General features: G+C 42.2%; 53 protein-coding genes (1 of these 53 running past the window's edge). 18 read left to right on the top strand and 35 right to left on the bottom strand.

Translation table 11 applies throughout. The features are described 5' to 3' along the window. The 8 genes from hscA to AOG26_RS16695 form a co-directional block, all read right to left on the bottom strand. Window positions 1-1,585: the 5' portion of a Fe-S protein assembly chaperone HscA gene (gene hscA, locus AOG26_RS16730; RefSeq protein WP_054563548.1), read on the bottom strand. It extends 278 nt beyond the left edge of the window; only the first 1,585 of its 1,863 coding nucleotides appear in the window; the start codon lies at window positions 1,583-1,585; its stop codon lies off the left edge, out of view. Window positions 1,586-1,632: 47 nt separating this feature from the next. After that, window positions 1,633-2,160 carry a co-chaperone HscB gene (hscB, locus tag AOG26_RS16725; RefSeq protein WP_054552503.1) on the bottom strand — a complete coding sequence of 176 codons (528 nt, stop codon included), beginning with the start codon at window positions 2,158-2,160 and terminating at the stop codon, window positions 1,633-1,635. A gap of 78 nt (window positions 2,161-2,238) precedes the next feature. Then, window positions 2,239-2,562 carry an iron-sulfur cluster assembly protein IscA gene (gene iscA, locus AOG26_RS16720; protein ID WP_054552502.1) on the bottom strand — a complete coding sequence of 108 codons (324 nt, stop codon included), beginning with the start codon at window positions 2,560-2,562 and terminating at the stop codon, window positions 2,239-2,241. Window positions 2,563-2,573: 11 nt separating this feature from the next. Continuing rightward, complete coding sequence (iscU, locus tag AOG26_RS16715) at window positions 2,574-2,957, bottom strand: Fe-S cluster assembly scaffold IscU (protein ID WP_054552501.1); 384 nt, start codon at window positions 2,955-2,957, stop codon at window positions 2,574-2,576. Window positions 2,958-2,997: 40 nt separating this feature from the next. Further along, window positions 2,998-4,215, bottom strand: coding sequence for an IscS subfamily cysteine desulfurase (locus AOG26_RS16710; protein WP_054563547.1), 1,218 nt, complete (start codon window positions 4,213-4,215; stop codon window positions 2,998-3,000). 22 nt (window positions 4,216-4,237) lie between these two features. Continuing rightward, window positions 4,238-4,729, bottom strand: a complete 492-nt coding sequence (iscR, locus tag AOG26_RS16705; RefSeq protein ID WP_054552499.1) for a Fe-S cluster assembly transcriptional regulator IscR — start codon at window positions 4,727-4,729, stop codon at window positions 4,238-4,240. Between the two features lie 192 nt (window positions 4,730-4,921). Beyond that, window positions 4,922-5,644: a tRNA (cytosine(32)/uridine(32)-2'-O)-methyltransferase TrmJ gene (trmJ, locus tag AOG26_RS16700; RefSeq protein WP_054563546.1), complete on the bottom strand. Its 723-nt coding sequence runs from the start codon at window positions 5,642-5,644 to the stop codon at window positions 4,922-4,924. Window positions 5,645-5,815: 171 nt separating this feature from the next. Further along, complete coding sequence (locus AOG26_RS16695; protein WP_054563545.1) at window positions 5,816-6,163, bottom strand: four helix bundle protein; 348 nt, start codon at window positions 6,161-6,163, stop codon at window positions 5,816-5,818. A gap of 310 nt (window positions 6,164-6,473) precedes the next feature. Between AOG26_RS16695 and suhB the strand changes: the two genes are divergently transcribed. Beyond that, a complete protein-coding gene (gene suhB / locus AOG26_RS16690) occupies window positions 6,474-7,277 on the top strand; it encodes an inositol-1-monophosphatase (protein WP_054552496.1) in 804 nt (267 codons plus the stop codon). Window positions 7,278-7,310: 33 nt separating this feature from the next. On the opposite strand, the gene AOG26_RS16685 is transcribed toward suhB, so the two are convergent. The 8 genes from AOG26_RS16685 to queA all read right to left on the bottom strand — a co-directional run bounded on the left by AOG26_RS16685 (window position 7,311) and on the right by queA (window position 16,228). After that, entirely contained in the window at window positions 7,311-8,141 is an 831-nt protein-coding gene (locus AOG26_RS16685) for a substrate-binding periplasmic protein (protein ID WP_054563544.1), read from the bottom strand. Window positions 8,142-8,225: 84 nt separating this feature from the next. Then, window positions 8,226-10,016, bottom strand: coding sequence for a GGDEF domain-containing protein (locus AOG26_RS16680; RefSeq protein WP_054563543.1), 1,791 nt, complete (start codon window positions 10,014-10,016; stop codon window positions 8,226-8,228). Window positions 10,017-10,103: 87 nt separating this feature from the next. Beyond that, a complete protein-coding gene (locus AOG26_RS16675) occupies window positions 10,104-10,655 on the bottom strand; it encodes a hypothetical protein (protein WP_054563542.1) in 552 nt (183 codons plus the stop codon). Between the two features lie 56 nt (window positions 10,656-10,711). Then, window positions 10,712-11,659 (bottom strand): protein translocase subunit SecF, encoded by a 948-nt coding sequence (gene secF, locus AOG26_RS16670; RefSeq protein ID WP_054563541.1) that lies wholly within the window; start codon window positions 11,657-11,659, stop codon window positions 10,712-10,714. Between the two features lie 8 nt (window positions 11,660-11,667). Continuing rightward, complete coding sequence (secD, locus tag AOG26_RS16665; RefSeq protein WP_054563540.1) at window positions 11,668-13,527, bottom strand: protein translocase subunit SecD; 1,860 nt, start codon at window positions 13,525-13,527, stop codon at window positions 11,668-11,670. Window positions 13,528-13,549: 22 nt separating this feature from the next. Further along, window positions 13,550-13,888 carry a preprotein translocase subunit YajC gene (yajC, locus tag AOG26_RS16660; protein WP_054563539.1) on the bottom strand — a complete coding sequence of 113 codons (339 nt, stop codon included), beginning with the start codon at window positions 13,886-13,888 and terminating at the stop codon, window positions 13,550-13,552. 29 nt (window positions 13,889-13,917) lie between these two features. Continuing rightward, a complete protein-coding gene (gene tgt, locus AOG26_RS16655) occupies window positions 13,918-15,045 on the bottom strand; it encodes a tRNA guanosine(34) transglycosylase Tgt (RefSeq protein ID WP_054563538.1) in 1,128 nt (375 codons plus the stop codon). A gap of 151 nt (window positions 15,046-15,196) precedes the next feature. Further along, on the bottom strand, window positions 15,197-16,228 hold the full coding sequence (gene queA, locus AOG26_RS16650; RefSeq protein WP_054563537.1) for a tRNA preQ1(34) S-adenosylmethionine ribosyltransferase-isomerase QueA: 1,032 nt from the start codon (window positions 16,226-16,228) through the stop codon (window positions 15,197-15,199). A gap of 214 nt (window positions 16,229-16,442) precedes the next feature. Here queA and AOG26_RS16645 point away from each other — a divergent pair, with 214 nt between their 5' ends. Both AOG26_RS16645 and AOG26_RS16640 read left to right on the top strand, forming a co-directional pair. After that, window positions 16,443-18,953 carry a two-component system response regulator gene (locus AOG26_RS16645; protein WP_054563536.1) on the top strand — a complete coding sequence of 837 codons (2,511 nt, stop codon included), beginning with the start codon at window positions 16,443-16,445 and terminating at the stop codon, window positions 18,951-18,953. Between the two features lie 232 nt (window positions 18,954-19,185). After that, the gene (locus tag AOG26_RS16640) at window positions 19,186-19,389 is read left to right on the top strand and encodes a hypothetical protein (protein WP_054563535.1); all 204 of its coding nucleotides are present in this window, start codon (window positions 19,186-19,188) and stop codon (window positions 19,387-19,389) included. Between the two features lie 23 nt (window positions 19,390-19,412). On the opposite strand, the gene AOG26_RS16635 is transcribed toward AOG26_RS16640, so the two are convergent. The 10 genes from AOG26_RS16635 to AOG26_RS16590 form a co-directional block, all read right to left on the bottom strand. Further along, window positions 19,413-20,321, bottom strand: coding sequence for a hypothetical protein (locus AOG26_RS16635; protein WP_054563534.1), 909 nt, complete (start codon window positions 20,319-20,321; stop codon window positions 19,413-19,415). A 1-nt stretch (window position 20,322) separates the two neighbouring features. Beyond that, complete coding sequence (locus AOG26_RS16630) at window positions 20,323-20,922, bottom strand: hypothetical protein (protein WP_054563533.1); 600 nt, start codon at window positions 20,920-20,922, stop codon at window positions 20,323-20,325. Beyond that, window positions 20,915-21,457 (bottom strand): RNA polymerase sigma factor, encoded by a 543-nt coding sequence (locus tag AOG26_RS16625; RefSeq protein ID WP_054563532.1) that lies wholly within the window; start codon window positions 21,455-21,457, stop codon window positions 20,915-20,917. The genes AOG26_RS16630 and AOG26_RS16625 overlap by 8 nt, the downstream gene beginning before the upstream one ends. A 120-nt stretch (window positions 21,458-21,577) precedes the next feature. Then, complete coding sequence (locus AOG26_RS16620) at window positions 21,578-22,504, bottom strand: hydrogen peroxide-inducible genes activator (protein WP_054563531.1); 927 nt, start codon at window positions 22,502-22,504, stop codon at window positions 21,578-21,580. 76 nt (window positions 22,505-22,580) lie between these two features. Beyond that, complete coding sequence (locus tag AOG26_RS16615) at window positions 22,581-23,849, bottom strand: inorganic phosphate transporter (RefSeq protein ID WP_054563530.1); 1,269 nt, start codon at window positions 23,847-23,849, stop codon at window positions 22,581-22,583. Window positions 23,850-23,892: 43 nt separating this feature from the next. Next, window positions 23,893-24,570: a TIGR00153 family protein gene (locus tag AOG26_RS16610; protein ID WP_054563529.1), complete on the bottom strand. Its 678-nt coding sequence runs from the start codon at window positions 24,568-24,570 to the stop codon at window positions 23,893-23,895. Window positions 24,571-24,720: 150 nt separating this feature from the next. Continuing rightward, window positions 24,721-25,422, bottom strand: a complete 702-nt coding sequence (phoU, locus tag AOG26_RS16605) for a phosphate signaling complex protein PhoU (RefSeq protein ID WP_054563528.1) — start codon at window positions 25,420-25,422, stop codon at window positions 24,721-24,723. A 47-nt stretch (window positions 25,423-25,469) separates the two neighbouring features. Next, window positions 25,470-26,297 carry a phosphate ABC transporter ATP-binding protein PstB gene (gene pstB, locus AOG26_RS16600; RefSeq protein ID WP_054552475.1) on the bottom strand — a complete coding sequence of 276 codons (828 nt, stop codon included), beginning with the start codon at window positions 26,295-26,297 and terminating at the stop codon, window positions 25,470-25,472. A gap of 26 nt (window positions 26,298-26,323) precedes the next feature. Continuing rightward, a complete protein-coding gene (gene pstA / locus AOG26_RS16595; protein ID WP_054563527.1) occupies window positions 26,324-27,973 on the bottom strand; it encodes a phosphate ABC transporter permease PstA in 1,650 nt (549 codons plus the stop codon). Between the two features lie 15 nt (window positions 27,974-27,988). Then, a complete protein-coding gene (locus AOG26_RS16590; RefSeq protein ID WP_054563526.1) occupies window positions 27,989-30,223 on the bottom strand; it encodes an ABC transporter permease subunit in 2,235 nt (744 codons plus the stop codon). 348 nt (window positions 30,224-30,571) lie between these two features. On the opposite strand from AOG26_RS16590, the gene AOG26_RS16585 reads away from it, so the two are divergent. The 3 genes from AOG26_RS16585 to ppx all read left to right on the top strand — a co-directional run bounded on the left by AOG26_RS16585 (window position 30,572) and on the right by ppx (window position 34,800). Beyond that, a complete protein-coding gene (locus AOG26_RS16585) occupies window positions 30,572-31,078 on the top strand; it encodes a glycine cleavage system protein R (RefSeq protein WP_054563525.1) in 507 nt (168 codons plus the stop codon). Window positions 31,079-31,238: 160 nt separating this feature from the next. Next, window positions 31,239-33,320, top strand: coding sequence for a polyphosphate kinase 1 (gene ppk1, locus AOG26_RS16580; protein ID WP_054563524.1), 2,082 nt, complete (start codon window positions 31,239-31,241; stop codon window positions 33,318-33,320). Next, a complete protein-coding gene (gene ppx / locus AOG26_RS16575) occupies window positions 33,313-34,800 on the top strand; it encodes an exopolyphosphatase (protein ID WP_054563523.1) in 1,488 nt (495 codons plus the stop codon). The genes ppk1 and ppx overlap by 8 nt, the downstream gene beginning before the upstream one ends. Window positions 34,801-34,821: 21 nt before the next feature. Here the strand turns inward: ppx and AOG26_RS16570 are convergent, their stop codons facing one another. The 7 genes from AOG26_RS16570 to AOG26_RS16540 all read right to left on the bottom strand — a co-directional run bounded on the left by AOG26_RS16570 (window position 34,822) and on the right by AOG26_RS16540 (window position 43,740). Continuing rightward, the gene (locus AOG26_RS16570) at window positions 34,822-35,277 is read right to left on the bottom strand and encodes a hypothetical protein (RefSeq protein ID WP_054563522.1); all 456 of its coding nucleotides are present in this window, start codon (window positions 35,275-35,277) and stop codon (window positions 34,822-34,824) included. A gap of 141 nt (window positions 35,278-35,418) precedes the next feature. Next, window positions 35,419-38,523, bottom strand: coding sequence for an efflux RND transporter permease subunit (locus AOG26_RS16565; protein ID WP_054563521.1), 3,105 nt, complete (start codon window positions 38,521-38,523; stop codon window positions 35,419-35,421). Next, the gene (locus AOG26_RS16560; RefSeq protein WP_054563520.1) at window positions 38,520-39,977 is read right to left on the bottom strand and encodes an efflux RND transporter periplasmic adaptor subunit; all 1,458 of its coding nucleotides are present in this window, start codon (window positions 39,975-39,977) and stop codon (window positions 38,520-38,522) included. Before AOG26_RS16560 ends, AOG26_RS16565 begins: the two co-directional genes overlap by 4 nt. After that, complete coding sequence (locus AOG26_RS16555; RefSeq protein ID WP_054563519.1) at window positions 39,970-41,292, bottom strand: TolC family protein; 1,323 nt, start codon at window positions 41,290-41,292, stop codon at window positions 39,970-39,972. Before AOG26_RS16555 ends, AOG26_RS16560 begins: the two co-directional genes overlap by 8 nt. 104 nt (window positions 41,293-41,396) lie before the next feature. After that, window positions 41,397-41,750: a hypothetical protein gene (locus AOG26_RS16550; protein ID WP_054563518.1), complete on the bottom strand. Its 354-nt coding sequence runs from the start codon at window positions 41,748-41,750 to the stop codon at window positions 41,397-41,399. A gap of 43 nt (window positions 41,751-41,793) precedes the next feature. Then, complete coding sequence (locus AOG26_RS16545) at window positions 41,794-42,408, bottom strand: paraquat-inducible protein A (protein WP_054563517.1); 615 nt, start codon at window positions 42,406-42,408, stop codon at window positions 41,794-41,796. 54 nt (window positions 42,409-42,462) lie between these two features. Next, complete coding sequence (locus AOG26_RS16540; protein WP_054563516.1) at window positions 42,463-43,740, bottom strand: EAL and HDOD domain-containing protein; 1,278 nt, start codon at window positions 43,738-43,740, stop codon at window positions 42,463-42,465. Between the two features lie 104 nt (window positions 43,741-43,844). Between AOG26_RS16540 and AOG26_RS16535 the strand changes: the two genes are divergently transcribed. The 3 genes from AOG26_RS16535 (at window position 43,845) to AOG26_RS16525 (ending at window position 46,215) form a co-directional block, all read left to right on the top strand. After that, window positions 43,845-44,609, top strand: a complete 765-nt coding sequence (locus AOG26_RS16535; RefSeq protein ID WP_054563515.1) for a substrate-binding periplasmic protein — start codon at window positions 43,845-43,847, stop codon at window positions 44,607-44,609. A gap of 79 nt (window positions 44,610-44,688) precedes the next feature. After that, entirely contained in the window at window positions 44,689-45,255 is a 567-nt protein-coding gene (locus tag AOG26_RS16530; protein ID WP_054563514.1) for a PhnA domain-containing protein, read from the top strand. A 150-nt stretch (window positions 45,256-45,405) separates the two neighbouring features. Continuing rightward, entirely contained in the window at window positions 45,406-46,215 is an 810-nt protein-coding gene (locus tag AOG26_RS16525) for an META domain-containing protein (RefSeq protein WP_054563513.1), read from the top strand. 56 nt (window positions 46,216-46,271) lie between these two features. Here the strand turns inward: AOG26_RS16525 and AOG26_RS16520 are convergent, their stop codons facing one another. Next, window positions 46,272-47,111: a 23S rRNA (adenine(2030)-N(6))-methyltransferase RlmJ gene (locus AOG26_RS16520; protein WP_054563512.1), complete on the bottom strand. Its 840-nt coding sequence runs from the start codon at window positions 47,109-47,111 to the stop codon at window positions 46,272-46,274. Window positions 47,112-47,351: 240 nt separating this feature from the next. On the opposite strand from AOG26_RS16520, the gene AOG26_RS16515 reads away from it, so the two are divergent. The 9 genes from AOG26_RS16515 to AOG26_RS16475 all read left to right on the top strand — a co-directional run bounded on the left by AOG26_RS16515 (window position 47,352) and on the right by AOG26_RS16475 (window position 54,550). Next, a complete protein-coding gene (locus AOG26_RS16515; protein WP_054563591.1) occupies window positions 47,352-47,582 on the top strand; it encodes a cell division protein ZapB in 231 nt (76 codons plus the stop codon). Next, window positions 47,582-47,869: a cell division protein ZapA gene (locus tag AOG26_RS16510; RefSeq protein ID WP_054563511.1), complete on the top strand. Its 288-nt coding sequence runs from the start codon at window positions 47,582-47,584 to the stop codon at window positions 47,867-47,869. Before AOG26_RS16515 ends, AOG26_RS16510 begins: the two co-directional genes overlap by 1 nt. 68 nt (window positions 47,870-47,937) lie before the next feature. After that, window positions 47,938-48,924, top strand: a complete 987-nt coding sequence (locus AOG26_RS16505) for an MBL fold metallo-hydrolase (RefSeq protein WP_054563510.1) — start codon at window positions 47,938-47,940, stop codon at window positions 48,922-48,924. Window positions 48,925-48,952: 28 nt separating this feature from the next. Next, window positions 48,953-50,449 carry a LysM peptidoglycan-binding domain-containing protein gene (locus AOG26_RS16500; protein WP_152966983.1) on the top strand — a complete coding sequence of 499 codons (1,497 nt, stop codon included), beginning with the start codon at window positions 48,953-48,955 and terminating at the stop codon, window positions 50,447-50,449. Between the two features lie 63 nt (window positions 50,450-50,512). Next, the gene (locus tag AOG26_RS16495; RefSeq protein WP_054563509.1) at window positions 50,513-51,001 is read left to right on the top strand and encodes an FKBP-type peptidyl-prolyl cis-trans isomerase; all 489 of its coding nucleotides are present in this window, start codon (window positions 50,513-50,515) and stop codon (window positions 50,999-51,001) included. Window positions 51,002-51,010: 9 nt separating this feature from the next. After that, window positions 51,011-51,736, top strand: a complete 726-nt coding sequence (locus tag AOG26_RS16490; protein WP_054563508.1) for an SDR family NAD(P)-dependent oxidoreductase — start codon at window positions 51,011-51,013, stop codon at window positions 51,734-51,736. Continuing rightward, window positions 51,733-52,575, top strand: a complete 843-nt coding sequence (locus AOG26_RS16485; RefSeq protein WP_054563507.1) for an amidohydrolase family protein — start codon at window positions 51,733-51,735, stop codon at window positions 52,573-52,575. The genes AOG26_RS16490 and AOG26_RS16485 overlap by 4 nt, the downstream gene beginning before the upstream one ends. 44 nt (window positions 52,576-52,619) lie before the next feature. Then, a complete protein-coding gene (locus tag AOG26_RS16480) occupies window positions 52,620-54,167 on the top strand; it encodes a S41 family peptidase (protein ID WP_054563506.1) in 1,548 nt (515 codons plus the stop codon). Between the two features lie 8 nt (window positions 54,168-54,175). Next, window positions 54,176-54,550: a hypothetical protein gene (locus AOG26_RS16475; protein WP_054563505.1), complete on the top strand. Its 375-nt coding sequence runs from the start codon at window positions 54,176-54,178 to the stop codon at window positions 54,548-54,550. An 80-nt stretch (window positions 54,551-54,630) separates the two neighbouring features. Here the strand turns inward: AOG26_RS16475 and AOG26_RS16470 are convergent, their stop codons facing one another. Beyond that, window positions 54,631-57,651 carry a TonB-dependent receptor gene (locus AOG26_RS16470; RefSeq protein ID WP_054563504.1) on the bottom strand — a complete coding sequence of 1,007 codons (3,021 nt, stop codon included), beginning with the start codon at window positions 57,649-57,651 and terminating at the stop codon, window positions 54,631-54,633. Between the last annotated feature and the right edge of the window lie 20 nt (window positions 57,652-57,671).

Raw genomic sequence — 57,671 nt, 5'->3', positions numbered from 1 at the left:
CTTGCATATCGTCTTTTGCGTTAGTCATTGATTCTTTTAGCATGTTTGCAACTTGGTCGTCCGATAAACCAAATGATGGTTTGACCTGAATTTCAGCTTGTACACCCGTTGATTTTTCCATTGCCGATACACTTAATAAACCATCGGCATCAACTTTAAAGGTTACGCGAATGTGCGCAGCACCTGCAGCCATTGCCGGAATACCTTTTAAGCTGAATTTAGCCAACGAACGACAATCGTCAACTAACTCACGCTCACCTTGTAATACATGCAGTGACATTGCCGTTTGACCATCTTTGAAAGTAGTAAACTCTTGTGCACGTGCAACAGGGATCGTAGTGTTACGTGGAATGATTTTCTCAACCAAGCCACCCATGGTTTCAAGACCTAGCGATAGTGGTAATACGTCTAATAGCAACATGTCTGAATCTGGCTTATTGCCAACCAATACGTCTGCTTGTAATGCCGCACCGAGTGCAACTACGCGATCTGGGTCGATAGAAGTTAGTGGCTCTTTATCAAAAAATGCAGCAACTTGAGAGCGTACAATTGGCATGCGAGTCGAGCCGCCAACCATTACAACTTGTAGTACTTCTTCATTCTCGATACCGGCATCTTTAACGGCACGGCGACAAGAACGTAGTGTTTTCTTCACAAGGCTAAGAGCAAGCTCATCAAACGTTTCGCGGGTAACTTCAACTTTGTGGCTTTGACCATCAAACTCTAAACCAACATTTACAGTTTGGTATTGGCTCAGCGCTTCTTTACACGCTTTTGCTTTATTGATGAATAAACGCAACACCGATGCAGAAAGCTCGCTCACACCCGTTTGTTTTTTGAAGTAATCAACTAGTAGCGAGTCAAAATCGTCACCACCAAGGCTTGAGTCACCGCCTGTAGCAAGTACTTCGAATACGCCTTGGTGTAAACGTAAAATAGAAATATCGAATGTACCGCCACCTAAATCGTACACGGCGATAATGCCTTCTTGGCCTGAATCAAGGCCATAAGCTACAGCCGCAGCCGTTGGCTCGTTTAATAAACGTAAAACCTTGATACCTGCAAGCTCTGCGGCATCTTTGGTGCTTTGACGCTGTGCATCATCAAAATAAGCTGGCACAGTAATAACTGCACCTAAGATATCTTGACCTGCAAAGCTGTCTTCTGCGCGCAGTTTTAATGCTTTTAAAATTTCACTCGATGCAGTAACAGGGCTAATTGCACCCGCAACCGTGCTGATTGCTAATGAGCCATCATGCTCACAAAATTCGTACGGCAGTTGACCATAGCTTTTTTCGATTTCAGCCTGAGTTTTACCTAAAAAACGCTTTACTGAAATTAGAGTGTTTGCAGGGTCTTGAGTAGCAGCTGCTGCCGCTCGTTCACCTACCACAATGCTATCTGCTTGGTATTGCACTACCGATGGTAGCATCGCGTTGCCTGCTAAATCAGTTAGTGTGCGCGCTTCACCGCTTTGCACTGTTGCAACTAACGAGTTAGTCGTACCAAGGTCAATACCGACTGCTAATTTGTGCTCATGTGGTGCCGCGCTCTGCCCCGGCTCAGCAATTTGCAATAATGCCATAATGCTCTTTTTAAACTCTTAAATAGCTGTTGTGTAACAACTAACGATTAATCATCAAATAAACTGTCTTCAATACGCTCTAGTTCATCGCGTAACTTATAAACAAACTTCAATTTACGAATATTGTCAGCGGCAGCTTGCCATTGTTGCTCATCATTACTTGCCAGCTGAGCGGCTAATTCACTGCTGTATTGTTTATCGAGCTGTTTAATTTGCGCTTCAAACTGGGCAATTGCTGCATCAGGATCTGCGGCATTTTCAAGTTCTTCTAATTCTTCACGCAGCTCCATTTGCTGCATTAAGAATAGCGGGTCTTGTAATGTTTGTTGCTCGGCGCGAATATCAACACCAAGCTCGCTTAGCATGTACTCAGCACGTTTTACCGGGTGTTTTAAAGTTTGTAATGCATCATTGATTTCTGCTGCATTTTGCACAGCAAGTAATTTATCACGGCTGCTAGAGCTTGCGTGGCGATCTGGGTGAACTGCACGTTGCAGCTCAAGGTAGTGTTTATTAATAGTCGCTAAATCAATGTTGTAATCTACTGGAATTGCAAATAACTCAAAGTAACGCATTACATAATCCAACTCGGTAAACAGGAAAGAACAAAGCCCTACATAGGCAGGGCTTCAAGCAAAGAAAGTTTTATAAGCTTAAACGGTGAAGCTTTCGCCGCAACCACACTCATCGGCTTGGTTCGGGTTGTTAAACTTAAACCCTTCGTTCAAACCTTCTTTGGTGTAATCAAGCTCAGTACCATCAATGTAGACTAAGCTTTTAGCATCAACGATCACTTTCACACCACGGCTTTCAAAAATTTCGTCGCCGTCTGCTAACTCATCAACAAACTCAAGAACATAAGCAAGACCTGAACAGCCCGTCGTTTTAATGCCAACGCGTAGGCCAATGCCTTTGCCGCGATTTGCTAAAAATGATTCTACGCGGTTTGCTGCCGCATCTGTCAATGTCACTGCCATGAATTTATCTCTTACTTCGCTTGTTTGCTTTTGTAGTCAGCAATTGCTGCTTGAATCGCGTCTTCTGCTAAAATTGAACAGTGAATTTTCACTGGCGGTAATTCAAGCTCAGCACTGATATCAGTGTTTTTGATTGTTGCAGCTTCATCTAATGTTTTGCCTTTTACCCACTCAGTTACAAGTGAAGAAGAAGCGATTGCGCTACCACAACCATATGTTTTGAATTTTGCGTCTTCAATTACACCTTCTGGTGATACTTTGATTTGCAATTTCATTACGTCACCACATGCTGGTGCACCCACCATACCTGTTGCAACTGACGGATCATTTTTGTCTAAAGCACCCACGTTACGTGGATTTTCAACATGATCGATTACTTTATCACTATAAGCCATAATACTATCCTCACTACCTGCTAGCGGCGGCGATCACTGATTAGTGATGCGCCCACTCAACTGAATCTAAATCAATACCTTCTTGATGCATTTCCCAAAGAGGAGACATCTCACGTAAACGGCCGATCGAGTTTTTGATTAGTTCAACGGTGTAATCAATCTCTTCTTCAGTCGTAAAGCGGCCAATGCTGAAACGAATTGAGCTGTGTGCCAACTCGTCATTACGGCCTAATGCACGTAGTACATAAGAAGGCTCTAAGCTTGCTGAGGTACAGGCTGAACCTGATGAAACAGCAATGTCTTTAACAGCCATTAATAACGACTCACCTTCAACAAAGTTGAAGCTGATATTTACAATACCTGGAACTGAGTGACTTGGTTCACCATTGAAGTAAACTTCGTCCATATCAGCCATGATGCCATCGATCAGGCGCTTACGAAGTGCGCTGATGTGTGCATGGTCTTTTTCGAAATCTTCTTTAGCGATTCTAAATGCCGCACCCATACCAACTAATTGGTGAGTAGCTAGAGTGCCTGAACGCATACCACGCTCATGACCACCACCGTGCATTTGCGCTTCTAAACGTGCGCGAGGCTTACGACGAACATAAAGTGCGCCTACACCTTTCGGGCCATATACTTTGTGGCCAGAGAACGACATGAAATCTACTTTTAACTGTTGCACGTCGATAAGTACTTTACCTGCGCTTTGTGCAGCATCTACGTGGAACATAATTTTGCGCTCACGGCACATTTCGCCGATTGTCGCGATATCTTGGATAACACCTAGCTCGTTATTTACGTGCATTACGCTCACAAGTACTGTGTCGTCACGCATTGCAGCTTCAAGCTTTTTAAGGTCAAGTAAACCGTTTTCTTCAACGTCCATATAGGTTACTTCGAAACCTTGACGCTCTAGTTCACGACACGTATCAAGCACTGCTTTGTGCTCTGTTTTAACAGTGATAACGTGCTTGCCTTTCTTTCTATAGAACTGCGCAGCACCTTTAATTGCTAGGTTGTTTGATTCTGTAGCACCTGAAGTGAAAACAATTTCACGCGGGTCAGCGTTGATCAGATCAGCAATATCTGTACGTGCTTGATCAACGGCTTCTTCTGCTTGCCAACCAAAACGGTGTGAGCGTGATGCAGGGTTACCAAAATTACCGTCCATAGTCAGGCATTGCATCATTTCTTTTGCCACACGTTCATCAACAGGCGTGGTTGCTGCGTAATCTAAATAAATCGGTAACTTCATTTCTCTCTCCGCTTTCGTCAAGCTACAGTTGACAGCTTACTTGAATGTTTTCCAGTTGCTTAATTGCATTGTTGATGCTGTTATCTTGGCGCGATGCGACTTCTTTCACATCTGACTTTTCCACCAATTCAGCAAGGGTAATACTATTTAAAAACTCTTCGATACGTGCGCTTAAGTCCGACCATAAGGTATGAGTCAAACAACGCATGCCGCTTTGGCAGCCACCCGTTGCATTGTGGCAACGTGTTGCATCAACAGACTCATCAACGGCGTTAATCACATCGCCGACAGAAATTTCGTTCGCTTCTCGACCTAATAAATATCCGCCACCTGGGCCACGCACAGAGGTCACAAGGCCGTTTTTACGTAAACGGGCGAATAGTTGTTCAAGATAAGATAACGAAATCTCTTGGCGTTCAGAAATATCGGCAAGAGGCACTGCACCCACATTTGTATGTAGTGCAACATCCAACATGGCGGTTACTGCGTATCTGCCTTTTGATGTTAACTTCATGGAGCCCCCGATGTTACTGCACGCTAAGGTGTGCAAATTTTAATTACCAGACCAAAATAGTCAAGTATTATCACTTGATAAAAATTGATACTTGCCATTGATAAAACCGAATACTTGACAAAAACAGTCAAGTACTAGGTACATTGTAATTACCTGAGTAATTTAGTCAAGTATTATACTTATAACCTGTGATTATTTAATAGACTTATTAATAGAGGTAAGAATACCGCGTAAAATGTTCATCTCAGCTTCTTCTGGACGTGCGCGGTTAAATAAGCGACGTAGTTTAGTCATCACCATGCCAGGGTGTTGCTTGATGATAAAACCTGTGTCGTTTAGCGTTTGCTCTAAATGCTCGTAGAACAGCTCTGTTTGCTTCGCATTTGGGTAGGTTGCTTCGTCTTCTTCTTGTACTTTTGGCTGTTTATTTAAATATGCCATACGTGTTTCATAACATAGCGTTTGCACGGCCATTGCTAGATTTAGTGAGCTGTATTCAGGGTTTGCAGGAATACATACGTGGTAGTTACATTGTTGTAGCTCTTCGTTCGTTAAACCACTATTTTCACGACCAAACACGAGTGCAACAGGGCCATGTTCAGCCTCAGCCACTAATTTTTCACCACATTCACGCGGCTCAACCATAGGCCAAGATAAAGTACGTGAGCGTGCGCTGGTACCAATTGTTAAACCACAATCAGCAATCGCATCTGCCAGTGTATCAACAACCACTGTTTTACCTAAAACATCAGTTGCACCGGCCGCAAGCGCACTCGCATGACTGTCAATTTCACAAGCAGGATCAACAAGATATAAATTTGATAAGCCCATCGTTTTCATAGCACGTGCCGCTGAGCCAATATTACCAGAATGTGATGTGTTAACTAATACGATACGAATATCATCAAGTGTCATTGCGTTGTTACTTACTGAAAGTCAAAAATTGCGGGGGATTATAACATAGCTATCAGCTATCAGCTATCAGCTATCAGCTATCAGCTATCAGCTATCAGCTATCAGCTATCAGCTATCAGCTATCAGCTATCAGCTATCAGCTATCAGCTATCAGCTATCAGCTATCAGCTATCAGCTATCAGCTTCGATCTTATGAATAAGAGATGTCAACATTTTTGATAGCTCTTCCGTTTCACTCACCCAAGCTCTACCTATGGCAGCATCAATGTATTTAATCTCGATTCCGATATAAATTTGCGTTCGTGTTTCTGCTATGGACGATCTTGATATATCTAAAAAACGCACCCGTTCTTTTTTGCTGATTCTCACCATACCTTCTGCGATGTTACTCGGTATTGATAAACCAGAACGTGTGAGCTGATTGCGAAAGCCAAAATCATTTAGATCTGTCGTTTCTTTGTAGATGTCAGCACTTAATCTTGAGGAACGCTTCCATACCTCTAATTTTTCAAAATTCATACTTGCATCCTTTTAAGTATAAAAACTTTATATAGGCACGAATTTTTCAGAATGCAAATTTCAAACTGCCGGCTGACGGCTGACGGCTGACGGCTGACGGCTGACGGCTGACGGCTGACGGCTGACGGCTGACGGCTGACGGCTGACGGCTGACCACTAACCCCTTCTTCTGAAATTAAATCAACAACAAAATCAGAACTGTACAAAAAACAAACTAATTTATTCGAGTTTATTGTTTACTTTACGCTAGAAATCGCTAGAATACGCCGGCTTAAATATATTCGTTCTTTTACAACCCAAAGGTAATGCTATGCATCCAATGTTAAACATTGCGGTTCGCGCTGCGCGTAACGCAGGCAAAATTTTACTTCGCGCAAGTGAAGATTTATCAAAAGTTGATGTACAACAAAAAGGCACAAACGACTTAGTTACTAACATCGACAAAGAAGCTGAAGCCGCAATTCGTGATACCATTTTAAAATCTTACCCAGATCACACTATCGTAGGTGAAGAGCTTGGTGAGCATAAAGGTAAAGATGCAGATTACCAATGGATTGTAGACCCTCTTGATGGCACAACTAACTTCATCAAGGGTATCCCTCATTTCGCAGTATCTATTGCACTTAAAGTTAAAGGTCGTTTAGACCAAGCTGTTATCTATGACCCAATCCGTGGTGAATTATTCACTGCTTCTCGTGGTCAAGGCGCACAGCTTAACAGCAAGCGTTTACGCGTAACTAAAACTAACGAGTTAGCAGGTTCTGTACTTGCAACTGGTTTCCCATTCAAACAAAAGCACCACTTAGACGCATACTCTGAAGCGTTTAAAGCACTTTTCGTGCACACTGCTGATATCCGCCGTGCAGGTTCTGCTGCATTAGATATGGCTTATGTTGCAGCCGGTCGTGTTGATGGTTTCTTTGAAATTGGCCTTAAGCCATGGGACACAGCGGCAGGCGAGCTTTTAGTTAAAGAAGCTGGCGGTATGGTTGTTGATTTCGCAGGTGGTATTAACTACAACCAAAGCGGCAACATCATTTGTGGTGCACCTAAGTTAACTCAAGCAATCATTCGTGAAATTCGCCCAGTGTTAACTGAGTCACTACTTCGCTAATAGCGGGTTGTAATGTAAAAATACAAAAAGGAGCTAAGGCTCCTTTTTTTGTGGCTGAAAATAATCGTTGTCGAGTTTTACCTCTATGACTTCACCTTCTTTAAATGGCAACTTAGCCAAGTCTTCAGCAAAGTAACTGGCAAATAGCTGTTCAAACTCGCCAGTGCTTTTCATCACCTTGAGTCCTTTTAACAGGGCTTCTGCCAATTCAGGCTTGTGGTTACTGACAAAAAAGTAAAATGCCGTTGGATAGCTAATATAAAGGTCAGGCACTATAGCCAGATCGTCACTTTTGATTTGTTCCATTTCAGAAATAACCTCAATGAACGAACGCGGAAAATAATCAACTCGCCCTCTGATCACTAAGCTAAACATTGCCTGGTAATTTGCCAGCGGTCTGACTGTTAAGCCGTTTTGAGCAAGGATTTTAGTATCGGGCCAATCATGGCCTTGAATGGCACTAAACTGCGCTAAATCTTGTTTCGTTTTTAAATCTTTAAAACGCGGTAAAAACGCTCGCTTAGTTAGTAATGCGCGTTTACCAATGTAGCCTTTAAACAAAGGTACTTTAACTGCTATTGCAAGGTGTTCTCGCTCGGGGCTTGTCATACTCCAAAACACATCGGCTTGCTTTTCATCGAGCATCAGCAATGTGCGCTGTTGATGGGGGTGAACCAGAACCTCGTTGATTTCTGCTTGATAATTACTGGCACGCAAAGCTGCTGCCAGCAATTCATGAAGATAATAATCGCGTTTATACAGTGGGCGTTGTTCAATCGCTAAATTGACCACATTGTTAGCTTCTGTGGTAAGGCTGTATCCTAGGCTTAGCAATACTAGGATTGCACTACATAGTCGCTTCATTGTTATTTTTATTCATTGTGTTTTTTTTAAGCTACACCCAGTTAAACAGGGACACAAGTAAAATTAAGCGAACTTAAAATTTCTTCATGAACTGATAGATATCACTTCATCTTTTTGGCTGCTTAAACGCACCACTGCAGGGGCTGGTCGACTACGTTTACATACAAACAAGTGGCTACTCTGATAACGCTTGGCCTCTTTTTTTGCATCTGTTGCCAGCGCTGCGACTTGGTGGCTGTTAATACATAACTCTAAATCAGGCTTAACTAAACCGATTGATAATGTAAGTAGTGGCACAAACTGCTTTTTACCTTCTCGATTGCTTGCCCAATAACCCCCTTGCTCAATATGTTCTGGGGTGAAAAAGGTGCGAGACTGCAGCTCAAACTTACTAATGATGTCATGACAAACTTGCTCTGCATCATTTTTATCAAACACCACCATAAAGTCATCACCGCCAATGTGCCCGATAAACCCTTTGCTAGTACTACAGGCCTCTACGATGACTTCAGCAAGTAATTTTATAACGCTGTCACCACTGGCATAACCGTACAGGTCATTGAATTGTTTAAAGTGGTTTAAATCAACGTATGCGAGTGAGAACGGATAATTATTACGAAGCCTCAGCTCAATTGCTTCGTTAATTGCGACATTACCCGGCAGCATAGTAAGCGGGTTGGCATGTTGTGCATGGCGGATTTTTTCTTCGGTAATGTGTTTTAAGATATTACGCAATGGCGCCAAGCCTAAGTATTCACCACTTCGGGTGATAACAATGTGGCGTCGAATATCAAACTCAAACTCAGTAATTTGCTGACTCACCGTATCGAGTAACTCGTTTTCGTCAACGATTAACGGCTGTTTATCCATTAAAGAAGTAACTGGCTGCTTATCATAAAGCGCATGGCCATAGGGAGCGGCAAACACTTCAGTGAGTTGATCTCGGTGTAATAAACCAACAGGAATATTGTGTTCAAGTACTGCCAAGCTCGTTAAGCTTTTATCTTGCTCAAAGATACTGTGGGCATCTTTACAGCGGGTTGTTGCTTCTATGCTGGCGTGCTCGACTGCCAACCAGCCAATTGCCATAGACTGCTCAAATGCATTGCTATTATCTGATGACTCTAAGTGCTTTAAGCAGTGGATATTAATTTCGTAACTTGGCTGTAAGCTCGGCCTTTCGAGTAAAAAGCCTTGCGCATGTTGTACGCCTAAACTTTCGAGTAAACAAAGCTCCTCTGCCCGCTCTATGCCCTCTGCGATAACTTGCGTATTGGTGGCTTTTGCAAGCTCTATAATTGACTTTAAAAACTCTTTTTTAACCACACTCTGATCGCAGTGGTCGATAAAGTAGCGGTCTATTTTTACAAACTCAGGACATAACTCAGACCACTGCTTTAAGCCCGAATAGCCAGCCCCTAAGTCATCAATGGCAATCGAAAAGCCTAACTCACGATAATGAGCAATGGTCTTTAACAATAAAAAGCCATCATCGACTTTTTCTTGTTCTGTAACTTCAATTACTACCCGGTTAGTTGCTAGGCCAAAGTGTTCAACTAGGTGTAATGTTTCACCTTTAGGATGGCAAGGATCAAGTAAGGTTTTAGGGCTTACATTTAAAAATAGCTTGCCTTCTAGATTGAGCTTAACAAAGTTCTCAATTGCTCTACTGCGGCAAAGTAGCTCTAATTCAGAGATCTTATGGCAAGCAATAGCTGCACTGAATAATGCACTCGGCATTTCTAACTCAGACCCTTTCGGACCGCGGCTTAATGCCTCATAACCCAAAATATGTTGATTAGAAATATCAAAGATAGGTTGAAACAAGGTCTCAATTGCACTGTTATCTAAGATCTGCTGTAGTTGTGCGTTCACCTTACACCTAGCGTTAGTAATACAAATAGGTGGGTAAATTATCAACCTTGTATGACAATTTTATGGCAAGGCTATGACGAGTGCAGATTACTCAATAGCGGTGATCAGCTCAAGCTGCTTAATGCGGGCAAAACTATCTGTCATTTTTAATTTAGCTTTTTGGTAATCACTCTGTGCTAAATCAGCTTGTTGCGCAAATTTATAAACTGCGAGCGGATTAAGTAATAACTTTTGTGCGTGGTAACAGCTTGGTGCAGCAAACTCAGGTAGTTCAGGCTCTACATTAATTGTTATTACATTCTTCAACGCCTCTGTATCATCACTTTGTTGTTGCTGAAACTCTGTAGCGTCTGCCATCGCTTGCAAGCTTGCCTCACACTCTGGCAACTGTGCTTTTAGATTCAAAAACAAGCCTGTTGATGAAGTAATTAGCTTAAGCGTCAAGCCTTGTAATTGCTGAGCAGTTGATTGGTTTTGTAGTGCTTCTACAACTAGCCAAGCCAACCCTTTATAGCTGTCGAACTGCTGCTGAAGTGTTACTTCAGGTATTTGCTGCACTTCTGTCTGTTTTGACTCAGGCTTATCGTCACAAGCACTAAGCATTAAAAGTACAAACACGCTAAACATCAGGTGTTTCATAATGTCTCCCATAAAAAAACCGCCCTAATTAGGGCGGTTTCTTTTTGTATCACTTATTAAGGCATTGGATCGAGATCCGCACCTTCTTTTTCAATTACTTCTGGAATTAAGTCTTCTTTACTTACACCCATTGCAATTGCTACAGCTGAAGCAACATAAACAGATGAATAAGTACCGATGAACACACCAAATAGTAATGCAGTTGCGAAACCGTGGATCGTTTGACCACCCCAACCAAATAACGCAATCAATACTAGGATAGTGGTGATTGATGTTACTAGGGTACGGTTTAACGTTTGCGTTAATGAGATATCGATTATTTCAATCGTGTCATCAATACGCACTTTACGGAAGTTTTCACGGATACGGTCAGATACAACAATGGTATCGTTCAGTGAGTAACCTATTACCGCCAAAATCGCCGCAAGAATCGTTAAGTCAAACTCTAGGCCAAGTACTGAGAATAAGCCTAGTGTAATGATAACGTCGTGTAATAGTGCCGATACAGCACCGATCGCAAAACGCCATTCAAAACGAAACGCAACGTAAATTAAGATACAGATAAGCGCAGTTAACATGGCAAGGCCACCCTGCTCTTTTAGATCTTCACCAACACTTGGGCCAACAAATTCGATACGACGCATTTCTACTGTCGACTCTACTTTTTGTAATGCCGTAATGATTTGGTTACCAATTACTTCTGCTTTTACGCCAGGACCTTGCGGAGCAAGACGCACTAAAATTTCTTTACTTGAGCCAAACAGTTGCACCGAGAAATCTTCAAAGCCACTTTCAGTGATTGCATCACGAACGTCTTTAAGATCAGGTGCTTGTGTAAAGCCTACCTCAACAGCGGTACCGCCAGTGAAGTCGAGACCAAAATTCAAGCCTTTAGTAAAAAACGACACGAAAGAAGCCAATATCAACAAGGTTGATAGTGCCATGGCAAACTTTCTTAACTTCATAAACGGGAGTGTTTTACCACCGAGTTTTAAAATTTGCATGCTGACTCCTAAATCGACAACTTATCAATACGCTTACCGCCAATGAATAAGTTGATTACCGCACGGGTACCAACAATGGCTGTAAACATAGAGGTGATAATACCAATCGCTAGTGTTACTGCGAAACCAGCAATAGGACCAGTACCCACTGCAAATAGGATCACTGCTGCGATAAGTGTTGTGATATTAGCATCTAAAATTGTGCTAAACGCGCTGTCGTAACCAAAGTGAACGGCTTGTTGTGGACTACGGCCATCAGCAAGTTCTTCACGAATACGTTCGAAGATAAGTACGTTGGCATCAACGGCCATACCTACAGTTAATACGATACCAGCAATACCCGGTAGTGTTAACGCAGCACCTGGAATAAGCGACATCACACCAACAATTAATACTAGGTTTGCGCCCAGTGCGATATTCGCCACCATGCCGAAACCTTTGTAGTAAACAAGCATAAATAAAAGTACAAACACAAAACCAAGCACAACCGCTGTCATACCTGCTTCAATGTTTTCTTGACCTAAGCTTGGACCTACCGTGCGCTCTTCAACGATTTGAATTGGCGCTACAAGTGCACCGGCACGAAGTAATAGGCTTAGGTTATGTGCTTCAGCTGGGTTATCGATACCAGTAATACGGAATGAACGGTCAAGACGCGCTTGAATCGTCGCTACGTTAATCACTTCTTCAACTTTAATTGGTGGAAGTGCTTTTCCGTTTTCATCTGTTTTACCTGATGGCTTGTATTCGATAAATACCGTTGCCATGCGTTTACCGATAGCACGCTTAGTGAACGCATTCATTTTTGCGCCACCTTTGCTGTCTAGCGTAATGCTAACTTGTGGACGTTGATACTCATCCATACCTGATTGCGCGCCAGTGATGTGGCTACCTTCAAGAATGATGCGCTGCTTAAGTACCACAGGGTAACCTTCACGCGCCATGATCATTTCTGTACCTGGCGGTAAACGGCCTTGCAGGGCTGCACTTGCATCTGCATTTTCATCAACTTCGCGGAATTCTAGTGTTGCTGTTGCACCCAGAATCTCTTTAGCACGCGCTGTATCTTGTACACCCGGAAGTTGCACAATGATACGCTCAGCACCTTGGCGCTGTACGTTAGGCTCTGCAACACCGATTTGGTTAATACGGTTACGGATAATTGTTTCATTTTGTTTGATAGCGTAGTCACGAATTTCTTTAAGCTTTTGCTCGCTCATGCTGGCATAAAAAGCATTGTCACTGCTGCTATCATCAACGTAAACGTTTAATGGGTAACGTGTTGATAAGAAACGCTCTGCTGCGTCTTTATCTTCTTCGTTACGCATTTCAACACGTAATCGCTCGCTGTTCGCTACACGGCGAATGGTGCGATAACGCAATTTTTCTTCACGTAAGTCACTTTTGAAATCTTGTTCCATTTGCTCAAGCTGAGTATCAACCGCCGTCGCCATGTCGATTTCCATAGTAAAGTGAACACCACCGCTTAAATCTAGGCCTAGTTTCATTGGGTTACCACCCAGTGACTTTAACCACTCTGGTTGAGCAGGCGCCATATTGATTGCAGAGATATAATCTTCACTAAGGGAATCACGCAGTAGATCTTGCGCTTTTAGTTGGTCTTCAACATTCTTAAAACGAACGAGGATTTGTCCGTCTTCAAGTTTGCTTGATTTAACAGTAACGTTATGTTCTTTGAGAGTCGCATTTACTTTATCGAGTACGCTGAGGTCAGCATCAGTACCTTTAGTGCCCGAAACTTGTATGGCCGGATCTCGGCCATACAAATTAGGAGAGGCATATAAAATACCAACGACTAACACTACTAGAACAAGTAAATACTTCCATAATGGAAACTTGTTTAACACGTGTGAGTCCTTATTTTTATTGTTATAGCGACTTCATAGTGCCTTTTGGCAATACTGCAGAAACAGCTGATTTTTGTACTGTTACTTCTGCTTGGTCGTTTAATGAAATCACGATGAAGTCTTTGTCATCAGCGATTTTAGCAATCTTACCTACTAAACCACCTTGCGTTAGTACTTCGTCGCCTTTCGCCATTGCGCCCATTAGTGCTTTATGCTCTTTTACACGCTTAGCTTGTGGACGGTAGATTAAGAAATAAAATACCAGACCAAAAATACCCAACATGATTAGCATTTCCATGCCACCACCTGCTGGTGCTGCACCTGCCGCACTTGCGTGGGCGTTTGAGATGAATAAACTCATTTCACTTCCTCTTTAATTTTTCTAAAAATTTAATCTGATGTATCTGCAAGCTCTGGCACATCTTGGCCGCGGCGTGCATAAAAATCTGCAACAAATTCGTCTAGTTTGCCATTACTGATGGCATTACGTAAGCCTTCCATCACGCGTTGATAATAACGTAAGTTGTGAATCGTGTTTAGACGTGCGCCTAAGATTTCATTACATTTATCAAGATGATGCAAGTATGCACGTGAATAGTTTTTACACGTATGACAATCACACTCAGGATCCAGTGGACCGGTGTCTGTTTTATGTACTGCATTACGGATTTTAACAATGCCGCCAGTTACAAATAAATGACCGTTACGGGCATTACGCGTAGGCATTACACAGTCAAACATATCGATACCACGGCGAACCGCTTCTACTAAGTCTTCTGGTTTACCAACGCCCATTAAGTAACGAGGCTTGTCTTCAGGCATTTTGTAAGCACAGTGGTCAAGAATATTGATCATCTCGTTTTTCGGTTCACCAACCGATAAACCACCTAATGCATAACCATCAAAGCCAATTTCTTCTAGGCCTTTTTGTGATTGTGCACGAAGCTCAGGGTACATACCACCTTGGATAATACCAAATAGCGCAGCTGGGTTATCGCCATGACCTTCTTTTGAGCGTTTAGCCCAACGAAGTGATAACTCCATAGAATCTTTAGCTTCTTTTTCTGTCGCAGGGTATGGCGTACATTCGTCAAAAATCATCACGATGTCAGAACCTAAATCACGCTGAACTTGCATCGCTTTTTCTGGCGAAAGCATGATTTTTTCACCGTTAACTGGTGAACTGAACATCACGCCTTCTTCAGTGATTTTACGCATTGCGCCTAAGCTGAATACTTGGAAACCGCCTGAATCAGTTAGAATTGGACGATCCCAATTCATAAAGTCATGTAAGTCACCGTGCTGCTTAATGATTTCTGTGCCAGGACGCAGCATTAAGTGGAAAGTGTTACCTAGGCAGATTTGTGCACCAGTATCTTTCACTTCGTCAGGCGTCATACCTTTAACAGTACCGTAAGTACCTACAGGCATAAATGCTGGTGTTTCTACAACACCACGTTCAAAAATCAAGCGGCCGCGGCGCGCTTTACCGTCAGTGCGGTCTAATTCAAATTTCATATTATCCTCAGTGTCGGAAAAACAGTCCAACAAGCTATAATTTAACCGCTCGATTCTACCCTGTTTGCGGGTTTATTACTATAAATTGGGCTAAATTCGAAAATAAAAAGCCCAGTTAAAAAACTGGGCTTTTTCAAATTCTCATCAGCGCTTATTTGCGCGTTAAAAACATCGCATCGCCGTAACTAAAGAAGCGATACTGCTGCTCAATAGCCGTGTGATAAGCACCCATTATGTTCTCTTGGCCTGCAAAGGCACTCACTAGCATGATTAACGTTGATTCAGGTAAGTGGAAATTTGTCACCATGGCATCAACCACATTGAACTGATAACCCGGGTAAATAAAGATATCGGTATCACCAAAGTAAGTATCTAGTTTGCCGCCGTGCACTTTAGCAGCTGACTCCAGTGAGCGAACTGAGGTAGTACCTACAGCAATTACACGCCCACCTTTTGCTTTAGTTTCGGCTACCGCTTTAACCACTTCATCTGGTACTTCGATGTACTCTGAGTGCATAACATGCTCATCAACTGAGTCAACGCGAACAGGCTGGAAAGTACCTGCACCTACGTGCAAAGTCACAAAGGCCATGTTAATGCCCTTGTCTTTTAAGGCTGCCATTAATTTATCATCAAAATGCAGGCCAGCTGTTGGCGCGGCTACAGCACCAGGCTTTTCACCATAAACCGTTTGGTAGCGCTCACGATCTGACTCGTTATCAGGACGGTCAATATAAGGTGGTAATGGCATGTGACCGATGTCGTTTAGGATATCGAGTACATTTTCGTCTTTGGCAAATTCAAGCTCGAAAAGCTCGCCATGACGCGCAACCATGATTGCTTCGGCTTTACCTTCTAGAATGATTTTTGAGCCTGGTTTTGGCGATTTACTAGCTCGCACATGCGCAAGCACACGATGCTCGTCGAGTACACGTTCTACTAAAACCTCAAGCTTACCGCCTGACTCTTTTTGCCCAAACATACGAGCAGGGATCACTTTGGTGTTATTGAAAATTAATAGGTCATTTTCATTAACGAGCGATAAAATATCACTAAATACTTTATGCTCAACTTGGCCTGATGGGCCATCAAGCGTCAGTAAACGACTGCTAGTTCGATCTGCTTTAGGAAAACGAGCAATTAATTCATCAGGAAGGTCAAAGCTAAAATCAGCTACGCGCATAGAGCATATCTCTCATTAATAAAAACGCGCCAAGTTTACTCTGATACGCCCACCACCTCAAGCAAAGCCCTGCGTCAACTTGGTACTAGCTTAAAGGATTACAAACTTAAGTACTTATTAACCGCTTTTGGGTAAAGTTTGCTTGTAGATTAAGCAAAATGTCATTATTCTAGCTTATTCACTAAACATGGGTTAAGTAAGAGGTAGTAGCGCCATGGCAAAGCAGTTAAAGCTGCTAATTTTGAACGCGAGCGTTGCTGAGCGTGAAACAATTAAGACCACATTAAACAAGCTTAATGTCTTCACGTTTATCGAAGCCAGTGACTCTCAAGATGCGCTTAAAATTCTTAAAAGCCACCCGGTGGATATTATCATTACAGGCCTTGAGGTCGGTAAGATTGATGGTTGGCGCTTTTCGCGCATGATCCGTTCAGGGTTATTAAAAACACCAAAAAACACACCAATTTTACTTACTCCACCAATCTATTGTGAACGTATAGCCGAAACCACGGCTCGCAGCTATGGCATTGATGCTGTTCTTCCATTTGAACGCCAAGATATGCTGCCGCAAGTGCTAGCCAACGTGTTATCAACTCACCTTGAAAAAAGTAGTCGCCTTAATTTATTACTACTTGAAACAGATAACCGTAAAGCAGAAGATATCAGCGAACAGTTAAAACTTAGCTTCGCGATAACCCATACCACTTCAACAAAAGCGGCACTTGCGACCTATCTGCAGCAAAAATTTGCCATTGTATTGATTGACGCCACCGAATCTCATTCAGATACCGCAGCTGGGTTAATTAGCGAAATACTACAGCACAACCCAAAGCAAGCGATTGTAACCATCATTGATAACAATGATGCAGATTATGCTGAGCAGTTGTTGCTATCTGGCGTAACTGACTTTATTCGCGCCCCGTACGATCACTCGTTATTAAGTAAAGTGTGTGACCACGCTGCCCGCCGTGAAGATTTCATGGTGAGCTATGCAGAGTTTGCGCAAAAAGTAGAACAACTAAGCCAAAGTCAAAGCCGCTATAAAGAGCTGTTTTCTGCCCACCAACGTATTTTATTACACCTAAATACTGTGGTACTTGAGTTTAACCAAGAGGGTAATATTCGCTTTATTAACCCTGCTTGGGAGCATTTAACGGGCTATGGCATTAAGTCTAGTTTAGCAAAGTCATTAACTGACTTTTGTTTACCTGAGTGTAAAACAAAGCTACAAGATACTATTCAGCGTATTTTGCATGGTGGTGAGCAACAGCAACAGGTAGAGATCCAACTAAAACATAAAAATGGCAATGCCATTTGGGTTGAGTGTCGCTTACAGCTGATTAAAAACAGCCAAAACTCAGCAACTATTACCGCCACCATAGATAACATTCATGAGCGTAAGCAGGCAGAGCTACAACTTCGTCATTTAGCCTTGCACGATACGCTCACAGAGCTGCATAACCGTTATTACTTTGACCAACAATTACAACGTATTTGTAAAGCACAATACACCAGTAACGATACAGAGCACGCGCTGATTTATATCGATTTAGATCACTTTAAAATCATCAACGACAGTAAAGGTCACCAACAAGGTGACATCGTTTTAAAAGAAGTTGCCCAGTTATTCACAGCGAATATTAGTGATGAGCACTTAGTGTGCCGCATCGGTGGTGATGAATTTGCCGTGATCTTAAAAAATACTAACTTACTCGATGCACACTTGGTGGCAGAAAGTATTTGTATGGCGATTGAAAAGCACCGCTTTCATTCAGAAGGTCAAGAGTACTCAATTAGCTGTTCAATTGGTTTAACACAAATCACCGAGCAAAATAACGACCCAAGTGAGTGTTTAAAACAAGCTGATATCGCCCTTTATGTAGCAAAAAGCTTAGGCCGTAACTTAGTACACTGTTATTCAAAAGAAGATAGTCATCACAATAGTTTACAAGCCGGTCTTGAATGGGGCCATAGTATTCGCCAAGCATTACAACATGATGCTATCGAACTGCACTATCAACCGATTTGGGACTTTAAACGCGGCCACGTCGCCTACTTTGAAGCACTATTACGCTTAAAGCTTGATGATGAGCTTATCTACCCTAATCAGTTTATTCCTGCTTTAGAGCTTTTAAACGATACTTTCTTGATGGACCAATGTGTTATTCGTAATGCCATTAAGAGCGTTGCCGAGTACCCAGAGCTTAACCAAGTAGCAATTAACTTATCAGCACAGTCGTTTTTAGATGAACGCTTACTGCCGCATATTGAATCGAGCTTAAAAGAATACAATGTTGAACCAACACGCATTATTTTTGAGATCACCGAGTCTGCGAGTATTAATAACCTAGTTGCAACCCGTGCCATGATCGAGCGTTTGAATGGATTAGGCTGTCACTTCTCTATTGATGACTTTGGTACTGGCTTTAGTACCTTTAATTACCTTAAACAGTTACCGGCTCAACACGTAAAAATTGATGGTTCATTTGTTCGCGACATGTTGAACGACCCAATCGATTTAGCGCTTGTAAAAGCGATTAATGATATTAGCCGTTCGCTTGATAAGCGCTCTGTTGCTGAATATGTTGAAAACAAAGAAATATTCTTAGCGCTAAAAGAAATTGGTATCGACTATGGTCAAGGCTACTTTATTGCCCGCCCAGTACCGGTTGAAAAAATTAGCGACGAGCTGAAAAAAATATCTGAAAATAATCTTTTTAACTAACAAATATCTAGCCTTAAAAAGCCTAAATTTAATACATTTTAAACATTTTTTCTTAGTTTTTAAACTTCCATACTGACAATACTCATCTATACTTAAATCCACAGCAAGATAAAATGTCGTGTTTTTATAGTGATTATCTATAATAAACATGACATTACTTATTACATTAAACATACTGAGTATGACTTAACATCGTTAAGTCCATCTATTAGCGGTATAAAGGAGAAAAGTGATGACACAACTAATCGTTTTGTTGCTGATTGTGAATCTAGGGATAGCGTATCAATGTTACCGTAATGCGACCTTTAAGGGGTACCCGGTAAAAACATTTACAGGGCTAGGTTTAGTACCTTACTTTAACTTAGTCGTGTGGGTTTACTTGTTGTTTTTACCCGACTTAAAACCATTTTCAATGAATGAAAAGCAGCCACTTTAGGCTGCTTTTTTAGTTGGGAGAATTTAAAAACTATAAGTTGATGCTTTTTCGAGTAATTGCGCGGCTTTTATATCGCCAACCACACACTTTTTAATGTCTGACTTTTTAAATACTTTTACTTGCTCAGTTTTACCTTCGCTAACACCACGGATGATAAAGCTGACATGTTCATCGTTAGGCAGATTTCTTAAACCGCTCCCATAATCACACAAAGTCAGTGATAAGCTCTTATCTACTTGCTTAGCTAAAGAAGCCAGCTGTTGCTTTTGCTCTTTAACACGAGCTTGTTTTTTCTCGGCTAACTCTTTGCGCATTTGTTGCTGCTTTTGTGATAACTTTTGCTGCTGCTTTTCAAGCTCTTTAATCGATGCTTGCAATGCTTGTTTACGTTTTTCGAGCTCTTGCTCTTTGGCATCTTTATCGTGACGACGGTCAAATTCAAGGTCGCGCTTTTCACGTTCAAGATCACGGATTTCACGGCTCACATCGCGCTCTTGCTCAGCGACTTCACGTACTCGCTCTGCACTTTCGCGCATCACTTCCATGGCTTGCTGATAGGCTTCTTGCGTTTTCACGACTACTGCATCGCTGATCACTTGCACATGTTCGCCTAACACTTCGATTTCAGTTAGTTCTTCAAAATCAATATCTGGCATAGGTGGCAGCGGCGCATCGGGTACAGAGGCAAACACTGTAGACCAGCGCGAACTGCCTCGTACATCAAAGCTAAACACCACACCTTGATGCTGCAAATAACTCGAAGACACATTTCTTACCTTGTTATCGGTATCTTGTTTTAACGCCGCTGAGAGGATTTTTTCCATGATCCCGACTTCACGCTGAATTTTATCTAACTCATCACTTGCTTGTGCCTGTAAGCTTACTGCTGTGCAAAGCAATAAGGCTGCCGTAGTTGATTTGTATTTTGACATCTTAATACTCCAAATTGTTGGCAACGGTTGGCAATGGTCCGCCGTCCACTTGCTCTGCTAAATCATTTAACTGCATACGTAAGTACGCTTGGTCTTGGGCCCGCTGCGTTTTGATATATGCAAGTACGCTGGCAATATCTTCTTGGCGCTCGACTCGCCCGGTTTTAATCGCTTCTTTGGCCAGTTGGTACATCTGTTGTTGCTGCACTTCGTTTTGCGCAGTAATAATGTTTTGCAACTGATCAATTTGCTTTTGTTGTGACTCTAGTAAATTGGTTTGCTTGGCCACTTGCTCAAGTAACTGCTGATTTCCTTGCTGTGGATTACTAACAAAAACCCATGCGCAAAATACTATTGAAGCAGCCACTGCCCACATTCCAGCACCAAAAAACAGACTCGTTTTTTGCACTTTAGGCATCGTAGACTCTCGATCCCAATTTGGTACGGGCACCGTTTCATAATGTTGACTTTGTTGTTGCCACTGCATTGCATTGTTCATCATTGATGCATACTCAGCATTGGCTTGTAGCAACGCAATCTGCTCTTCAGTGAGGCTCTCGCCTTCTAACCATGCGGTAAATAATGAATCTAAATTAGCCATCTACGGCCTCCAAATACACTTTTAACTTACCAAGCGCACTGTATAGTCTTGATTTAGCTGTATTGGTCGAAATACCTAATTGCTCAGCGATTTCTTCAAATGTACAGTGCTGAAAAAACTTTAACTCCACCACCAAGCGTTGCTCCCAGGGTAAATTGTTCATCATTGCTTTGAGTTCATGATGCTGCTCAGATTGCAGTTGATTGGTTTCTAACTCACTATGCTCGCAGCTTTCTTCTGGTATATCGTCTAAACCTTGATGCAGCTTACGGCGGCGGTAATATTCAACACTACGCCGGTGCACAATTTGATAGAGCCAAGTATTAAAACTCGATTCACCACGAAAGCTCGGCAAGCTTTTATAAACAGAAATAAACACTTCTTGCATTAAATCCATTGCATCATCAGGGTGACTTAACATCCTTAGGCAATAGTTATATACCTGTGTTTCGTGCTGCTTGACTAATTTCAACCACGCCCGTTTATTGCCCTGTTGCGCTTTAGCAATTAGTGTCTCAAGGGATTGAAAAAACACGCTAGCCTCGTCATCTGATCTGCCTTTAATGGTTTTGTTATTATGTTAGTCGAGGGAAGGAAAAAAATAGTTTGCTTAAATAATAAAAAACCCCAAATATTTTTTATTTGGGGTTCTTTATTATTCGTCGCATTGACCGTCTAAGCTACACTGCTTATTAAGAAAGAGCTCTAGCTGCTGACTAAACAGCCTAAAGTCTCTGATCCGGCCTGTGGTTTTACGCCACACAATGCCAATATCACGGTATGCATCGCCTTGTGATGGCGTAGCAACCATATCTTTTTTATCTAAAATACCGGCATTGATAGCCATTTGCGGTAAGAAAGTAACACCAAGCTGGTGTTCAACCATACTTAATAAGGTATGTAAGCTTGCCGCTTCAAATGGGTTAATACAGCTTGAGCGATTCAAATGGCAGGCACTTAACGCATGGCCTGTCATACAGTGCTCACGCTCTAGTAAGAACACACTCGCATCTGGTAATAGGTTAAAGTCTTCCACGCCATCTGCTGGTGTGTAATCTTTATGGTGCACTAGGCTGAACTGATCTTTAGCGAGTACTTGGGTATGAAACTTTTCAGTGTCATAAGGTAAAGCAAGCAATGCCATATCAATTTGGCCATGCTCTAGTTTATCGAGTAGCTTGTCACTGGTGTCTTCAACCAAAACTAACTCTAACTCGGTAAAGGTCTGTTTGCAGAAATGATATAAAGGCGCAGCAATAAAACTGGCTATCGTAGGGATTACACCAAGCGTGAGTGTGCCACTTAAAGGCGTTAAAAAGCTTTTTGTCAGCTCTTTAAGGCTAAGGGTGTCGTCAATAATCTTACGTGCTTTTTCGACAACCTCTTCACCAATTGCGGTAAACATTAAGCTGCGGTTTTCACGCTCTATAAGCTGGCAACCTAAGGTTTCTTCTAAGTTCTGAATTGCACTACTTAAGGTTGATTGACCGATAAAACAGGCGCTTGCTGCGCGGCCAAAGTGTTGATGTTGGTGGACTGCTAATAAATACTGTAGTTGTTTAATACTTGGTAAGTTATTCATTCTCTACCTGCAAATAAAAAGACCCCAATACCTAAGGCATTGAGATCTTTTCAAGCTAAAAGTCTTTTAGTACTTTTTATACCCCGAAGGCAGTTCTCAGTACATAGAAAATAACAATAGCAAGGGCTGCGCCAACTGGCAATGTAATTACCCAAGAAACTACAATGTTTCTTACAACACCCATGTTAAGTGCTGCAATACCGCGTGCCATACCTACACCTAAAACCGCACCTACAAGTGTTTGTGTAGTAGAAATAGGTAAACCAGTACCTGATGCGATAACAACTGTAGAAGCAGCAGCAAGCTCAGCAGCAAAACCACGGCTTGGTGTTAAGTGCGTGATACCTTCACCGATTGTTTTAATTACTTTCTTACCTAAAATAGCAAGACCAGCAACAATACCTAAACCACCTAGTGGTAAAATCCACCATGCGATAGCCGCTTTCTTAGCGATTTCACCGTTGTGCTCAACAATGTTTACAACAGCAGCTAGTGGACCGATTGCGTTAGCAACGTCGTTTGAACCGTGCGCGAAAGCCATACAACATGCCGTTAGTACCATTAGTACTGCGAACACTTTCTCAACGTTGTTGAATTGCATTGCTTTGTCAGCTTTAGGGTCAATTTTAAGGCGAGCAATCGCAATCTTACCGATGATAGCAACTACAACAGCAATCGCGATAGAAAGGGCATAACCTTCAACAGCACCTAAGTTGATACCAATGTGCTTTAAGCCTTTCTTGATTGTTACAAGCGACATGATGAAGCCCGCTAGACCCATATAGATAGGTACGAAACGCTTAGCATTTTTAAGTGGTGCATCAGTGTCAAAAATTAGCTTTTGCGCACTCATGAAAATCAAGTAAGCAATAAAACCTGAGATAGCAGGGGTAACAATCCAGCTACCTACGATACCCATTACCTTGTTCCATTGGATTGCTTCGCTACCTACTGCAACTAATGCGAAACCAATGATGGCACCGATGATTGAGTGAGTCGTAGATACTGGCCAGCCTAAGAAAGAGGCAATTAATAACCAGCTACCTGCAGCGAATAACGCGGCAATCATACCTAGTATCATTAACTCAGGTATGTCCATAAACGGCGTGGCATCGATAATCCCTTTACGGATTGTAGATGTAACCTCACCACCGGCAAGGTATGCGCCAGCGAATTCAAACACCATAGCGATGATGATTGCTTGTTTAATTGTAAGTGCTTTTGAGCCTACTGATGTACCCATCGCATTGGCAACGTCATTTGCACCAATACCATAAGCCATGAAGAAACCGACTGCGGCGGCAGTTAAAACCAATAACGTGCCGTAATTTGCAATGATATCCATTGTGTGAACCTTTAATTTTTTTCGTGTTTGAACTGATTTTTAATTAACGAGCTAACATCAGCTCAAGACGAGAACCTACGCGCTCTGCAATATCTGCAAGCTCGCCTACCCACTCAATGATCTTGTATAAGAACATCACGTCAACAGGGTTAAGTTCATTTTCGATGGCGCGCAATTGACGGCGAATTTTGATCTGCATGTCATCCGTGTCTTGTTCAATAGCGTCCAATTCAACGAGCATTTTTTCAACTAAAGTCACTTCGCGACCTTTGAAGCCCGTTTCAAGCAGCTCATCTAGCTCATTGATTGCTTTTGACGCTTGTTTAGTCGCATCAACACAACGAGTTAAATAAGCAAGGAAATCTGTTTGGATTTCGGTAGGTATGATCATCTCACGACCAACTACACGACCTGCGATATCTTTTGCTTTGTTAGCAATTTTGTCTTGTTGAGTAACAAGCTCTAGCAAATCGGTACGCTCAACTGGCATGAATAAGCCACGAGGTAGTTGAAGGCGGATGTTACGTTTCATTTCATCAGCTTCACGCTCTAAATTACGAATGTTTAGACGGATTTCTTCCGCTTCTTGCCATTCTTCTTTAAACACGTGATTAAAGAAAGGGATCAATGCTTTACTTGCTTGATGTACTTTCTTAATGTGATCTTCCATAGGCTTAATAGGTGATTTAGCAAAAACCCCTAAAAATGCATTTGTAGGCATAACTGACCCTTTATAAATTAGTATGCTTTGGCAGCTGCGAATTTTACAGCATTGTGTTCGATTGTGAACGCTTTTTCTGCCTTACATCACCAATAATAGACAAAGCGGCCTAAGGCCGCTCGGTTTAATAATGAAAAGTTGCGGCTAAATTTACAGCGACTTTTCGATATCTTCTTGAGATGTATGACGAATATCTTTGCCGTTAACAAAATAGATGATGTATTCAGCAATATTCTGGCAACGGTCGCCAATACGTTCTAATGAACGAACTGACCACACTAAATCCATAATTTTCGGGATTGAGCGTGGATCTTCCATCATATATGTCATGATTTGACGGGTAATTGCTTCGTATTCGCGGTCAACTTTGGCGTCTTCTTTATGTACTTCAAACGCACATTGCACATCCATACGTGCAAATGCATCAAGTACATCATGAAGCATTTTTGATACTTGGCGACCCATGTTTTCAATGTTCACCAGTAGGTCTTGCTGATCTTTTGTGAATGAGTCCAGCGCAACTTTAGCAATACGCTCAGCTTCATCACCAATACGCTCTAAATCGGCAATTGTTTTTGCAATAGCAATTACAAGACGTAAGTCACTCGCTGCCGGCTGACGACGAGCGATAATGCGTGTACATTCTTCGTCGATGTTCACTTCCATTGCATTTACTTTGTAGTCGTTTTCACGAACTTTTTGTGCAAGATCGGCATCACCATTACTAACAGCATCCAGCGCACTGTTTAGTTGTTGCTCAACTAAACCACCCATGTTTAATACATGGTTACGCACATTTTCAAGCTCTTCATTAAAGCGGCCCGAAATGTGTTTATTGATATTATGTTCCATTGTCTACCTCTATAAATTTCGTTTACGGTACCAAGTGACTTTATTGACTAACCGTAACGGCCTGTAATGTAGTCTTCTGTTTTCTTCTTGCTTGGTGTTGTAAATAACGTATTGGTATCTGAATACTCAATCAACTCACCCATGTACATAAACGCAGTTTGGTCTGATACACGAGCAGCCTGTTGCATGTTGTGAGTAACGATTACCACGGTAAACTTATTCTTTAAGTCGTTAATTAGCTCTTCGATAACTAAAGTAGAAATTGGATCTAGTGCCGATGTAGGCTCATCCAGAAGTAGTACTTCAGGCTCGATAGCAATTGAGCGAGCAATAACAAGACGCTGTTGCTGACCACCCGATAGGCCAAATGCACTATCGTGTAAACGGTCTTTAACTTCATCCCATAATGCCGCGCCACGTAAAGATTGTTCAACCACTTCGTCTAGTTTACGCTTTTCTTTAATACCTTGTAAGCGTAGGCCATAAACTACATTTTCGTAGATTGATTTTGGAAATGGATTAGGACGTTGGAATACCATCCCGACATTTCTTCGTAGTGCAGCAACATCTACATTCTTATCATAGATATTGTGACCATGTAGTAAGATCTCACCATCAATACGACAGCTATCAACAAGGTCGTTCATACGGTTGATACAACGTAAAAGTGTTGATTTACCACAACCCGATGGACCGATAAATGCTGTTACCTGACCTTTCGGGATGTTCATATTTACGCCGCTAAGCGCTTGTTTATCACCGTAGTATAGATCTAAGTTTTTAATCTCTAACGCTGTTTGTTCTGCAGTTAGGTTATCTAAATCTAGCTTTGCCGCGCTTTTCGCTTGGTTTACTTGTGGTGCAACTGTAATCATCTCTGTCTACCTATAAAAATTCTGTATTAATGCTCAAGAGCTCTAAACTTTTCGCGTAAGTGGTTACGAATACCAATCGCGGTGATATTCAGGGCGATAATTACTGATACCAGTAAGAATGCCGTGGCATATACCAGCGGACGTGCCGCTTCTACGTTAGGGCTTTGGAAACCAACATCGTAAATGTGGAAACCTAAGTGCATAAATTTTCTATCTAAATGTATGTATGGGAAGTTACCGTCAAGTGGCAGTGTTGGCGCCATCTTAACAACACCAACAAGCATTAGTGGTGCTACTTCACCGGCTGCACGTGCAACCGCTAAGATTAAACCTGTCATAATCGCTGGGCTTGCCATCGGAATGATGATACGCCATAGCGTTTCTGCTTTTGTTGCGCCAAGTGCTAATGAACCATGACGAACCGTACTTGGAATACGTGATAAACCTTCTTCAGTCGAAACAATAACAACAGGAAGCGTTAAAATTGCTAGCGTTAAAGCAGACCAAATCACACCTGGCGTACCAAATACTGGGCTTGGCGATGACTCAGGGTAGAACAATTGGTCAATACTGCCACCTAGCATGTATACAAAGAAACCTAGACCAAATACACCGTATACAATCGAAGGTACACCTGCAAGGTTGATTACCGCGATACGGATCATCTTAGTCACGGCATTTTTTGCTGCGTATTCATGTAAGTAAATAGCTGCAACAACACCAAACGGCGTCACAATCACTGCCATTAGTAATACCATGAACACGGTACCGAAAATCGCTGGGAATACACCGCCTTCTGTGTTTGCTTCACGTGGGTCATCTGCTACAAACTTACCAAGTTGTACAAAGTAATGACCAAGCTTAGCAAAGAAGCCCATGTCATTAGGGAACCACACATCAAGAACTTGATACAGAGGTATAGTAACCACTTCACCGCGCATGTCTCTTACAGTTACTTGGTCACGCTTTGCTTGTTTACGAAGCGCGAATAACTGCTTTTCTAATACTGTGTATTCAGCACGTAACTCAGCACGAGTTTGTGCAAGCTCAGCAACACGCTCATCGGTTAGTTCGTTATCAAGCTGGTATGCTTTTTCTCTTAAGCGTAAACGTTCAAGCTCATAGTTAATATGACCAATGTCACCATTTTGTAAGTCTAACGCTTGGTCATTCAGATCAACAGCACGGTCTACAAGATCATAAAGCACGTCGATTTTGTTATCAGTGATAACTTCACCGTCTTTAATAACCTGTTCTACATAACCGTAGAAGTTACCGTTTTTACTACGCTCGAATACAGCAAGCTCAGCTGGCGCAGTACGCGATGTGATGTCTGTCTCTAGTACCCAACGGAAATCTAGAGCTACGTACTCACGGTTACCTGTTTTAATCAATAAACGCTCTAGTTGCTCTTTATCGTAATGAGATAAATCAACGCCCGTCGCCTCAATACGTGATTTTGCAACTAGTTCACGGTCATAAATCTCACCGATCACTGTTTGTTTTTCAACTGAGCCTTGCAGCTCAAATTGCACTACTTCTGATGGCCAGAAAAAGCTTAAACCTTTCCAAGCAATCATGGCTAGTAAGCCAAGAACCGAGATTAAACTGATGCTTACCGCACCGCCGGTCATCCAAATCCAAGGAGAACCAGACTTAAACCACTGCTTTACCATGTCGTGTCTCTCCACCTACATTGAACTGTATTTATCACGCAGTTGCTGTCGAACAAACTCAGCCACTGTGTTGAAAATGAATGTGAATATGAATAATACAAATGCTGCTAAGAATAGAATGCGATAATGCGAGCTACCTACCTCAGACTCAGGCATTTCTACCGCGATATTCGCTGCAAGTGTTCTCATACCCTGGAAGATACTCCAGTCCATAATAGGTGTATTACCTGTTGCCATTAGTACAATCATTGTTTCACCTACAGCACGGCCTAGACCCATCATTACTGCTGAGAAGATACCTGGGCTTGCTGTTAGTAATACTACGCGAACCAATGTTTGCCATTGTGTTGCACCTAGTGCTAATGAACCGTTTGATAAGTGCTTAGGAACACTGAATACCGCATCTTCAGCAATTGAGAAGATAGTTGGGATAACAGCAAAGCCCATCGCAATACCAACAACTAGTGAGTTACGTTGGTCAAACGTCATACCCAGTTCATTGGTTAAGTACTGACGCACATTGCCGTCAAACATCCAAAGCTCAATTGAGTTACTCATCGCAAACGATAACCAGCCGATGAAAATAACCACTGGAATAAGTAAAATTGAGTGCGAACCTTCAGGAATACGGTGACGAATTGACGCCGGTAGCTTGTTCCAGCCAAAAGCCGTTAATAAAATAGCGATTGGTAGCAACACCAATAATCCAATAATGGCAGGTAAATGCTCTTCAATTAATGGTGCTAACCAAAGACCCGCTAAGAAACCTAGGATTACCGTTGGTAATGCTTCCATGATTTCTACAGTCGGCTTAACCACTTTACGTAATTCACTCGACATAAAGTACGCCGTGTAAATTGCCGCTGAAAGCGCAATTGGTACCGCAAATAACATTGCGTACATTGCCGCTTTAATCGTACCGAATGAAATTGGCACTAATGAGAACTTAGATTCAAAGTCATCACTTGCAGACGTTGACTGCCAAATGTAGCCCGGCTCTGGGTAACCTTCGTACCATACCTCTTGCCACAACGCAGACCAAGTTACTTCTGGGTGCTCGTTATGAATTTCAATTACTTTTAGCGCGTCATCAGCAAGAATAAGTGCCGCATTTGAACGTGGCGCTATTGCAAAGTTTTGAATTGGACCTTCGCTTACTTTACCTTGCCACAGTTTAGCATCGCTAGTTGTGTAATAAATACCTAGCTCACCGTTAGCGCCTGCTGTGAAGAAGGTACGACGGTAGAACTCGGTGAAAATGTTTAGTTTCGATTGCTTGCTGGTTTCAAATGCACGAATCTTTTGGAACTCACGGCCATTTTCAGTGTTTACTTCAAACCACTGTGAAACTTCGCCATTATCGTTAGCAAGCATCAGTGAGTTGGCACCAGCCAATAGTTGAGTTGAAACTAGGTTCGCGTTTTCTTCGTTAGCTGCAAGTAGTTGAATTTGCTCAACTTCAGAAGGGTAACGGGTATCATATACGTAAATTTGATTTGCTGAACGCACGAATGTACGTGTTGTATCTGGTGAGATTAATAGCTCATCAACACGACCTTCGATATCAAGCTCAGTACGCTCAACAACCCACTCTACTTCGCCGGTGAACATGTTTTCTTCACCCACAAAGCTGCTGAATATAACGCGCTTGTCAGCCGTTAAAGCAACAACAGCTGTTTTATCTTCGTAGTGGCTAAATGCAAATTTAGTGATTGCCGCACCTTGCTCATCAACTTCAAGCGCCATATCACCCAACGGGTAATCTAAACGTGGTGTTAACTTGCGTTGATTGTTCGGGAATGTCACTAAGAATTTTGGCGCAACCACAACCACAGAGCCATTTTCTAGGCCGTATGCGTATTGCCCCTGAAACGGTGCAGAGCTTGCGAAGCTGCTTACATCGCTTGGTAATTCTGTATTAAGGGTGGTGATCTTTTTACCAAATTGCTCTTTTTCAACATTGTAAAAGTCCACATTACCTTTTTCACCGAGTAAAAAGGCAATTTCGGTTTGTTCTTCAATGCCAAGACCCACAACTTCTGACGCATTTTGTAGTTTCACACTGTTACGTGTATCTACTTTTGCTGACTCAAAAATAGGTTGAACAACATAAAGAAGGTAAAAGAATATAAGTAGCAGTGCTACTAGCACCATTACGCCACCTGCGGAAATACCCCACTTGGCAAACCTGTCTTTAAATAGACGGCTTCTATCCGTATGAAAGGTAGGTTTATTCGGATTGGAAGTCATCAAAACACCCTTAAATCTTAACGTTGCGCGCATTATATTTCACCAAGATGACAGTAATGTTACAAACGTCATAATTCAGTGTAATAAAGCGAGTATTTCAGGGACGTATTTTAAAGTTAAAAAATGACCAAATTGCGACATTGCTCTGCATATTTATAACGACCAAATTCACAACCTAACAAACTGTTATAACTAATTTTTTATAACTATATGGAAAAAATTGGACAAACAATAAAACTGCATCAATACTCAAGATGACTTATTTTTTTCGACAATAAGAATCATTTTTAACCAACGCCTCCTTCCTTTTATTGCATTTTTCAGAGGCATTTTTACAGAGATATAAGTATGAAGCAGTTAGTAATTACTATTTTGGGGCCAGACAAACCCGGCCTAGTTGAAGACCTTTCAGCCACAATTTTAAACCATCATGGTAACTGGTTAAGCAGTAATTTGAGCCACCTTGCAGGTCACTTTGCAGGGATTATTGAGGCAGCAGTACCTGAAGAGCACCTGCAAGAATTGCAAGACGCATTACATAGTCTGCCGTATTTAGAAATCAGAATTGAACGCGGCGCCGAAACTCTGTCAGAAGAAAAATCTGAACAAATCAATTTTGTCATTACTGGCAACGACAGACCTGGCATTGTACAAGAGCTTGCCAGCGTTATTCGTCACAAAGGGGCGAATATCACTCACCTAAATTCAAAACAACAAAGTGCACCAAACTGGGGTGTGCCAATTTTTAGTGCTGTTGCCACCGTTGCTTTGCCAATAGGCATGAACAAAGACGAAGTAATCACTGCACTTGAGTCTATCACCACAGACCTGATTGTTGATATTGAGGACGCATAACAAGCAAGTTTATAGGGATATTTAAACTTAAACTAAGCTTTAAAATTAACGACATACATGTCACATAACTGACATGTATGTCATAAAAGTGATAAATACGTCACATAAACGTCATCTGCATCCTCTATATTCTAACTAGCTATAAACGTTGGAAAACCAGATGAACGCATCACACTCTTCTTCTCAAGCCGTTAACTACTTTGCCAAAGAGCTAAGTTGGCTGTCTTTTAATGAACGCGTGCTGCAAGAAGCTAAAGATAAATCTAACCCGATTATTGAGCGCATGCGCTTTTTAGGTATTTACTCAAACAACATGGATGAGTTTTTCCGTGTTCGTGTTGCCGATGTAAAACGCCGAATATTACTTAATAAAATTCCTGATGCGAACTTTGAAGAAGACGAAATATTACTTCATCAGATCCAAAGCAAAGTGCTACAGCTTGGTAAAAAGTTTAACCAAATTCATAAAGACATTTTAAATGACTTAAACGAGCACAATATTCACGTTGAGTTACCTGAGGAGCTATCTGAATTTCACTTGAGTTGGCTGAAAAAATTCTTCCACGACAATGTGCTGCAACACATATTGCCGATTTTACTCTCTGAAAAGAAAGACTACTCAGATCAAATCAACGACACCATGACCTATTTGTTTGTCGAGATGACAAACCAAAAAAGTCATTATGCCATGATGGAAGTACCAACCGACCGCGTATCTCGATTTGTTATTTTGCCACCAGAGAAAACGCGCCGTCACAAAACCATTGTGATGCTTGATGACATTATCGCCTACTTTATTCGCGATGTGTTTAGCAGCTTTTTTAGCTTTGATGATATTCAATGTTATGCCATCAAATTGACCCGTGATGCCGAATACAATTTAGATGACGAGCTTGAAGAAGGCTTGCTCGATAAAATGTCAAAAGGTCTAAAACAACGTATTTCTGCAGAGCCTGTGCGCCTTGTTTATGACGAGAGCATGCCAGCTGAGATGCTTAAAGTGATGAAAAAGCGCCTTAATATAAGCCAACATGATGCGTTGATCCCCGGCGGTCGTTACCGTAATTTCCGCGATTTTATTGCGTTTCCGAATGTTGGCCGTCAATATTTAGAAAACAAACCACTGCCTGCATTACAAAGCACGGCTTTTAACAATCATTCAAGTGTGTTTGATGCTATTTCAGAGCAAGATATTTTACTGTATTACCCCTACCACACCTTTAACCATTTACTTGAGTTTGTACGCCAAGCTGCTTTTGACCCAGATGTAACCCAAATTAAGGTCAATATTTATCGCGTTGCGAGTCAGTCTCGACTTGTCTCTACGCTTATTAATGCAGCAAAAAATGGCAAGCACGTAACCGTTATGGTTGAGCTGAAAGCGCGTTTTGATGAACAAAACAATATTGAATGGGCAAAAACCCTAAGCAATGCCGGTGTTAAAGTGATCTTTGGTATTCCTGCGTTGAAAGTTCACAGTAAGTTATGTGTTATTCACCGTAAAGAAAAGAACAACATAGTGAAATATGCCCATATAGGCACGGGTAACTTCCACGAAAAAACCGCCAAAATCTACACTGACTTTAGCTTATTCACCAAGTTTGAGGGCATTAGTGAAGAGTGCGATAGTGTGTTTAAGTTTATTGAAAGTAGCTATAAACCATTTCAATTTGATCATTTGATGATTTCGCCAGTCAACGCAAGACAAACTATTATGTCGCTAATTGATGCTGAAATAACCAATGTAGAACATGGTAAGGCTGGTCGAATTACGCTAAAAATAAACAACCTTGTTGATAAAGAGCTGGTTGATCACCTCTATTTTGCCGCAAGACGCGGTGTGAAAATTCGCATTATTGTGCGTGGCATGTGTTCGTTAGTGCCCTCTGCCGTTAACGAAAATATTCGCATTATTAGCATTGTTGACCGCTTTTTAGAGCACCCTCGGGTGATGGTGTTTCATAATAATGGCGACGAAAAAGTGTATATTTCATCGGCAGACTGGATGACCCGAAATCTTGATCACCGTGTTGAAGTAGCCGCACCGATTTATGATGAAAAATTAAAACAGCTTATTATTGATATTCTTGAGCTACAGTTTAAAGATAGAACAAAAGCACGCATAATCGATAGCGAACAAAAAAACAGCTATGTGCGCCGCGGCAATCGTAAAAAAATTCGCTCGCAAATTGCCATTTATGACCACCTTAAGAAATGGGAAAGTAACTATAATAATGAATGATTATCCCTCAATTGCTGCCGTTGATTTAGGCTCAAATAGTTTTCATTTAGTGGTGGCAAGAGAGGTCGATGGCTCTTTGCAAATCTTACATAAAGAAAAACAGCGCGTTTACTTAGCTGACGGTTTAGATGATAAAAATCATTTAAGCCAAGAAGCAATCGAACGCGCGCTGGCGATTCTTAAGCAGTTTGCTACTACCTTGCAGGACTTCCCCCTTGAGAATGTCAAAGTGGCGGCAACTTACACATTACGCCGCGCTAAAAATATTCATTCGTTCTTAACCCAAGCAAGTAAAGTGTTTCCTTACCCAATCGAAGTAATATCGGGGCAGGAGGAAGCGCGCTTAATTTACCAAGGTGTTGCCCATTACATTCATCACGATGAAAACCGCTTAGTCATTGATATCGGCGGCGGCAGTACCGAACTCATCATTGGCAAACACTTTAAGCACAAGCTACTTACTAGCCGCAATATGGGCTGTGTTAGTTACACCAAGCAGTTTTTTGCAGATGGACAAATCACTGCTAAGCGATTTGCCAAAGCTGAGGTTCGCGCAGAGCAAGAACTCGAAGTGATTTTTGCCAACTACTTATCGGCTGGCTGGCAATCAGTGGTGGGAACATCAGGCACAATTAAATCTATCCTTGCTATGATCAACGCTAACGATGCCGAGCAAGAACTGATTACATTAGAGCGATTATTAGAACTAAAAACTCAGTTTATTGCAGCTAAACAAATAAAAGCGCTACAAATTGAAGGTCTTACACCTGAGCGGCAAGTGAGTATTTGTGGTGGTTTAGCTATTTTAATTGCGATATTTAGGCTGTTTAAAATCGAAGCGTTGCAATACAGCGACTTTTCACTTCGTGAAGGCCTGCTACATGAAATGCAGCAAAAGCTCGCCCACAAAGATATTCGCACTAATACCATAGCGAACCTATCTGAGCGTAACGCCATAGATAAAGAGCATGCTAACCGCGTCTCGACTACTGCAAAGTGGCTGTTTGAACAAGTAAAAGAGGCATGGCAACTTACCGATCCTGACTACATCAACTTGCTGGATTGGGCCGCGCAGCTGCATGAAATTGGCTTAGGGGTTAATTCATCAGGGATACATAAGCACAGTGCGTATATCGTTGCGAATAGCCAATTACCAGGCTTTACGCAGCAACAACAAACCTTGCTTAGTTGCATGATCCGTTTTTATCGGAAAAAAATTCGTTTAGAAGAGTTTCCTGCACTGCATACCATGCAGCATTATGAAATATTGCAGCTTATTGTGATTTTGCGCTTAGCGGTACTACTGAATCAAAAGCGTATTACCGATCAAGGTTTTAAACTTGAGGTAACAGCCAAGCAAAATAGTATGTTCTTAAAGTTTCACAATAAGTGGCTTAAAGAACATACCTTGCTTTTAGCTGACTTACAGCAAGAGCAAAAATACCTTAAAAAAGTCGGCTTCTTACTCGATTTTCATTAAGCGGATTAATAGATTAATCTATTACATATCCATATGGCGGTTTGAGCTTTGCATCATTTGCTTAAGGCCTTGATGTTCAAGCTCAAGTAAACGTTCGAGCTTTTCTTTGCTTTGCTCTGTATCAGCTCGCGATACCAAGTACTCGTATAAGTCGATTACTTTTTGGTGTTGCGTGGTTAAGTAAACCTGAATCGCCTTTTCATCAATTTGCTGATCTGTGCTGATATCGTTAAAAGTAATTAGCTCTGGGTTTTCAGCAAAATACTCATAGCAATAGGTATCTAGCGTGTTTATTTCTGTAATGGCTTTAAAGCCAACGAGATCTTCTGCTAGTTTCTTCTCATATTGCAGATAATAGTCCACCAGCATTTGATTATGCTCATCCAGTAAGTCTTTAACACTGTGGAAATTGGCTGCCATTTGAGTATGAAATAACACGGTCCAATCATAAACTTGTTGTATTGTTTTAACTTGCATGTGCATTCCTTATCAAAATCAATTTAATATGACTCTGCATAAATCACACCAGTAATAAACCCATTAATTTTCAGCCACTTAAAATAAAATGTGTAACTTGCAGCAAGTAAAAGCGTACAAGTTACACACTGACTGTAAAATTTATAGATGGCGTTTACGCCATATAAAATAAAGCGCAGGTAACACTAGTAGTGTTAAAACTATGGCACTGAGCATCCCGCCGACCATAGGCGCGGCTATTCTGCTCATCACCTCACTGCCCGTTCCAGTGCCATAAAGCACTGGCAATAACCCTATGATAATAGTGGCGACTGTCATCATCACTGGTCTAACCCGAAGGCCCGCACCATTGATGATTGCTTGGCGCAGTTCTGTAACCGTAAACTGTGCTGATTGCGCTTTCGCATCTTGATAAGCTTGGTTGAGATAAACCAGCATGATCACGCCAATTTCCACAGCAACCCCAGCTAAGGCAATAAAACCAACCCCAACAGCAACCGAGAAGTTAAAGCCTTCAAGGTACATCAGCCAAATACCGCCTATCATCGCAAGCGGTAAGGTCAGCATGATCATTGCCACCTCAATAAAGCTTCTAAAATTGAGGTATAACAGCACCACAATGATTGCCAAGGTGAGTGGCAATACATAACTGAGTTTGGCTTTTGCGCGCTCCATATATTCATATTGCCCCGCCCACGTAATTGAGTAACCAGCAGGTAGTTCAAGTTGCTCATGCAGCGCTTGTTGCGCACGCTCAACATAACTGCCAATATCACTGCCTTCAATGTCAATTAAGCTCCAACCATTAATACGCGCATTTTCACTTTTAATACCTGGCGGGCCATCTTCGATAAAGACATGGGCAACATCAGCCAATGCGATACGCTGTCCGTTTGGCGTCACTATCGGTAACAACTTAAGCTCTTCTGGCGAGTCACGATAATCTTGCGGGTAACGCAAGTTAACCGGGTAACGCTCTTGCCCTTCAACCGTTTCGGTCACATTCATACCACCGATAGCGGTGGCAACAACCTGTTGTACATCAGCAATGTTTAAACCGTACCGCGCTGCCTTCTCACGGTTAATATCGACTTTGATGTAGCGACCACCAGCAACGCGCTCTGAATACACCGAAGCTGTACCCGGTAAATCTTTTAAAATGACTTCAATTTGCTCACCGATTTTTTGAATTTCGCTCAGCTTTGGCCCTGCTACTTTGATCCCCACAGGCGTTTTAATGCCAGTGGCAAGCATGTCGATTCGCGTTTTGATTGGCATAACCCATGCATTGGTAAGCCCTGGGAACTTAACCAGATTATCGAGCTCTTTTTTCAGTTTTTCGGTTGTCATACCCTCGCGCCACTGTGATTTTGGCTTTAACTGAATAAAGGTTTCGATCATGGTCAGCGGCGCAGGATCTGTGGCAGTATCCGCTCGACCAACCTTACCAAATACCGACTCAACCTCTGGAACACTGGCAATTAGCTTATCGGTCTGCTGTAAGATTTCGCGGGCCTTACCAATTGAAATACCTGGGTAAGTCGTTGGCATATACATTAAGTCGCCCTCATCAAGGGGAGGAATAAACTCACTGCCAATTTTATTAACCGGGTAAAAGCCAATAGCAGCCAACACTAATGCCAGTACCAATGTTGTTTTCGGTACTTTTAATACCGCATTTAACAAGGGTTTATAAGCTGCCACTAATATGCGGTTTACAGGGTTTTTCTGCTCCGAAATAACCTTACCGCGAATAAAGTAGCCCATTAATACCGGCACCAGTGTAATCGCTAAACCAGCCGACGCTGCCATCGCATAGGTTTTTGTATAAGCCAGTGGCGAGAACATTCGCCCTTCTTGTGCTTCAAGAATAAACACCGGCATAAAGCTGACAGTGATGATCAATAAACTAAAGAATAACGCGGGCCCGACTTCTGCGGCTGAGTCCATCACCACTTGCCAACGATTTTCATCGGTCAGTGGGGTTTTCTCCATATGCTTATGCATATTTTCTATCATCACGATAGCGCCATCGGTCATTGCACCAATGGCAATCGCTATCCCGCCAAGCGACATGATATTGGCGTTTATACCTTGCCAATACATCACCACAAAAGCCGTTAAAATACCCATTGGCAACGTGATAATGGCTACGATCGATGAGCGTATATGGAATAAAAACACTACACACACTAAGGCCACGACAATTAATTCTTCAATTAACTTTGAGCTTAAGTTATCAAGCGCTTGGGTAATAAGGTTTGAGCGGTCGTACACAGGGATGATTTCAACCCCCTCTGGCAGGCCTTTTTTGAGCGACTCTAGCTTTTCTTTTACGAGTTTAATGGTTGCTTCGGCGTTTTCTCCAAAGCGCATCACAACCACACCACCAGTTACTTCACCCTCGCCGTTTAGTTCGGCAATACCACGGCGCATTTGCGGCCCAAGTTTTATATCAGCCACATCACGTAATTGCAGTGGCGTGCCATTGGCATTAGTACCCAGCGGAATGGCTTCTAAATCTGCGACACTTTTAATATAACCTGTGCTTGATACCATGTATTCAGCTTCAGCCATTTCGACCACTGAGGCACCACGCTCTTGGTTACCTTGCTTAATTGCTGTTTGAATTAAACTCAGCGGAATACCATAAGCACGCAATTTATCGGGGTCGACATTCACCTGATACTGCTTAACCATACCACCAACAGACGCTACTTCTGATACACCCGGCACCGTTTGCAGCTCAAACTTTAAAAACCAATCTTGCAGGCTGCGTAGCTGACTAATATCGTGCTTACCGGTTTTATCCACCAGCGCATACAAGTAAATCCAACCCACACCTGTTGCATCAGGGCCAAGTTCAGGCCTTGCTGAATCTGGTAAGCGAGCACTTACTTGACTCAAATACTCTTGCACCCGACTACGGGCCCAATAAAGGTCGGTGTCTTCGTTAAAAATAACGTATACATAAGAGTCACCAAAAAACGAAAAGCCCCTTACCGTTTCAGCACCCGGCACCGACAACATGGCTGTAGTGATAGGAAACGTTACTTGATCTTGCACCACTTGAGGCGCTTGTCCTGGGTAAGACGTTTTTACAATAACCTGTACATCAGATAAGTCAGGCAAGGCATCAACTGGGGTATTCTTTAAAGAAAAAATCCCAAAGCCCGCCAACATTAAAGACAGCAGTAATACAAAGAAGCGATTACCGACTGACCAACGGATCACGGCAGCTATCATTGCATTTCTCCTTGCATAGGGTGGCTCATGGTCATGATGTCAAAAATCACAAACTCACCGTCTACCAACTTAAAGGTAAAATGCACTTCATCATCACTTTGTAAACTAGACATATCGATACGCGGCGAAAAATGAAATTCCATAGTTGCAGCCTCGCGTCCCCACTTAGGGATAGCCTCACGACTGATCACGGCTGTGCGGGCTTCACGGTCAATGCTGTTGATCACGCCATTGACCATTGCGCTGTCACTATCTGGCTCTTGCATACGCATAAAGTCAGAACTCTTACTTGATTCGGAATCTATTAAGAACTGCGCTGAAACCACTACGTTATCGTCTTTCAATAAGCCTGATAAAATTTCGACATCATGATTATCACTACGACCTAGCGTCACAGCCACTGATTTAAAACGCCCTTCACCTAAATCAATCACCACACGGTCTTGGCTACCGGTGCGGATCACCGCTTCTTTTGCTATCACTAATTGCGGCTCAGTCGGCTTGGTAGTAATACTCACTTCAGCAAACATATTTGGTTTTAGTAAGCCATCTTGGTTAGCAAAACGTAATCGCACGCGAAGGGTACGGTTTTTCTCATCAAGGGTTGGGTAAATATAATCGACCTTGCCTTGCCAGCGCTTACCCGGTAAGTAATCTAAGCTCATAGTAACTGGCAAGCCTTTATGAATTAGCCCTGCTTGACGCTCAAAAACTTCAGCCTCAACCCACACTTCTTCTAGGTGAGCAATACTCATCATGGTTGTGCCCGGTTTCACAAAGAAACCTTCGCGGATATTTAACTCATCCAATACGCCACTTTGCTTGGCATAAAAGGTAATGTTTTGTCTGACCTTTTGGCTTTGCTCTAATTGGGTAATAAAATCGTCAGAAACATTCAGTGAGGCTAAGCGTGCTTTTGCGGCACGTATAAGCACTGCATTGTTACGTTTAAGGGCAAGCAATAGCTCTTCTTGTGCATTCACTAGCTGTGGAGAATACAAGGTATAAAGTGGCTCGCCTTGCTTAACTTGGTCACCTGCAGCTTTTACATATAAGGTTTCTATCCAACCTTCGACACGAGGGTGAATATGCACGAGTTGGTCTTGGTCGTATTGCACATAACCAACCGTATCAACCGTCGTTTGTAATGATTTAAACCTTACGGGCGCTGTTCTTACCCCTAAGTTATTAACGACTGCTGGTGAGATTCTCACAGTACCAGGGCTGTCTTCAGCGCTACTTTGCTCCTCATAAACGGGGACTAATTCCATACCCATTGGCGATAAACCCGGTTCATCACGGCGGTAATTACTGTCCATAGGCGCCACCCAATATAAGGGCTTTTTCTCAGCGCTTGGCATAGCTTCATGATCTGGCTCAGCTAGTTTATTTAAAGCCGTTGCCAATGCCGCACCTACCGCCAAGGCGATAACTAATTTGACTGTATTATTCATTGGTAGCTCCTTGGCTTTGTGCTGCATTTATTTGGTTATCTTTTGCTGCTGCGTAATAGTTAAGGCGAGCGAGGGTTATTTGCTTGTCTATTTCGATATTCAATGCATCAATTTTTGCGTTAAGTTCGCTGATGCGTGCACGCATCACTTCTGAAAAGTCACCATCATCGTTGGTGTAAGCATTTAAAGTCGCTTCGGCTTGCTCCGCCATTTGCGGTAAAAGCTGCTGTTGATATAGTGCTTTGCGCTGAGCAAGTCGGCTTAGTTGGCTAAGCTCTTTAAAATACTGACCTTGCAGTTTTTGTAGGGTAATAAGTTTGTTGGTTTTTACCGCCTCGGCATTAGCTATTGCGGCATTAACTTGTTGATCTTGACGGTTATCAGTAAACAGCGGTAAATCAACACTTACCCCAATAGAGAATAAGTCAGCGCGAGAGTCACCCATCGGGGTATCATCACGATAGCCATAGCCTAGGTTCATACCAAATTGCGGCTTATACGCTTCTTTAGCCACTTTCACTTGGGTGTTTTTGGCACGCATAGCATGATCAATAGCAATAATTGCCGGGTGATTCATCAGCACTTCAGTCACCCCCGATGGCGCAAGCTCTTGATAAGCCATTACTGCGGTCACCTTGGTATTTTCATCGCTCACTGCACCGTTTAGCATTTCAATAGGTAGCCATTGTGCTAGTCGTTTTTTTGCACTATCAAACTGTTGCTCTAACATCACCAGCTTATCTTCAAGCCGAGTCAGCTCTAGCTGGGCGCGAATAATATCCTGCTGGCGAGTCGCACCAAGTGTATTGGCATAGCTTGCTTCTGTAATATCAATAAGCTGATTAAATAAGGCTTTATCTTGGCTGATCAGTTGAATGCTTTTTTGTGCGCGATAGGCATTTAGCCATGCTTCGCTAACAATGGCTTTAACCTGTGCTTGGCGGTCAGCTCTTAGCCAAGGGTATTGTTCAGCCGATTGTTTTAAAGCTTGTTGCTGTAAGGCAAGACTATCACCTCGGCTAAATTGTTGTGACAAGCCCACTTTGAATTGCGTCATACCCTCTTGGTCAAAGGCAAAGCCATCGGTTGGTAAGTTCATGAATCCAACGGTTAATACTGGATCTGGCAAGGTACCTGCCGCAATGCTTTGCGCTTCTATCGCCTGTTGCTGGTATTTATTTGCCTGTAACCAAGGCTCGTGAGTCAATGCATAATCAATCACCTGATTGAGCGCCAATGGCTCTGCTTTCACTAAACTTGAGGTTATCAATACTGCGCCTAGAGAAAGCGCCTTAATCAATTTGCTGTGAATCATCACATGCTCCAAAAATCTTAAAAATGGTTAAAAAACAATAGATTTTGGGTGCAGAATAAGGAGTATTTCAGCGTTTTACTGAATTTTAGACAGACCTATCCTGCTTAAGCTGTAATAGGTGGACGATATAAAGAACTTGCGTGGAAACTAAGCTGGCTTGCGCCTAACACGGTGACTTTTTCTGATTGCTTAATTGATTTAACAACTAAATCATTTAACGGCAGGAGTGAGTGAGCTGTACAGGCATTAAACGGACACGCGCAATCGCTGTTATCCATTACGTCTTCATGGCAACAATCCATATCACTCATGTCGCTGTCAGCACTCATATTAGCATGATGATCCATCTGCATACTGGCATGTGGCATATCACACACCATAGCAACAGACGCAACTGACTGACCCACAAAAGTGAGCAGCATCATAGCTATCAATAAGTAGCTTGAAAGTCGCGTCATCATCATACCTTAAAAATTAATTGCCCAAATTGTAGCCCAAAATTTACGCGCTCGACAAGGGCTTATCTATTTTTATGCTACTGCTGGCAGCAATAGCAAACAGGCAATAGCCAGTAAAGTACCAAAATCCATCCCCCAATTCGGCATGCATTTTGATTAGCTCGCCCATTTGCCCATCGGCATTACCTGCTAAATAAGACACGATCAATGCAATCACAAACACATCGACCATGCTCCATTTACTTAGGCCCTGTATGAGTTGACCGAGCAAATGCTTAAATCTATTCGCAGGTAAAAAACAATAAAGCAATTGCATCAGGAGTTTTAAAGTGGGAATAACAATCGAGAACACTGCAACAAGCGCGGCAACAAGGTAATTTTTGTTATTGGCGAGCTCATTCACGGTGCCCCAAATGCTGCGTGTTTTTTTGTAGGCATCTATTTCACCTTCGAGCTTATCAAGCCCCAACATGCTTGAAGCCATCATTAACACGCTACGGGTATTGCGATCGCCTTCATCGGCAATCATTTCAATACCTGTTTTGGCAAGCTTAGATTTATCGATTTTTCCTTCTAGGGTGAGCACAGGCTGGGTTACACCAGGAATTAGTAACGCCAAGGCAATTAAAATAGCCAGTACTGGAAAAACAACACGCATTAGTTACAAACCTTTTTAATACTCAGAGCCCGCATCATAACGAACTCTGCACTTTTAGTCTGTAACCGATGATAAGCTTGCGAACACTTCATCGGCATAAGCACGGGCATCGTACATAGCTTGAAAAACCACATCCATCTTTGACGCAGGGCGGATCATCATTAGCAGCTCATGAGCAGTTTGCCATTGCTCTTCTTCCATCGCCTTAACAAGTTGTAAGCTCGCACCTTGCATGCCATTAAAGTTTAACAGTGCGCTCGAAAGCTCACTACCCAGTGAAAACTCTTTGGCAATGATATCAAGCTCCATATCTAAAATAGCATCAAGTACGGATAGTAAACCGACTAAATAACCCTGCTCAGCTAGGTCTTTACCACCAGGTTCAAGCATCAACGCAATAAACTTAGCTCTTGTTAAGCCAAGTTTAGTCAGCTCTTGCGGTTTATCATTGCCTAACTCGCTCAGCGCTAATACCCGTACAAATTGTCTAATCGCGTCTTCACCAAGGTAAATAACCGCTTGTGAAATCGAACGAATTGTTTGCTGACTATTGCTTATACGAGCATTAACTAATTTTAAAATGCGTGCGGTAAGGCCAATATCTTTAGCAACCCGTTGCTGAATTGCATCAAAATTTAAATCTGTTTGCGCAGTACAGTTAAGTAATTCAAGCACGGCAACTTTTGATGGTTCAACATTACCAAAACTTAAAAGCTCTGGCTTGGCAAAAAAGTAGCCCTGAAACAGGTCGCAACCTGCTGCTTTTAGTTGCTTAAAGTCTTCATAAGTTTCAATGCGCTCCACTATGATAGTGATTTCTGGGAAGCTGCGTTTAAGCTTTTTGATCATCATGTTGGTTTTGATAATCGGCTGCGTAACTTCAAGCTTAATAAAATCCATTAAAGGCAAAATATCTTGCCATTTATCTGTGCCATCGTAATCATCAAGCGCGAACAAATAGCCTTCTTGTTTTAATTGCTTAACGCGGCTTACTACTTTTGGAATGCTAGTAGCCCGCTCGACTATTTCGATAACCGCACTGCGTGGTTGTAACAGCTTAGGAAAGTCATCCAAAATAGCGTCGGTCGATAGGTTGATAAACGCAGGTTGAAAACCCGTTAGCTTCTCGAGTCCCATCAACATTAACGCGTTAAAAAATAGCCGCCCCGTTGCTTGGCCATCACTCGTGCCTGCAGGAAAGACATTATCGCTCGATTCTCTATACAATAATTCGTAAGCATACAAACTTTTATCAGCATTAAATATTGGCTGCCGGGCTATATACTGAGTCACGCTCTGACTTTTGTTACCTTCCATACTTAATTCTGACATTCTACTTCTCACTTAGATGTGGCTATCTCCACATTACTATTGTTATAAGTATAGTGAAAGATGTTTACCTTGCTAAAAAACAAAAACCCAACCAAACTAGGTACATGAAAACGAATTCAATCAGACCATTGCGCTTCTCTAACTCGATTTTCTTAATTTTACTTTTTCTTACTCAAGCAGTTTTGGCTGAGCAGCAACCTGTACTGAAATACAATGTAACCGGCTCTGGGAACTACTATCCTTACTATATTGATGATAAAAGCAATCCAGGGATCCTTCCTGAAATTATCAAACAAGTTATGCTGCTTGCTGATATTCAAGTGCAGCATGTCGAGCTTCCTGCAAAACGAACCGTTAAATACCTTCACCAAGGACATATCGATTTTGATGTCATAAGCCCCGAATGGCTGAGCCAGACAGAAAAACAAAATCCACAGTTTAGTTACTCAAACACCCTGTTTGCCGTTGAAGAGTATCTAGTGAGCTTAAAAAGCTCTGTGGCTCAATGGCAGCAACTCAACAGTATTCGTAATCAACCCGTAGGGACTGTTTTAGGCTATTACTATTATGACGATAACCGCTTTAAACGGGTTGATTTTCACTCTGAGCAACAACTCATTCAGGCGTTAAAAATGCAACGAATTGAGGTCGTCATAATTGATAAACTGCCAGCATTATATTGGGCTGAGCAATTTGATGCAGATATCAGCTTTGGTGCATTACATTCGCTAGGTAATCTAAAAATTCGCCTGCGCAGTGAGCATCAATCATTGTTACCAAAAATAAATACAGCAATCAAAGAACTTAAAAATTCTGGCCGCTTAGATGCCATAATCAATAAATACACAAAAAGCATACCCCTACAATAATTAGGGATATTCCGCTTTGGACCTGCTTTTGCTATAATGCGCGCTGTTTTTCTTACCTTGTTAACTAAAAGAGCCTCCTATGAGCATTGAACAAGCCCTAATCGAACGCAGTAATAACCAATGTGAACTTTGCACTAATACAGACAATCTATCTGTTTACGAAGTGCCACCTGTTACAGAGGCTCATTCTGATAAATGCATTTACGTTTGCCAAACCTGTAAAGATCAAATTGAAAATAATGCTGATTTAACTGCAAACCACTGGCATTGCTTGAACGACAGCATGTGGAGTCAAACACCGGCTGTACAAGTTGTGGCTTATCGCATGTTGAAGCGTTTAGCTGCTGATAACGGTTGGGCACAAGACGCACTCGATATGATTTATCTTGAAGAAGACACGTTAAAATGGGCGCAAACAGCCCTAGCTGAAGATGACGATATTAAACATATCGACAGTAATGGTGTTGTGCTACAAGCAGGTGACACTGTGACACTTATTAAAGATCTTGATGTGAAAGGCAGCAGCCTTGTTGCTAAGCGCGGCACCGCAGTTAGAAACATTGGCTTAACGAGCAACCCAGAACATATTGAAGGCCGTGTTGATGGTCAACGCATTGTTATTCTTACCAAATACGTGAAAAAATAACGAACACTCAATTTGCTTTTTAAAGCGAATCCGTAATTAAGAAAATGGGCCTAGTGCCCATTTTTTGTTAATTAAGCTATGATTAAGTCAGCGAACTTTATGCTTATTCAATTACAAAGACGCATAACCCTAAAACGCAAGGAAACAATCATGGCTTCGGATACCATCTCATCTTTCAAACGCGCTTCTCTATGCAGTTTAATGATCTTAGGGAGCAGCTTAGTATTAACAGGTTGTGGTGAAGACTCTGCCGCACCACAAGCTGAGCAATCAACAATGAAAACCCTCAATACTCAGGTTATTTATTTAGACCGCAGCATGCTGCCACCGGGTTCAGTATTAAAAGTACAACTTGCTGATGTATCAAAAATGGATGCCAAAGCAGAGGTTATCAGCGAACAAGAAATTGAATTAAATGGTGCGCCACCATATAACGTGGAACTTGAGTATGACGAAAGCAAAATTGCTGACCGTCACCGCTATAGTGTGAGTGCACGCATTGAGAATCAAGGTAAATTACTTTACATCAGCACCACTCACAATAATCCATTTGCCGAAGATGCGACGGATGATGTGTACAAGGTGACAGTAACAAAAGTATCAGCGAAAAAGCCAGACGTGACATTGACCAATACGTATTGGAAAGCAGTTACAATCAGCGGTGAGGCTATCACCGTTGAAAATAAAGAACCTTTCGTACAGTTTAAAGACGATGGTTCAACCAATGGTCACTTAGGATGTAATAACTTCTCAGGTAGTTACGAGGTTAACGAGCAGACGCTTACATTCAACCCATTAGCAAGCACCAAAAAAATGTGTGTATCACAAATGGATATTGAAGCGGCCATGTCTGCAGCACTTGCGGCAACAGCTAAGTACTCTATCAATGGTGAACAGTTAACCTTGTTAGATGATAGTGATGAGCCACTTGCGACCTTCGCAGCGACTTATATGAATTAACAACAGTTAAATAAAAAAACGCCCAGCAATTGCTGGGCGTTTTTGTATTGGAGAAATTATTCTTCAACTAACTGTTCACTGCGATAAAAACCACTGCTATCGCTTAGTAATGAAACAAGCTCTGGTAATACCGCATCCATTGTTTGCTTTAGTTTCCATGGCGGGTTGATCACTATCATACCCGATGCTGTCATACCGTGAACGTCGGTGTCTGCCTCTGTTGCAAGCTCGAAAAGCTGAATGTTACGCATACCCGATGCGATTAAACCCGCTTCCATTCTGTCAATTCGCTCACGATCTACAACCGGATACCAAATCATGTACGTTCCAGTTGCAAAGCGTTTATGCGCCTTAACAAGAGTGTTAACAACCGTATCGTAGTCGTTTTTAATTTCGTATGGAGGGTCAATAAGCACACAAGCTCGACGTGATGCTGGTGGTAATAAACCAATTAAGCCTTGAAAGCCGTTTTCACCACGTACGCGAATAGAACGCTTACCTTTCATGTTGTCTTGCAGTAACTGTAAGTCACGAGGATGCAACTCAAAGAACCAACCGTTATCTTGGCGACGTAAAAAGTGCTCTGCAATTTTTGGCGAACCAGGGTAAAAATCTAAATTACCATTTGAGTTAAATGATTTAATCAGCTCAATATACTCATTAAGTGCATTGTGTTCACTGTTATGCTGCCAAAGCTTAGCAATCCCATCTAAATACTCTTGTGTTTTTTGTGCATCACTGCCTGCAAGTTCAAAAAAGCCAGCACCTGAGTGGGTGTCCACATAATCAAGCGGTTTGTCTTTAATTGTTTGGTATTTAAGAACTTCAGCTAGAACAAGATGTTTTAGAACATCAGCAGGGTTACCTGCATGAAAAGAGTGTCGATAACTAAGCATATTTATAAGTCGCCAAATGCAAAACTGCATTAAAAATGAATAGCCATATTGTACATGATAAACAGAAAATGATCCTAGCATCTGGCGTTTTGGTGAATCATAAATGAATAAAAAAGCCGCTACGCTGAATTACACCTTAATAATAAATAAAAATCCTCTAAAACGGCCGTAAATGCTGGCATATCAAGACACTTTCCTTTACATTTGCATGACAATAATCACAGTTTTATGAGCGCATTTATGAATAACGAAACTCTTTCCCAACTCGAACAACTGATCGACAAGTTAATTCTTCGCAACAGTGAACTTGAAAGCGAAGTTAAAAGCTTACAAGAGCAAAACTCTAAGCTTTTAGATGAGAACGAAACTCTGCAACTAGAAGTACTAGAAAACGAAGAGAAACAAAAAGATACAAGCAGCACACTAACTGGCCTGCTTGAGAAATTACAAAGCGTTCAACAGGCTAGCTAATGAGCGGCCCACAAAGTCAGCGGGTCACCGTAGAGCTACTAGGTAAAGAACATGAGTTCTCTTGCCCACCTGGGCAAGAACACGCCCTAGTTGCTGCTGCACAAAATTTGAATGACTTAGTGGAGCAAATGAAACAACGCTCATCGGTTCGCAATGACCAAAAAGCGTTGCTGATGGCAGCATTACATTTAAGTCATGAATTGCTTGAAGTTAAATCTCAACAAGCAGAACAAGAGCAACAACATGACAGCTTAATAGATAAGCTCAGCCAGCACCTTAGTATTTAGAAAAAAGCGCATCCTGCGCTTTTTTTGTTTACAATCAATTCTACTAACCACTATCAGAGCGAAACACTATGCGATTTTGTGCTTTTTTGATCTGTCTTTTCGTAAGCTATAGCGCCCAAGCAAGCGTTAGCTGGCATAGCATCAGTCCCGAAATCCAATTTCTACAACAACAAAATAAACTGCGTTTTTACGATTCGAATCAAGTGCTGATTGAAGGTAAAGAATGCGCATTAATGTTTGATGCCAGTGGTAACTTTGCCGAAGTAGAAAAGCTCGCAGTGCAGTTAAAAAAACGCTTAAAAACACCATTATGTTATTTAGTAGCGAGCCATTATCATGATGATCACCTGCTAGGCTTGGCCGTTTTACAGGCTGAGTTCCCTGAAGCTAAGCTTATTGTGCATCAGCAAGTAGCAACTGAGTTTGTAGCGATGCAGCAAGCATTGACAGATAAATTAGATGGTTATGAAAAAAGTATTGAATTGAGCTATCAACGCCTTGCCAATCAACCTGAAGATCAACAAGCTATTTGGCGCGACAAACTAGAACTTGCTAAAAAACGCTTATTTCGCTGGCGAGAGCTCACCTTAAAGCCACCAGCGATTAGCATTACTGAACCAACACAGCTAGACCTTGGTAATTACCCTATCGTTATTACACCGTATCAAGCACACACTAAAGGCGATCTCACTTTAAGTGCAGATCAAGGTCGCGTGCTGTTAGGTGGCGATATAGTCGACAGCTTACCCTATCCTGGGCATGGTACATTTTCTAGCTGGATAACCACGCTGCAAGGTATCCAAAAAAATACCACACTGACAACAATTTTACCGGGTCACGGTAAGCCACTGACACCTGCTGAACTTGCACTCCCTTTAAGGTTTTTAAAAACCATTCAAGAGATGACAAATTCCTCGCCAGATAAACCAGTGAGTGAATTAATTCCGCTTTTTCCTGCAGAGGTTAAACAGCAATACCAGCTTGATGAAGTGGGCGAAAGAGCGTTTTCTATGTTTCTAGAAGCTGGACTTAAACAAAGCAAATTGTCAAAATAGGGCTAAAATAGTAAAAGGATTTTATTATATGGCTCAAGTAAGTTTGAAATATTTACTTTTGCTGAGCTTGTTTATTGGCTTACAAGGATGCCAAGTAACTCAGCAAGAAACAGAACAACAACGGGCAAGGCCGGAGATTTTTAGCCATTATGAGCCCGATTTAACAACCCAACAAGCACCTAGTGAGTTTGTCGATTCAACAGCTGTTGAACCACGTCCTGTTGCTGCGCCCATAGCAGTCAATAATACCCCGCTAGCAAAGCCTCGCTCGAAAGATCTATGGCAGCATATCGCCAACAATTTAACGCTGGTATTTCAAACCAATAAACATACATCTGCACGAGTAAAATGGTATTTAAAACAGCCCAATTACCTGATTAAAGTAAATAAACGTGCGGCACCTTATTTGTATCATATCGTCACACGTATCGAGCAACAGAAGCTACCGATGGAGCTGGCCCTATTACCCTTTGTTGAAAGTGATTTTAGACCAACAATACGATCATCAGAGCAAGCCGTTGGTGTTTGGCAGTTAGTCGGCGCAACGGCTTATCATTTTGGTGTGCAAAGCGACCAATGGTATGACGGCCGCCAAGACATACTCGCTTCAACCGATGCCGCTTTAGCTTATTTAAGTTACTTACATAAACGCTTTGATGGTGACTGGCTGCATGCCCTTGCAGCCTATAACAGTGGTGAAGGACGCGTTAAAAAAGCTATCGCAAAAAATAAAAAGCTTGGCAAAAAAACTGACTATTGGTCGCTATCGCTACCAAAAGAAACCGCTGAATATATACCTAAACTTTTGGCACTTAGCTATTTACTAAAGCATCCTGAACAAGGCTTAAAGCGCCCTAAATTAGCGAATAAAGCACTCACCACAGAATTTGATGTTGCCCAGCAATTTGATTTTTCGGTGATCGCTAACTTATCTGGGGTGGGGCATAACCAGCTCCACAAATTAAACCCAGGATATTTAAAAAACCAAAGCTCGCCAAATGGTCCACATACTCTGCTTTTACCTATGGAGCGCCGCACCTTGTTGCAAAGTAAGCTGTTTCGCAACAACTTTGCCGGTGAGTATATAGTGCAAAAAGACGATACCCTTTATGGCATTGCCAGACGCTTTAATATGTCTGTAAAGGATCTGAAAGCGCTTAATAGCAAAACAAGTAACCTGATTAAGGTCGGTGAACAATTGCGCTTATCACAGCCCCAAACCATGCCGGAATCACTTATGGTTGATTACAATATCAGCCCTTACCTTGAACAGCATGAGGAAGTCATCGCAACCATTGCGGTTGATTACCTAGTCAAACCAGGTGATTCAATTTGGAGTATCAGTCAGCTATACGACGTGCCTCATAAAGACGTCGCAACGTGGAATAAACTCAGTGCCACTAGCATTTTAAAACCAGGCACCATTTTGACATTGCACCTACCGCAAGCAAAACCCGCTGAGCCGCAAGTACCAGCCAGCGAAGCCATGTTGTCAGGCATTGAAAGCTCGTTGAAAAAGCCTTGATTGCTCACTCTTTGTGGTTAGCGTAAAATCAGCGCCTATATTTAAATTCTAAAGAGAAATAACATGCAGATCAGTAAAGACGCAGCGGTTGAGTTTCACTACACACTTAGTGAAGCAGGCGAGCAAATCGAATCAAGTAAAGATGGCGAGCCACTTTCATATATCCATGGCACTGAAGGCATGCTTCCTGGTCTTGAAAAAGCCCTTGAAGGTAAATCGGCTGGCGATAACTTTAGCGTAACACTTGAGCCTAGCGAGTCTTACGGCGAGCGAGTTGATAATCTTATTCAACGTATTCCACTTAAGCACTTACAAGGTAACACAAAAGTGTGGAAGCCAGGTATGACTGCAATCGTTCATTCAAACCAAGGTCGCCACCAAGTGACTATCGTTAAAGTAGGCCGTTTCAATGCTGATTGTGACTTAAACCACCCATTTGCTGGTAAAACACTAACGTTTGATGTTGAAGTGATTAATGTTCGCCAAGCAACTGCCGAAGAGTTATCACACGGCCACGTGCACGGTGAAGGCGGTTGTGGCCACAGCCACTAAGGGTAAATGATGACAAACGTTGCAATTGTCACTGGTGGCAGTAAAGGTATTGGCAAAGCTATTGTTGAGCGTTTAGAGCGTGAGGCCTACACAGTATATAACTTAGATATCACCCCGTCTGAGGGCAACTATCGCCACTGTGATGTTAGTGATGTTCAGCAGGTGAAGTCAGTTATCGCCGAAATTATTGCCGAGACGGGCCGCGTTGATGCCTTAATTTCTAATGCGGGTCGTCATTTAAGTGCCAGCATCGAAAATACCGATGAAGCAACGTTTGATGCCCTGTTTGCGCTCAATGTGAAAGGTGCCTATGCAGCAATTCAAGCTGTATTACCTAGCATGAAAAGCCAGCAAGGCGGCAGTGTTGTATTGGTTGCCTCTGATCAGGCAATCATTGGCAAACCAAACTCGTTTGCTTATAACCTTACCAAACATGCGCTAGCTTCAATGGCAAAAACGACAGCACTCGATTATGCCGCGTTTAACATTCGTGCTAATGCGGTTTGTCCGGGTACGATAGAAACACCACTGTTTCATAATGCGATCGATGCATATTGTCAGCGCAGTGGTGCCAACAAAGCAGAAATTGTTGCTGAAGAAGCCGCACTGCAACCGCTAGGCCGTTTAGGGCAACCAGAAGAAATTGCAGCTTTGGTGAATTTTTTAATAAGCCCAGAAGCAAGCTTTATAACTGGTAGCTTACAAAGCATTGATGGTGGATACACCACGCAATGAGCGACAAAATTATTGACCCACATGTGCACTTTTTTAACCTCACTGAGGGTCAATACACTTGGCTACAAGGTAACAATCCCCCCGCTTGGCCAAATCTAGATAAAATAAAAAAACAAATTACTGCTTCAGAGCTTAAAGCCGCTTGCCCATTTCAACTAGAAGCGCTGGTGCATATTGAAGCTGGCTTTGATAACCAAGCGCCAGTGAATGAGCTTAATTGGCTTGCAACGCATTTAAATGACATTCCTTATCGCGCAATCAGCTACAGCGCGATTGACGCATCTAGCAAACACTTTGAAGCGTCACTCAATGAGTTAAAGCACTCACCTTTGGTTGGTATTCGCGATATAACCGAAGGTGATGAAGCAAAGCGCTTATTAACTCCTCACTGCCAAGATAACCTAGCCATGCTCGCAAGCGAAAACTTACACTTTGAAGCACAGTTTGAAATTGAAAACATGCAGGTAACCGAGCAGATTATTAAATATTGCACCGCACTGCCCTCATTACGTGTGGTAATTAATCATTTAGGCTTTATTAGTAATGAGCAAAGATGGCTCGAAGCAATCATTAAACTCAGCCGCTGCGATAATATCGCGATAAAGTTCTCAGGGTTAGAGTTCACGCAAATAGCAGTAAACAAACATCTTTGGCTGGTTAATAATTTAGTTAAGTACTTTGGTGAACATCGAGTGATGTTTGCCAGTAATTTCCCAGTTTGCCAGATAAATACCAGCTACAAAAACTGCTGGGAGCACTATCACTCATTGTGCTCGCAGTCGAGTTTATGGCATAAACTAAGCTATAAAAACGCCCGCGAAATCTATCTAATTGCTTAAAAACTAGCTATATTCAGGTCAGTAAAGCTGTTTAGGTTGGTGTTATGTTTGTTCATTTTAAAAAGCCTTTAGCTGCTGTAGCAGTTACGTGTTCGCTTATCATTGCAGGCTGTGGTGGTTCTGGTAGCTCAGAGTCAGGGACTATCGATGCTGCTGATATCACATGGACTGAAGGTGTATTTGAGCCATCAAGTAAGTTTGACCAACAATGCCAAGCACTTAATGAAAAGCACTGGCTACGCGCTTGGAGTCACGAAACCTACCTTTGGTATAACGAAATTGTTGATCGCGACCCTGCATTGACTGACGGTGTTTTAAATTACTTTGCCTTATTAAAAACCCAAAACACCACTGATTCAGGTGCAAATAAAGATAACTTTCATGCCAGCTTGCCAACTGACGAGTGGCAAGCTCAGAGCCAATCGGGGCAGTCTTTTGGTTATGGGTTTAAACTTAAGTTAATCAGTGCCAGCGCCCCTCGCCAAGGGATTATCAGCTACACAGAACCTAACTCACCGGCTGCAAACCTCAATCTGAGCCGAGGCTTAGAAGTCATTGAAGTGGATGGCGTTGACTTTGTTAATGCCAGCACCCAAGCTGAGGTTGATGTATTAAATGCAGGCCTCTTTCCATCAGAGTCTGGCAAGGTGACCTCTTTTGTATTCAAAGACATTAATACCAGCGAAATTCGCGAAGTCACTATGACTGCACAAACTATTACAGGCCAAGCAGTTAGCAACATAAAGACCTTCGCCAATGGTGAAGTAGGCTACTTTCAGTTTAATCGCCATAATGCTGTAGCAGAAAAACCCTTATACGATGCCTTTAATAATTTAGCTGCAAGTAACGTTAAAGATTTAATTATTGATATGCGCTATAACCCCGGTGGATTCCTGCAAATGGCCAGCCAAGTTGCTTACATGGTAGCTGGCGAAAGTAACACCACAGGTAAAATCTTCGAGCGCACTATTTTTAATGATCAGCATCCAACGTTTAACCCAATCACTGGCGATCGCTTAGAGCCTGTTTATTTTACTGATGAGTTTTTAGGCTTTGCCGAAAACCCAGCTGTCAGCCCAGGAACCCCATTGCCTTCGTTGAACCTAGAACGTGTTTTTGTGCTGACAACAGGCAGCACCTGCTCAGCAAGTGAGGCAGTGATTAATGGCCTACGCGGTGCCGACATCGAGGTAATTCAAATAGGCGAAACAACCTGTGGCAAACCCTATGGTTACTACCCAACTGATAACTGTGATACTACGTATTTCAGCATTCAGTTTACGGGCGTCAATAATAAGGAATTTGGTGAATATGCAGATGGCTTTGCACCGCAAAACAGCAACGATAGCGAGTTTCAACCTGTAATGATCCCAGGCTGCGCTGTTGCTGACGACTTCACTCATCAATTAGGCGATGAAAGTGAAGCTATGCTAAGTACAGCGCTTAGCTATCGTGAGACTGGCCGCTGCCCTGCCGCCACTTCAACGATTAGTGAACAAGGGTTTGCACCGGCTATTTTTACAGACACACCGAAAGTGCTTGATACCCGTACTTCTACCTTGCTTCAGCAAAGTAAAATTTTAGAGCAGTAGGAACCTTAATGAGAGCCCAACTAACTAGTCTATTACTGTTATCGACACTGCTAGGCTGTAGTGCTCAAAGCCAAGAGCCAACACCGAAACTGCAGCATGCGCGGTTAACTGAGCCACAAAGTGAGCTAATAGCAAAAGGGATAGCAAGACTAATGCATAGCAAGCCTGTCGCTATAGCCGATGATGCGTTTATAAATAGCAGTATATTAGTGACTGATAGTATGAATGTACTGGATGCGCAAGGTAACCCGATAATGGGTAAACAGCTAGCTATGCCTGAGCGTTTTGAATTATTAATCAAAAATAAAATGTGTTTTGTGCGCCATTTAGATAGTAAAGCGACCGAGCCACTACCTTTGGTAAAATGTAAACCGATAAACTAATCTAAACTAAAAAACAGATATAAAAAAAGCCCTTACGGGCTTTTTTAGTCGGGGGACAATCAAATTGATTGTTCTTATGCTTAGAAGCGAGCTTCAAATCCTAAACGAACAGAGCGAGGTGATTGCCATGTATACGCAGAACCATAATAAGAGTTAACTTCACCCTCATTTTGCTCATAATGCTCATTCGCAGATGTCATCTCTTGGCTATTAAGTACGTTAAATACGTTAATAGTTGCACGCATATCAATATCAGATACCGTGAAGTCATATGCAGCTGATAAATCTAAGTTAAACGTCCAAGGAGTACGACCCGCTGTACCACGAGTGTGCTGCTCATAGATTTTTTCGTCTTGTTGACATTCGCCATCACCATTCGTGTCTGGACAATCATTGGTATAGATGTAGAAAGTATCACCCCAGCCACCATTTAGGTTTGGATCTTTTGATGGATAACCTTGGCCGAATAGGCTTTGTGGACGACCACTTTGTAGTGTTGCATTCCAACCAACAGTTAAGTTTTCAACTGGTTCCCAGCTACCGAAGAACTTAAATGTGTGACGACGATCGTTAGGTTGATAACCTTGTGAACCATCCATTACTGCTGGGAAGTCGAAATCTTGCGTAATACCCGCATCAGCTTGGCCGATATCAGACTTAACAGCACCTTCGAAGTTACCTACACTACGTGCCCAAGTATAACCGAATTGGTAACGGATAGTTTCCGCGCGGTAATCCAAGCTAAATTCAACTGACGTATACTCATTGTTTGCTTTCGGTAAGCCGATTGTTTCAGCTGAGTAAGTTGTTAGTGAGCCTGCATCTGGAACACCGTCATTATCAAAGCTTGAATCACCCCAATCAGTACCATTCCAGTAATAACCATCGCTGTACCAGCTTGATGTAGAGCCTGGGTTGATCATGACGCAGTATGGGTATGCGTAACGGCCACAGTAATCATCTAGTGCAGTTGCAACTTCACGATATGTACCTTTTAAACCAACGGTATATTCATCGTTGAGTGCTTGTTGCACACCAATGATGTACTCATCTTTAGAAAACGGATCCGCTTCTTTTGCTTGGAAAATATCTTTTTCAGGGATAACAGGTACACCACTCACTTGTTGTGAATTTGCTAAACCACCACTGCCGATAGTATCAGCTAAAGGAGCAAGGCCTGTTGGTGCGCCTGTTGTTGGATCCACACCCGTATACGTATAGGCAGTCGTAATATCACTAACACCTGATGCCGCACGGAAAATCGTGTTATTAGCAACTGGTAAATAGTAACGACCATATGTACCGTACACTTTCGTATCACCCGTACCTGTTGGATCCCATGTGAAACCTAAGCGAGGAGCAATGTCTGTTTTGAAGCTTGTTAATAACTTGCCAGTCGTACCCCAGCTATCGAATTCGTCGATACGTAGGCCAACTTTAACAGCAAAATCATCAGTTACTTGCCAGTGATCTTCAAGATAGTAAGCAGTTAATTCAGACTCAAAGCTACCACCACCGTCAAAGATACGATCTTCAACATAATCAAGTGCAGCACCTGTGTTATTGGTTAGTGCACCATTATCAGCTTGCCAGCTACCATTATCTGCAAGCGTACGATAGTCATAGCTATGGCCACCAATTGGTTGGCTGATTCGCTCTGATTTACGCTCTTGATAATCGATACCAAAGCTAATTTCGTGTGCATCCCACACATACTCAACATCTAAGCGATATTGTGTATTGTCATCGTTATTGGCACCAAAACTACCACCAGCACCACAGCCAGTGATTGGGTTTGAAGTACCACGCGAGTCAGTTACACTTGGACAAACTAGATTCTCAGATTGAGTTTCATATTCAGTTTTGATATTACCAGCCATTGCTGTAACTACTAGGTCTTCTGTTAAGATACCTGTATAGCTTAAGCTTTGTGCTTTACCACCACGTTTTAGAAGTGCGCCATCAATACGATCACCAATCGCACCATTGTCATACTCAAAAACAGAGCGCTCAATATCACGACGGTTTGAGTAAGCAAAATAGCTCAAGCGATGATTATCCGTAATATCCCAATCAAGCTTACCACCCCAGAAAAGGTTATCACCGCCTGATGCTGATTCTTTACGATATTGATCGTTTGGTGAGAATTCGTCACCTCCCCAAGTGTATGTAGACTCTGTATCACGAGGATTTACTAAGCCATAGAAGAATAAAGTATCTTCAATTAACGGACCACCCACTGCTAAAGTGACATCCGCGCTATTATCAGAAGCTACGCTTTCGTCTCGGAAAATTTGTCCGGCGCCTTGGTTACCACGTGAAATAGAACCCTCTTCTTGAAGTGAGTCAGGAGAATATTGTACAACTGCAGAGAATTCCCATTCATTGGTACCACTTTTGGTTGTGGTGTTAATCGTACCACCCGTCGCACGGCCAAACTTCGCTGAGTAACCACCCGTTTTTACTTGGAATTGGTCATAAAATTCGAATGGTACTTCACCACAGCCTAGACCTTGACGTGTATTTGTTACTTCAAGACCATTGATATAACAAGCATTTTCCGCAACAGATGAACCACCAAATGAGGCAGTGTTACCAAATGCACTATCACCTTTAACTGCACCAGGCGCTAATAATGCAACCGAAGTAAGATCACGACTGATAGGCATACGATCGATTTCAGCATCGGTAATAACCAAGCCTGAGTCAGCTGTCGATAAATCAATTGATGAAATACGTGCACCAACAACTTGAATAACTTCAGGGCCTGAGTTTGCAACACTTGCTAAATCAAAGTTTGCCTTTGAGTTAGCACCTAAAGAAACACGCACTTTGTCTTCAGCAACAATATTACCGTCTTTTAGAATCTGAATGTCATAGTTACCTGAAGGTAATGATGCAAAGCGGAACGTTCCATTTTCTGAAATATTTAAAGTACGTTCTAAACCTGTTGCTGGGTTTTTAACTTTTACAGTGTAAGAAGAGGTATTTGCCACATTCTGAACAGAACCAATTACGTCCGATGCAGATGCAGGAAGGGCTAAACCTAGCGATGCAGTAACTGCTATCGCTGTTATGCTTTTCCGAAACATAGATTTCATTTTTGTATCCCTGTTTAAAT

Origin of the sequence: Pseudoalteromonas sp. UCD-33C (genome assembly GCF_001306895.1) — a bacterium.
GTDB lineage: Bacteria > Pseudomonadota > Gammaproteobacteria > Enterobacterales > Alteromonadaceae > Pseudoalteromonas.
Note: the sequence above shows the minus strand (reverse complement) of the source record. Positions and strands in the feature narration are given on the sequence as shown.

Coding starts and splice junctions, on each gene's coding strand:
- hscB (WP_054552503.1), bottom strand. CDS start 2,160: ATGCGTTACTTTGAGTTATTTGCAATTCCAGTAGATTACAACATTGAT.
- iscA (WP_054552502.1), bottom strand. CDS start 2,562: ATGGCAGTGACATTGACAGATGCGGCAGCAAACCGCGTAGAATCATTT.
- iscU (WP_054552501.1), bottom strand. CDS start 2,957: ATGGCTTATAGTGATAAAGTAATCGATCATGTTGAAAATCCACGTAAC.
- AOG26_RS16710 (WP_054563547.1), bottom strand. CDS start 4,215: ATGAAGTTACCGATTTATTTAGATTACGCAGCAACCACGCCTGTTGAT.
- iscR (WP_054552499.1), bottom strand. CDS start 4,729: ATGAAGTTAACATCAAAAGGCAGATACGCAGTAACCGCCATGTTGGAT.
- trmJ (WP_054563546.1), bottom strand. CDS start 5,644: ATGACACTTGATGATATTCGTATCGTATTAGTTAACACATCACATTCT.
- AOG26_RS16695 (WP_054563545.1), bottom strand. CDS start 6,163: ATGAATTTTGAAAAATTAGAGGTATGGAAGCGTTCCTCAAGATTAAGT.
- suhB (WP_054552496.1), top strand. CDS start 6,474: ATGCATCCAATGTTAAACATTGCGGTTCGCGCTGCGCGTAACGCAGGC.
- AOG26_RS16685 (WP_054563544.1), bottom strand. CDS start 8,141: ATGAAGCGACTATGTAGTGCAATCCTAGTATTGCTAAGCCTAGGATAC.
- AOG26_RS16675 (WP_054563542.1), bottom strand. CDS start 10,655: ATGAAACACCTGATGTTTAGCGTGTTTGTACTTTTAATGCTTAGTGCT.
- secF (WP_054563541.1), bottom strand. CDS start 11,659: ATGCAAATTTTAAAACTCGGTGGTAAAACACTCCCGTTTATGAAGTTA.
- yajC (WP_054563539.1), bottom strand. CDS start 13,888: ATGAGTTTATTCATCTCAAACGCCCACGCAAGTGCGGCAGGTGCAGCA.
- tgt (WP_054563538.1), bottom strand. CDS start 15,045: ATGAAATTTGAATTAGACCGCACTGACGGTAAAGCGCGCCGCGGCCGC.
- queA (WP_054563537.1), bottom strand. CDS start 16,228: ATGCGCGTAGCTGATTTTAGCTTTGACCTTCCTGATGAATTAATTGCT.
- AOG26_RS16645 (WP_054563536.1), top strand. CDS start 16,443: ATGGCAAAGCAGTTAAAGCTGCTAATTTTGAACGCGAGCGTTGCTGAG.
- AOG26_RS16640 (WP_054563535.1), top strand. CDS start 19,186: ATGACACAACTAATCGTTTTGTTGCTGATTGTGAATCTAGGGATAGCG.
- AOG26_RS16635 (WP_054563534.1), bottom strand. CDS start 20,321: ATGTCAAAATACAAATCAACTACGGCAGCCTTATTGCTTTGCACAGCA.
- AOG26_RS16630 (WP_054563533.1), bottom strand. CDS start 20,922: ATGGCTAATTTAGATTCATTATTTACCGCATGGTTAGAAGGCGAGAGC.
- AOG26_RS16620 (WP_054563531.1), bottom strand. CDS start 22,504: ATGAATAACTTACCAAGTATTAAACAACTACAGTATTTATTAGCAGTC.
- AOG26_RS16615 (WP_054563530.1), bottom strand. CDS start 23,849: ATGGATATCATTGCAAATTACGGCACGTTATTGGTTTTAACTGCCGCC.
- AOG26_RS16610 (WP_054563529.1), bottom strand. CDS start 24,570: ATGCCTACAAATGCATTTTTAGGGGTTTTTGCTAAATCACCTATTAAG.
- phoU (WP_054563528.1), bottom strand. CDS start 25,422: ATGGAACATAATATCAATAAACACATTTCGGGCCGCTTTAATGAAGAG.
- pstB (WP_054552475.1), bottom strand. CDS start 26,297: ATGATTACAGTTGCACCACAAGTAAACCAAGCGAAAAGCGCGGCAAAG.
- pstA (WP_054563527.1), bottom strand. CDS start 27,973: ATGGTAAAGCAGTGGTTTAAGTCTGGTTCTCCTTGGATTTGGATGACC.
- AOG26_RS16590 (WP_054563526.1), bottom strand. CDS start 30,223: ATGACTTCCAATCCGAATAAACCTACCTTTCATACGGATAGAAGCCGT.
- AOG26_RS16585 (WP_054563525.1), top strand. CDS start 30,572: ATGAAGCAGTTAGTAATTACTATTTTGGGGCCAGACAAACCCGGCCTA.
- ppk1 (WP_054563524.1), top strand. CDS start 31,239: ATGAACGCATCACACTCTTCTTCTCAAGCCGTTAACTACTTTGCCAAA.
- ppx (WP_054563523.1), top strand. CDS start 33,313: ATGAATGATTATCCCTCAATTGCTGCCGTTGATTTAGGCTCAAATAGT.
- AOG26_RS16570 (WP_054563522.1), bottom strand. CDS start 35,277: ATGCAAGTTAAAACAATACAACAAGTTTATGATTGGACCGTGTTATTT.
- AOG26_RS16565 (WP_054563521.1), bottom strand. CDS start 38,523: ATGATAGCTGCCGTGATCCGTTGGTCAGTCGGTAATCGCTTCTTTGTA.
- AOG26_RS16560 (WP_054563520.1), bottom strand. CDS start 39,977: ATGAATAATACAGTCAAATTAGTTATCGCCTTGGCGGTAGGTGCGGCA.
- AOG26_RS16555 (WP_054563519.1), bottom strand. CDS start 41,292: ATGATTCACAGCAAATTGATTAAGGCGCTTTCTCTAGGCGCAGTATTG.
- AOG26_RS16550 (WP_054563518.1), bottom strand. CDS start 41,750: ATGACGCGACTTTCAAGCTACTTATTGATAGCTATGATGCTGCTCACT.
- AOG26_RS16545 (WP_054563517.1), bottom strand. CDS start 42,408: ATGCGTGTTGTTTTTCCAGTACTGGCTATTTTAATTGCCTTGGCGTTA.
- AOG26_RS16540 (WP_054563516.1), bottom strand. CDS start 43,740: ATGTCAGAATTAAGTATGGAAGGTAACAAAAGTCAGAGCGTGACTCAG.
- AOG26_RS16535 (WP_054563515.1), top strand. CDS start 43,845: ATGAAAACGAATTCAATCAGACCATTGCGCTTCTCTAACTCGATTTTC.
- AOG26_RS16530 (WP_054563514.1), top strand. CDS start 44,689: ATGAGCATTGAACAAGCCCTAATCGAACGCAGTAATAACCAATGTGAA.
- AOG26_RS16525 (WP_054563513.1), top strand. CDS start 45,406: ATGGCTTCGGATACCATCTCATCTTTCAAACGCGCTTCTCTATGCAGT.
- AOG26_RS16520 (WP_054563512.1), bottom strand. CDS start 47,111: ATGCTTAGTTATCGACACTCTTTTCATGCAGGTAACCCTGCTGATGTT.
- AOG26_RS16515 (WP_054563591.1), top strand. CDS start 47,352: ATGAATAACGAAACTCTTTCCCAACTCGAACAACTGATCGACAAGTTA.
- AOG26_RS16510 (WP_054563511.1), top strand. CDS start 47,582: ATGAGCGGCCCACAAAGTCAGCGGGTCACCGTAGAGCTACTAGGTAAA.
- AOG26_RS16505 (WP_054563510.1), top strand. CDS start 47,938: ATGCGATTTTGTGCTTTTTTGATCTGTCTTTTCGTAAGCTATAGCGCC.
- AOG26_RS16500 (WP_152966983.1), top strand. CDS start 48,953: ATGGCTCAAGTAAGTTTGAAATATTTACTTTTGCTGAGCTTGTTTATT.
- AOG26_RS16495 (WP_054563509.1), top strand. CDS start 50,513: ATGCAGATCAGTAAAGACGCAGCGGTTGAGTTTCACTACACACTTAGT.
- AOG26_RS16490 (WP_054563508.1), top strand. CDS start 51,011: ATGACAAACGTTGCAATTGTCACTGGTGGCAGTAAAGGTATTGGCAAA.
- AOG26_RS16485 (WP_054563507.1), top strand. CDS start 51,733: ATGAGCGACAAAATTATTGACCCACATGTGCACTTTTTTAACCTCACT.
- AOG26_RS16480 (WP_054563506.1), top strand. CDS start 52,620: ATGTTTGTTCATTTTAAAAAGCCTTTAGCTGCTGTAGCAGTTACGTGT.
- AOG26_RS16475 (WP_054563505.1), top strand. CDS start 54,176: ATGAGAGCCCAACTAACTAGTCTATTACTGTTATCGACACTGCTAGGC.
- AOG26_RS16470 (WP_054563504.1), bottom strand. CDS start 57,651: ATGAAATCTATGTTTCGGAAAAGCATAACAGCGATAGCAGTTACTGCA.